A 57,671-nucleotide genomic window follows, 5' to 3' on the forward strand; every position below is an offset into this window, starting at 1 on the left:
TCCCAAAGTAATAGTTAAGTGGGAAACGATGTGAGAAGGCCCAGACAGCCAGGAGGTTGGCTTAGAAGCAGCCACCCTTTAAAGAAAGCGTAATAGCTCACTGGTCGAGTCGGCTCGCGCGGAAGATGTAACGGGGCTCAAACTATTCACCGAAGCTACGGGCACCTGCTTTGCAGGTGCGGTAGAGGAGCGTTCTGTAAGCCGTTGAAGGTCAATCGGGAGGTTGGCTGGAGGTATCAGAAGTGCGAATGCTGACATGAGTAACGATAAAGGGAGTGAGAGGCTCCCTCGCCGGAAGACCAAGGGTTCCTGCGCAACGCTAATCGGCGCAGGGTGAGTCGGCCCCTAAGGTGAGGTCGAAAGACGTAATCGATGGGAAACAGGTTAATATTCCTGTACCCCTTTTGACTGCGATGGAGTGACGGAGAAGGCTAGGCCGGCAGGGCGATGGTTGTCCCTGTTTAAGGTCGTAGGCTGTGGACTCAGGCAAATCCGGGTTCACCAAGCCGAGAACTGATGACGAACCCACCAAGGTGGGGAAGTGGTTGATGCCAGGCTTCCAGGAAAAACTTCTAAGCGTCAGGTCAAAAGGGACCGTACCCGAAACCGACACAGGTGGTCAGGTAGAGAATACCAAGGCGCTTGAGAGAACTTGGGTGAAGGAACTAGGCAAAATGGCACCGTAACTTCGGGAGAAGGTGCGCCGCTGCCGGTGACGGGACTTGCTCCCTGAGCTGGCGGCGGTCGAAGATACCAGGTGGCTGCGACTGTTTATTAAAAACACAGCACTGTGCTAACACGTAAGTGGACGTATACGGTGTGACGCCTGCCCGGTGCTCGAAGGTTAATTGATGGGGTTATCTTAGGAGAAGCTCTTGATCGAAGCCCGAGTAAACGGCGGCCGTAACTATAACGGTCCTAAGGTAGCGAAATTCCTTGTCGGGTAAGTTCCGACCTGCACGAATGGCGTAACGATGGCCACGCTGTCTCCACCCAAGACTCAGTGAAATTGAAATCGCTGTTAAGATGCAGTGTATCCGCGGCTAGACGGAAAGACCCCGTGAACCTTTACTACAGCTTCACAGTGGATCTTGATGTTGCTTGTGTAGGATAGGTGGGAGGCTTGGAAGTGTGAACGCCAGTTTGCATGGAGCCAACCTTGAAATACCACCCTGGCAATATTGAGGTTCTAACCCAGGTCCTTTATCAGGATCGGGGACATTGTGTGGTGGGTAGTTTGACTGGGGCGGTCTCCTCCCAAAGAGTAACGGAGGAGCACGAAGGTTGGCTAAGCACGGTCGGACATCGTGCGGTTAGTGTAATGGTACAAGCCAGCTTGACTGCGAGAGGTACATCTCGAGCAGGTACGAAAGTAGGTCATAGTGATCCGGTGGTTCTGAATGGAAGGGCCATCGCTCAACGGATAAAAGGTACTCCGGGGATAACAGGCTGATACCGCCCAAGAGTTCACATCGACGGCGGTGTTTGGCACCTCGATGTCGGCTCATCACATCCTGGGGCTGAAGCCGGTCCCAAGGGTATGGCTGTTCGCCATTTAAAGTGGTACGCGAGCTGGGTTTAGAACGTCGTGAGACAGTTCGGTCCCTATCTGCCGTGGACGTTGGAAGTTTGAGGAGAGCTGCTCCTAGTACGAGAGGACCGGAGTGGACGAACCACTGGTGTTCGGGTTGTGTCGCCAGACGCATTGCCCGGTAGCTAAGTTCGGACGGGATAACCGCTGAAAGCATCTAAGCGGGAAGCCCCCTTCAAGATGAGACTTCCCTGGCCGCAAGGCCCATAAGAGACGTTGAAGACGACGACGTTGATAGGCGGGGTGTGTAAGCGTTGTGAGGCGTTGAGCTAACCCGTACTAATGACTCGAGAGGCTTGATCATATAACGCCAAAGCGATTTGCGCAGCGCAGCTGCCAGCAAAAGCTGGAAGCCTGAAGCTGGAAGCTTGAAGCCGTACACAGTGAAACGAGAGTGTTGAGCAAGAAGAAACGACACAGCTTAAAAAGAGATTTGGATTCCAGAGCCTTCCGCTTGCGACGAACAGCTTCAAGCCTCCAGCTTCAAGCTTCCAGCTCAAAAGCAAGGTTCGACCAGTTTTGCCTGGTGACCATAGAGTGTTGGAACCACCCGATCCCATCCCGAACTCGGAAGTGAAACGACACATCGCCGATGGTAGTGTGGGGCTTCCCCATGTGAGAGTAGGTCATCGCCAGGCATTGAATAAAGCAAAACCCCAGTTGAGAGATCGACTGGGGTTTTTGTTTAATCGTATCCCATTACTATCAACAACTTTTTCCATCTTTGGTGCACGCTCACAAAAAAATGCACCGATTCACTTCTTTCCCATCAACTATTTTCTTCAGGTGTTTGCCATCCTGTAAATAGTTAATATATTAAAAATCAAAATGTTAAGTGATAAATCAAAAGACAGGCATCTTTTTTGCTGCGCAGGACTCGACGAATAATAAAAGTAGCGAGATGGAACTATATGGCTTATATCGAACCCGATCAGTTTGTCAAAAAAATGGTGGACTCCGGTGAGTCCAAGATCTTCATGTCAACCAAAGATACCTTTATTCGAGCCTTCATGGCAGGAGCTATTCTGGGACTGGCGGCTATCTTTGCCATTACAGTGACTATCAATACTGGCTCACCGCTGATCGGCGCTCTGCTGTTCCCGATTGGTTTTATCATGCTGTATCTCATGAAATTTGACTTGTTGACTGGCGTTTTCACCCTGGTTCCTCTGGCGTTAATTGATAAACGACCCGGTGTGGATATGCGTGGGCTTCTGAGGAATTGGGGACTGGTATTTCTGGGGAATTTTGCCGGAGCATTGACAACTGCTTTCTTTGTGTCGTTTATTTTGACCTATGGCTACAGCATTGATGGTGGAGCCATAGCTGCGAAAGTCTCCGCCATTGGTGAGTCGAGAACATTGGGCTATCAGGAGCATGGTCTTGCAGGCTGGTTAACGATTTTTGTTCGGGGAATGCTCTGTAACTGGATGGTATCCATGGGGGTTGTCGGCGCCATGATCTCAACGTCTGCAGGTGCAAAAATGGTGGCCATGTGGATGCCCATTATGCTGTTTTTCTTCATGGGCTTCGAGCACTCTATTGTCAATATGTTCCTTTTCCCCTTCTCAATGATCATGGGTGGTGAATTTACTGTGATGGATTACCTGATCTGGAATGAACTGCCTACCGCTCTGGGGAATCTGGTAGGAGGTTTCCTTCTGGTTGGCCTGCCACTTTATTTGACCCATGTAAGAACCAGCCCGGAGCGAGGACTGGCTTAAACGGAGTGACTACCTTTCTTACATAGAGAGGTAGTCACAAATGTTGTGTTGAGAAAAACGAAGAGAACGGAAGGCATTTTACTTTTCCTGTCAGATAGCGTTACGTGGCGGCTCAGGTTTATTGTTGGCTGCAGGGCTCTGTGACCGCAACGCTCTCAAGAAAATCCATGATAGTCTGAACATCCTCCAGTTCACCTTCTTCATTCCAGAGTACTGCGATGGAACCTGTCCGGAAGCTCACCCTGACAGCGGAAGCAGGTAATCTGGAGAGCTTTTCAGAGCCGACTCTAGTGTTTACAGGCCAGCGTCCATCGGCTTTTTCCAATACGATAACGGGATCATTATCTTCAGTTAAAGACACAGTGGAATACTCAAGCCATGGGCCCTGCTCGATATTGATAGATCCAGGTAAACTTTCTTTGTCGTTTATTTCCCGACAGGTAAAGCCAGACAGGATGGCTTTGTTTCTAAGCTTCATACGACGCCTGTCTGACTTGGAAGGCAGGAGCCACATGAAGTTACCAATAATAATCAGAGCAATGAGTGCGATGATCCAGATCATGTCATTATTCTACTGTAGCGTTTTTCTTCTACCTGCCATGAAAAGCATTTGGATTTTTCGGTTACAGGTTTGATAACCCAATACTAATGCCCGTAGCAAATGGCTATGGGCAAGGATAGTACCATAAGGAATTAAAAGAAGTTACTGACCAGCAGCAGGACTGATTTGTACCTATGATCAGTAAGTCTCACCTGTGTTCTGTACCACCGACAGAAGCGATTAAATCAGATTCATGAGCTTGATAATAGATTGATGTCTCTACAATTACTCCAGCTGTGAGCCCTATCAGCGGATCTGATTCATCAGCAATTCCCGCTCAGTTTAATTGCATATTTTTTAAGCTACTTTAAAAGTCTTCTACAGCCCATGAAAACCGGACGCCGTAGGGGGCTTCCTAAATCATGAACATATTTGAAGTAAAAAAGTCTGCAAGCACCAATTCTGAAATTCCTCTGTAGCCCTTTAAAATCAAGGGTTTTATGCTTGAGCGGGAATTGCTGAGAGTATGAGGTGGCGGGTTACTCGGCCTCATAAGCCTTTCGGTAATGACCCTCATAATCAAAGAGCTTATCAACGACCGACCAGTAGTGTTTCTCTTTTCTGGCAATCACGAAGTCTGGCTTGCGAAATTTCTTTTGTTGACTGATAACAGAGTCGACTGACTTTGCCCTGAAGGGCTCAGCACGATTAATCAGGGCATGTTTGCCAAAGTGATGATAAAAAGCACCTTGTTGAGCAGCAGTGTCCAGACGGAAATACTCACTGACTTCAGCACCATCTTCATCGTAGTAGGTGATTTTGATTCTGGGGTTATTTCTTGCGGAGTCAGATTCCATCGTCATACCTGAACAACGAAGCACCATACAGTCTTTCAGGTTAAGGGCATCTCGCAGTTTTTGATCCGGATCAACCAGTGTTTTTCGGCATTGATGACATTTTCTCGCGGCAATGTCGTTTTCTGCACCGCATTCTTGACACTCCTTGAAACGATAGCGGAAATCGCATTGAACGATTTGACCTTCAAACGTTTCAACGCCCTGACAACGGCGACCATAGTGCTCGATCAGATCACCGTCATCATCGACGATGCCCCAGAAGCTGTTCTCATGGCCACAGGCAGGGCAGGAAACTGTCACGGGGACGGATTGGGAGTCTGGCTTTGGACTGCCTACTTCAGGGCTGAACAGATCATAGCGATTACCGGCAAAATCTATAATCAGACAATCTTTCTTGCCTTCTGCCAGACGAAGCCCACGGCCCACAATCTGCTGATAAAGGCTGACAGATTCGGTGGGGCGAAGAATAGCGATCAGATCAACATGGGGGGCGTCGAAGCCAGTGGTTAAGACCGAAACGTTGACCAGATATTTGATCTTCTGAGCCTTGAAAGCCTGAATCAGGTTATCACGCTCCTGAGTAACCGTTTCACCAATGATCAAAGCAGATTCAGATTCTGGCAGATAGCCCATTATTTCCCGGGCATGATCCACGGTAGAAGCGAAGATCATGATACCTTTTCTGTTTTCCGACGCTTTCAGAACCTGATTGGTGATCTGTTGTGTTGCCCGCCCTTTGCCTTTCAGCAGCGTGTTCAGATCAGCTTCGCTGTAGCGACCAAAACGGTCCCTTGATAAAAGACTAAAGTCGTAAAAAACAACAGGGGCATCAATCAGGGTTGCCGGTGTCAGATAGTTGTTTTTGATCATGTACGACAAGGGAAGTTCATAAATACAGCTTTTGAAAAATCGCTTTTCTGCCGTTCTCAGGGTGCCTTTTTGGTTTCCGGGCAGGTAATGCTGATAAATCCAGCCCATGCCAAGCCGGTAGGGCGTTGCCGTTAATCCCAGTATTTTCAGCTTTGGATTGAGCTTTTGAAGGTACTCAATAATCTTGTGATAACTGGAGGTTTTTTCCATAGAAACCCGATGACATTCATCTATGACCAGCAGCGTGAAGTGCTCGTCATTAAACTGATCCAGATTTCTAACGACAGATTGGACACTGCCAAATACAACCTGCTCACTGGCCTCTCTCCTGCCTAGCCCGGCACTGAATATGGAAGCTTTCAGCTCATAGCTTTCATATTTGACATGATTCTGTTCAACCAGCTCTTTGACATGAGCCAGAACCAGGACCCGGCCACGGGCAATGCGCCCCAGCTCACTGATGACCAGACTCTTGCCAGCACCTGTGGGCAGTACCACAAGGACTGGGTCGTCACTGTTGCGAAAGTGCTGTATCACTCTGGAAACAGCGTCTTGTTGATAAGGGCGTAGCTGGAAAGTCATTGGCTGATTATATCGGTCCTTTGCTGAAGGCTGAACAGCAGGCCTCTTTTTTATCAGTGTACGTTTAATCAGATCTGCTGTTGTATAATTTTTCTTTTATTCTTATTTCAGGACAAAGCAGAGTATGGCAAACGCTTTCGCGCATCGATTCCAGTTGATAGTTGATCGTCTGGCAAAGGGAAACAAAAAGCAGTTTGCCGAAATGACAGGCAAATCTGCCTCTCACATCTATAAAATCTGTCGGGGTACAAGCCGCCCTTCCATGACCTATCTGGAAAGTCTCTATGATGAGTTTCGAGTTGACCTGAACTGGCTGCTAACAGGCGATCAAAACGACAGTGGACAAATCTCTGATACTACAGAAAGTAAAGAAATTGTCTTCGCTCCTATGTTTGATGTACAAGCTAGTGCCGGAATGGGCTCTGTTGTTCAGGGTGAAGAAGTCAGCGAATATTTTGCTTTTAATAAAACCTTTCTGAGCCGACAACTGGGCGTTTCCGGTGAAAGTCTGGCATTTGTCACCATCAGCGGTGACAGTATGCTGCCCACCTTTCAGGATGGCGATCAGGTATTGGTGGATCTGTCCCGGAGATCAGTCCAGTGTGAAGCTGTTTACCTTATTCAAACCGAAGATGGTTTGATGGCCAAACGGGTAAAACAGGTGCAGCATGAACTGAAAATAACCAGTGATAACCTTGAATATCCCTGTTGGAATATGGATCTGAAAAAGGTGGAAGAGAATCCAGTTGTAGGCAAGGTCATCTGGTGTGCCAGGGCGGTCTGAGTAACGTTCCAGAGGTACACATATTAATATGTAAATTTTTTTCGGCGCACAATAAAACTGCCCACTGGCAAATAAAAAAGGGTTACGATCTCTCGTAACCCTTTGATATATGGTGCCTAGGGGCGGAATCGAACCACCGACACGCGGATTTTCAATCCGCTGCTCTACCAACTGAGCTACCCAGGCCAGACTGCTTTTTCGACTTAATAGCACCATCGTGAAGATCGATGGTGCCTAGGGGCGGAATCGAACCACCGACACGCGGATTTTCAATCCGCTGCTCTACCAACTGAGCTACCCAGGCGTTTCATGCAATCATGTGCGAGGCGTATTAAACGGATTTCATCTCTCTGAGTCAAGTCGGGTACAACGATTTTCCACCTTTTGAACAAAAAAATTGGTGTGGATCAACAGATTAGAGACGTAACGCGGCAGACAGAGCTTGCTTTGTCATTGAAAAACGACATAGTCTGCCAATTCTTCCAGAGATTCCAGCTCAGCTATTTCCTCAATCGGTGCCTGCCCTTTTTCTTCCTTGTAAGTCTGATAGGCCCGGGTATCTACAACAATGTCGCCATTTTCTTCCTGAAAGAGGACGGAGTGGTCGCTGATAGCAGAGAGGATCTGCTTCTTTTTGTTGTTAGAGATGGAAATGTCTTTGATGTTCATGGTAGAGGCTCCCAATCAGTTTACTTCTGCTCAGGCACAAAACCATCGGCGGTATCATAATCTTCACCAGCGAAAAATTTTTCCATCTGTTCGGTCAGGTATTTGCGGGTTTCAGGGTCCAGCAAGTTGAGGTGTTTCTCGTTAATCAGGCGAGTCTGGTGGGCTTGCCATTCACTCCAGGCTGCCTGGGAAACGTTCTCATAAACCCACTGGCCTTTGGGTCCGGGCAGAGGTGGTACAGCGAGACCTTCGGCTTCTTTTTTGAGTTTTACACAATGTACGGTACGGGCCATGGGTATCCTCATTCTCTTAATCAGTAACAGGTTGGAATGGTATAGCAAACTATCCGTCAGGACGAGCAGCTGACTTCCAGCTTTTTACCCCACTCAGGGGGCTTTTGAGCATAATGTTCCAGATCAGGGTGCTCATCATAGGGTGACTGCAACACTGTCATCAGTTGTTCAATCTCGCTGTAATCCCCTTTTTCTGCTTTCTCGATAGCAGCCTGGGCGAGATAGTTTCGCAGAATGTATTTGGGGTTAATTTGCTTCATACGTTGATGGCGCAGCTGTTCTGACTCCGAGTTTTGACACACTCTTTCATCATAGTGTTGCAGCCATTGTGCGAGCGGCTCAGGTTCGCTGCATAAAGCAATGAATGCGGATACTCCCTGACCCACATGGTAATCAGACAAGGTTCGGAAAAACAGGGTGTAGTCCAGATGTTGTTCATGGAGCAACTGCAGAAGATCCTTGATCAGATCTGAGTCTTCAGGGTCTTCTTCCAGGAGTCCCAGCTTTTTACTCATCAATGACAGGTATCTGGCTGAGTAAAGTGCGGGATAGGTGTCCAGTATTTTTTGCAGAGCAGATACATCGTCGAGCAGAGGCACCAGAGTCTTTGCCAGTCGGCTGCAGTTCCAGTAACCGATATCAGGTTGCTGGCTGAAGGCATAGCGACCGGAGTGATCAGAGTGGTTACAGATATAGTGCCAGTTGAAATCATCCTGAAAGCCGAAGGGCCCGTAATCAAAAGTTTCGCCGAGGATACTCATGTTGTCAGTGTTCATCACCCCATGAGCAAAACCGTTAGCTTGCCAAAGGGCAATCATTTCAGTGGTTTTCTCTACCACTGTTTTGAAAAATAAACTGTATTTGTCGTTTTTATCGGAGCAGTCGGGAAAGTAGTTCTGAATGGTAAATTCGGCCAGAGTTTCAAGGGCATCGTATTGATTGCTGTAGTAGAAATACTCAAAGTGACCGAAACGAATATGAGTTTTTGCCAGTCGCAGCAGGGTAGATCCGCGTTCCTCAGTTTCACGGTAAACCGGAGTGTCGCTGGTCACCACGCAAAGGGCGCGGGTGGTTGGGATACCCAGGTGAAACAGAGCCTCAGAGGCCAGGTATTCTCGAATGCAGGAACGTAGAACGGCTCGACCATCTCCAAATCGGGAATAGGGCGTCATACCTGCCCCTTTCAAGTGGAGATCCCAGCTTTCACCCTGTTTATTGGTCACTTCCCCAAGAAGCAAGCCTCGTCCGTCACCCAGCTGTGGGTTATAGCTGCCAAACTGATGTCCGGAGTAGATCATTGCCAGGGGATCGGAATCTTCCAGAGTTTTTAAGCCTCCACCCACCTGGGTCAACTGTTCTTTGCAGGTGTCACTCAGCTCAAGATCTAACAGATCAGCGGCTTTCTGACTGACGGCTACCAGCTTTGGATTATCCAGAGGCGTGGCCTGAAGACGGGTGTAGAACACGTCTGGCAGCTGGCCAAAGCGGTTATTAAAGTTGAGCTGATCCAGGCTTGTTCTCATTCAGGTATTTTCCATACATCAGAGGGCGGAAATGCCACCACTCCCTACGACAGCATTGCTACGAATACCTTAGTATTTTACTAGGAAATCGCCTTGTAGGGGAGAGCTGTTCAGAAATGCTTAATATAAAAAACGTCGACTCCAGAGACGAGACTCCAGAAAGAGCAGGAAGCATTTGTCAGATGGCGGTTGGCACATAAAGTTTGAACTTTCTTCAAAAAATACAGTCCAAATACTATCAATCATATTTTTTGGATTAACATGAAAACCACAATAAAAATTTTAATGATCGGCTTGTTGCTCGAGCTTATGGCAATGTCTTCAACTATTCAGGCATTTGATCGGGTATCCTGTAACTCCAGAAGTATTCAGGATTGTGTATTTGATATTTCAAATTCTCTCGGTATTGAGAATTATGAAGCTTGTGAGTTGAAAAGCCTTAATTTTGAAAAAGGCTCTGTCACTAAAGATGGTTTCTATTCTTTAATATGCCCCTCTGACAGATTTTTTTTAAAAGAGTTACGAAATAGCAATTATCAAGAAAACACACTTGTTGATAACTACTTATCCACAAACTGCTTATCTGAATTTTGCTCAATGTTAGTAAAACCAGTGAGAGAGGTTTCCCTTTTAAGCGATTCAGTACCCCTTTATTACTCTGTCTTTCCTTATGTTGAAGGAAAAACATTAAGTACAATAAAAGAAAAAATGTATTCAAATGGTTTAGATCGAAAAAAATTAAACATATTGTATAGAAAAATTGGAATGACTCTCGGTACTTTGCATAGCTCAGGGATAATCAATAAATATGGTGAAAGCAATTTTATTTTATTGAAATCGCGCTTAGTTCATGGGGATTTGCATAGCTCAAATATAATCGTCAAATCTGATAGTTCTGTGCTCTTTGTAGATACAGATGGTTTATACAAATCAGTAAAATCACCACAGCAGATAGTTATTGATATTAACACAGTGATACTTCAAGTTTTACCGGGGTCGGTGTTATTACTTGATGACCCTGATTTATCTGATTGGATAAGTGCTTTTCCAGAGTTCATTACTAATTTTATAGATGGCTACTGTAGTTTATTTACTGAAACCCAATATAACGAATGTAATTCTAAAGTAAGAAAGCAAATGGTTTCGTTTTTGAGAACTGTATATCAGTCACTTTTGACAAAGGATGATTCTGAATCAGAGGATGAATCAGAGGCTGTTGCTTACATAAATGCATACGTTCTGGAAAGTAGACTTGGAAAGTTGCTTTCGTCACATATTGAAAGCAAGCGTAAACTCTAGGCCAAAAAGAATTTTTTGGCCTCGGAGTCAGAATGAAGGCTGGTTAGGTACTTATGTTTTATTTTTTACCCGTTTCAACGATTGTCATTTAACACCACCTTCCTGACGATGACTCATTTCCAGTATGAGCTGATCTTTCTCTACCCAGAGATGATTAACCCATGCCTGAAAGTCATTTCGAAATTCAGCATCCTGCTGGTAGCTTCGACCTATGAAGGATTCCGGGATGGTTTGTTGTTCAAAATGGATACTGACGCTTGTAATTCGACCACACAGGAAGTCCCAGAAGCCCAGCTGGTCTTTTTGATGATAAACAATGGTGATATTCAAAAGGGTTCTCACCTGCTCACCCAGTGCTCCGATGACGTAGCTGATACCGCCAGCACGAGGGTTCAGCAAATGTTTGAAGGGTGATGACTGCTTTTGGTGCTTTGCTTTGCTAAAACGGGTGCCTTCAAGGTAATTGACGATGGATACCGGCATGGTTTTGAATTTTTCGCAGGCTTTAAGGGTATTTTCCAGATCTTTGCCACGTTTTTCCGGGTGCTTTTCAAGATAGGCTTTGCTGTAACGCTTCATAAACGGGAAGTCGAGAGCCCACCAACAGAGACCTATGACCGGAACGAAGATCAGCTCCTGTTTGAGAAAAAACTTCATCAGGGGGATTTTTCTGTTGAGCAGATGTTGCATCAGCAAAATATCAGCCCAGCTTTGATGGTTGGCAGTGACCAGGTAATAGCCATTGGGGTTCAGATCTTTCAGGCCGCTTATATTCAGATGAGTTCCTGATAGTGCTCTGATCCAGAGAGAGTTGATGCTGATCCACAGCTCCGCCAAAGAGTGGGCTATACGTCCCATAAGGCGACGAAAGCTTTTTAGAGGGACGATGAGTTTTAAGAGAGAAAAACAGAGCAGCGGCAGGCTGAGCAAAAGGGTGTTGATGATCAAAAGGGAGACAGATAAACACCCTGTGACGTATTCTTTAAATCTACGGATCATGTCGGACTTGGCATTGTTTCATTGGGGGTGCGTAGTTTAACTCGAAACTTTTTTCAACTCTAACCCGGTAATTTCAGCCTCCTATAGGCTCCTCCTGATTTTACTTAACAGTTTGCTGACCGGAGCTGCCAGCCCCAGCTTGGACGGTTGATCAGGTTGAAACCAGTGCCATCGATCGCCATCCGCTACAGCAGAGGCTCTGGCAGTAAAGGATTTGATCGGGGTGATATCCAGGTGATAATGGCTGAATGTGTGTCGAAATGACGGCCACTCTTCAAAATCTTGCAGACTCAATCCGGTCATGTTTTGAGCAGCTTCAGGCAGCACCTCGTCGATCTGGATTTCCGGAAACCCCCAAAGTCCTCCCCAAATACCCGTAGGGGGTCTTTTTTCCAATAGAACCTCTCCAAACTCGTTGATGACCATTAACATTCTTACTGATCGTTCCGGCTTGTCTTTTTTAGGTTTGGGCTCTGGGTAGCGGGTTTCTTCCCCAGCTTTATGGGCCAGACAATTCTGCTCTAACGGGCAAATCAGACAGGAAGGTTTGGTTCGGGTACAAATCATAGCGCCCAGATCCATCATCGCCTGAGTGTAATCAGCATTGCGATGATGTGGGGTATACTCTTCAGCAATACGCCAGAGTTGTTTTGCGACAGCGGACTGTCCGGTCCAGCCAGTAGTGGCCTGATAACGGGCCAGAACCCTTTTGACATTGCCATCCAGGATTGGAGCACGAATACCCATACTGATAGACGCTATCGCTCCGGCAGTGGATAAACCGATCCCGGGTAACTGAGTTAATTCATCAACAGAACGGGGAAACTCACCGGCAAAAGTGTCCATGACCATTTTTGCTGCCTTGTGCAGGTTTCTGGCTCTGCTGTAATACCCCAGCCCACTCCATAAATGCAGCACATCATCGATTTCCGCTGAAGCCAGGTCTGAAACCTTGGGAAATCGCGCCATAAAGTTTTCAAAGTACGGAATAACGGTAGCGACCTGGGTCTGCTGTAGCATGACTTCGCTGATCCATACCCGGTAAGGATTGATGTTTTTCTGCCATGGCAGGTTCTTGCGTCCATGACCATCAAACCATTGGAGCACTTGCTGGCTGAAGGCTTCATTATTGCTATCTGGCGACATAAAGGGGAGTCTGGGGTTGAAAATTGAGTCGTGCATTCTACTATGAAAAGTGCAATGAAATGCCGCCGAATCTGATTTTAAAGAGTTTTTGTATCTGCTTGCACTGCGAAGAGGGAAACATGAACTTCTTTACTTTAACCCGATCATTTTTCTGTTGTGGGCTGTTTTTAGCTGAAGTGTATGGCCTCCTCAAGTATAAGATTTACTGATCATAATTATTTAAAAGTTTGAATTTTATTATTCTTTAAACAGGTTATTTTATTCATATACCTTTATAAAAGCTGCTCAAACAGCCATGTGCTTAAAAAGCCATGTGCGATGACAGACACTCTCGGTAATAAGCAAGATGAATAAGACTGCAAATCCAGGTCGCACAGCTGGCTTGGTAACAAGACTAAGCCGTGTTCCCACTCCCCTTGGAGGCTTGGCTTTAGGTATTGCCAGCCTTGGCGCTGCCTGGTCTCTCGTCATGCCAGATCAGTCCCAGGGGCTGAAGTTAACCGCTGCTGTTATCGCCGCTATCCTCGTCTTCAAGGTGATGCTGAAGTTTATTTTGCACCCGCATTTGATTCGTGAAGATCTTTCACACCCTGTCATCAGCAGTGTTATGCCAACCTGCGCCATGGCGACTATGGTGATCGCCTCGGCACTCATGCCCGTTTCCGAAGTTGCGGCACGGTTTCTTTGGCTCGTAGCTGTGCTGACTCATCTGATATTGCTGGCAGGCTTTGTGACTCACAGGATTCGGGACTTTGATATTGAGCATATGGTGCCCAGTTGGTTCGTACCTCCCGTTGGTATTATAGTGGCTGCGGTCACCAGTACGGGTATGGGCTTTGAGTCGCTGGTCAGGGTGTTGTTTATCTTTGGAATGTTCTGCTATTTCGTAAAGCTGCCTATCATGTTCTATCGACTGATCTTCAAGAACACTATTCCTGATGCAGCGCTGCCTACTTTTGCCATTATGGGGGCTCCGGCCAGTCTGTCTCTGGCGGGATACCTGACCATCACTGATAACCCCAGCCTGATTATGATCAGTATTCTGACGCCACTGGCTATTTTTATGACGGCAATGGTATACATGGCTTTCATTAAACTGCTCAGATTGCCATTTTCACCGGGCTATGCAGCCTTCACCTTTCCAATGGTGATTGGTGCCACAGCGCTGCTTAAGCTGGAGAGCAAGGTAAATGGTGTCTTTGCTGATCTCTTTTTTCAGCTGGGGCTCATTGAACTCTGGGTGGCTACCGCCATTGTGACTTATGTCGTTATTCGCTATACCCTCTTTTACCTGAAGCCCAGCCCACAAATGGCATAACCTGAACAGAAAATGACTGGCTTGATCCTTGTATTCTGCCAGTCTTTTTTCAGGAGTATACTTATGATCCTCTCTCAACGATCAACTTCTGGAGTGTATTCTGGTTTGGCTGTTAATCCCCGTAGACTGTTATCAAACACGAAAGCTGTCATTACTGGCATGGTTGTGGAATTTTTTTGGAATATAACAGTCTAAAACATAAGTAGCTGAGAAAATTAAATACGGTCAATGGAGTGACCTATGAATATAAACACTACCAGAACAAATACTCACGTGCTCTATGAAAGCAGTCTTGCTAAAGAAGATGTTGATGAGAGTTTTGATTCAGAGCAGAGAGAAGTCAAGAGCTTCTCAAAAAAACGATGGGCTCAAGATAAATCCTCTGCATTGATAAAGCGGATACGAGGGCTCGGTTGTATTCTGACAGATTGTTGTCATCGAAAGGCTAGTCAGAGTATTCCCGAGAGAAAAGTTTGCCATTGGGTTACCACTGATGGTTTTGAGGCCCTGGATGAAGCAAGAGACAGAGTGAGTGAGACGTTTACCGCAGAGGAAGTGGCTAAACGTTTTCGAAATACTATTGAAAACCTTATACATACGCTGCGATACGACGAAATCGCAATGGAATATCATGAAGATGATCAAAGAGAAAAAGTAACAGGAATTTTCATCGACTTTATTTTATGCCAGGAAGGTCTGGTTCATGATCGGTGTTTTACTGTTGAAAGCAGTGCCGATAAATATGTGGCGGGTAAAACCATGAGCCAGGAGCGGATTAAAGAGATAGAGTCTTGCCTGAATGTTATTTTTACCGAACAGGCAGCAGAGGCATCAAAATTTGATAAGTCCAGCTTACGTTATAGCCTGGGTGACATGCTGGTTGATTATCTAAACAAAAAAGAGAAGGTACCGGATGATGTTACCCCAAAGATTAAGGTTACACATGATTTTCATATTTATGAGATTACTTACAAGAAATTGCTGAAAGAGATATATCCATTTTTTCAAACCCTTCTTGCTGGAAAAGGCTTTTTTTCTGAGTTAGGTTTGGTGTTTAATTGTGCCGCAAAATACAGACAGGAATTGATTGATAGTGCTTGTGTACCGTGTAAAACCGGCAATTTGTTAACTATTGGTCTGCGCCTTAGCAAAAGTGATGTGAGAGAGTATTTTAATCGACATGTTATGGATGTTATTTTTTCCGGACGCTGTGATGGTATTGTCAGTGCTATGTTTGATAGCTGTTCTCTAACTGACAATGAAGCGGAACCAGCAAACAGACCAAACCTTAAATTGGGTGAAGAACTTGAATATGATGTAAAAAATAAATTTTCCCGTACACAAGGTCGGCTTTGTAATGGTTTTTCATCTCGACTCAAAGAAAAAGGGATGGTTTTGCAAGCTTCCAATGACAAACGTGGTCCACACTTTGGCTTTGATAATAGCTTTACCGTAGTCTCTTTTTATGACTCAGAGGATTGGTTTGAAATAAACTGCACGCCTTATCATACTGATGATCAACGCGCAAAACTATCATTTCAGAAGGTCATTGAAGCTACTGACTCAATGCGCAAGGAAGGATTGATTGATTATAGCTCCGGGCATAAACACGTTGATGCTATGAGTGCCACTGAGGGTGATACCAGCGTGCTTCTGGCGATGGAGTCTGAGATCCAGCGAAATCCTTTTTTGCTGAGAGCGTTTGGAAATAATGATCGTATCCTGGAGGACGATGAGGCTAGATGGTATAAAACATTTGCTGATTACAATCCAGACACAAAACCTTTTGCCGTAAAGCGGTTAAATAGAATCATTGACCGATATAATAAAAAAATAGAAGAAAATTATACTGAAAAGCCAAGCCATAAAGTGAGCACTGATTCGGAAAACAAAGACAGACTTGAAGAATTTGCGCATTTTTATAGCCAACTTGTTCATATGACGACTATACAAAAGGGAATTGGTTTCATTGGTGGCGATATAATGGGAAAGTTTATGGCTATGTCTTTGTTGCATATTACCGGAGCAAGTGGAGTCAACAAGTTATCTACGCTGGAGTTTCGTTTTTTCCGTTGCCCGAAATCAGTACAGGAAATTGAGTTGATTAATCAATTCTTACAAGCCTGGTTTCAATACATTCATCAGTGCAGGAAAGATAAAATTCCTTTGCAGCCTGTCCCTGAAGATATTCAATCCTCTAAAGACTACACGGCAGCTGAAGTTCAGCTAAAAACCATTGATTACCTCAGTAAACTAGGGCTGAATCCGGAGCATTATCGCTGTTTTTGGGGCGAAGTAAGAGATATTCCGTCAGCGACCGATTGAATGTAAAACTCAGGTTGAGTACTTATAGTGTCATTTTTAATGCTGGCACTATGGTAATTGGCCCACAACCCCTTGATTTACTTCACTTCTTCTGAATCATTCCATCCCGGTCATCAGCCTCATGCAGCAGGCCAGCACTGAGTAATATGAATCATCGTTCTGGAATTTTTTTACAAATTAATAGTCTAAAGCACTAGAGCATTAAAGAATTAAATCTGTTCAATAGAGGGATTTATGGATATAAATACAACAAAAACAGATAGTTACGAATTTCATAAAAGCGGCCTTGCTGAAAAGACTGATGAAAGTTTTGATTCAGAACAGATAGTTTTCAAAAGTTTTTCAATAAAGCTACAGGTTGAGGATACATCTTCCGCACCGGTAGAGAAGGTACGAGGGCTCGGCACTATTGCGCCGGGTTTCGGCCATCAGATTGCCAATCAAACTATTCCTGAGCGAAAAGTTTCCCATTGGGTTGCTTCTGATGATTGTGAGGCCATAAATGCAGCCGAAGTCAGCGAGACGTTTACCCCAGAGGAAGTGGCTGGGCATTTCCGAGCTACCATTGAAAACCTCAGGCATTCACCGATAAACGAAAAAATCACAAGGGAAAGCTATGAATATAATCAAACAAACGAATTAACAGAGATTTTTATCGATTTTATTTTATGTCGGGAAGGTCTGGTCCATGATCGGTGTTTTACTGTTGAATGCAGCCCTGATAAATACGTGGCGGGTAAAACCATGAGTCAGGGGCGGGTTGAAGAGATAAAGTCTTTCCTGAATGCTATTTTTAGCGAATGGGAAGCAGAGGGATCGAAAACTTATTGGCCAAGAGTACATTATGGTTTGGAGGACATGCTGGTTGATTATCTTAAAAAAAAGGAAAACGTACAGGATGATGTTGCGCCAAAGATTGTGTCCTCTGGTAACTTTTGGCATAAAATCAGGTTCGAGAAATTACTGAAGGAGATATATCCATTTTTTCAAATCCTTCTTGATGGCAGAGGCTTTTTTTCTGAGTTCGGTGTTGTCTTTAATTTTTTCGTAAAATTCAAGCAGGAACTGGTTGATAGTGCGCGTGAACCTTGTAGAACTAACAAGTTAATCATCGCTCTGCGCGAGAACAGAAGTCATATGAGAGAGTATTTTAATCGACATGTTCTGGATGTTATTTTTTCCGGGCACTGTGATGGCATTGTTAATGCCATGTTTAGTGACTCCTCTTTTGGGACTGACAATGAAGCGAAGCCGTCAAACAGATCAAAACTTAAATTGGGTGAAGAGCTTGAATATGATATTAAAAATGACCTTTCCCGTACACGGGGTCGGCTTTGTAATATTTTCTCATCTCTACTAAAAGAAAAAGGGATGAGTGATCAGGCTATCGCTGACCAACGTGGTGTGCACTATGGTTTTGATGATCGCTTTACCGTAGTCTCTTTTTATGACTCGTCGGCGTGGTTTGAAATAAATTGTACGCCTTACCATCCTGATGATGAACGCGCGAAATTATCTTTTGAGAAGGTGATTGAAGTGATTGATTCAATGCGTAACAAAGGATTGATTGATTATAGTTCCGGGCATAAACACGTCGATGCCTTGAGTGCTACTCAGGGTGATGCCGGTGTGCTTTTGGCGATGGAGTCTGAGATCCAGCGAAATCCTTTTTTGCTGAGGGCGTTTGGAAATAATGATCGTATCCTGCAAAAAAATGAAGCCAGATGGTACAAAACATTTGCTGATTACAATCCGGACACAAAACCATTTGCCGTAAAGCGGTTAAATAGAATCATTGACCTATACAATAAAAAAATAGAAGAAAATCATACTGGAAAGCCAGGCCATAAAGGGAGCACTGATTGGGAAAAAAAAGAGAGACTTGAGCAATTTGCCCATTTCTACAGCCAGCTTGTTCATATGACGACTATACAGAAGGGGCTTGGTTATATTGATGTTGATATTATGGAAAAGTATATGGCTATGTCTTTGTTGCATATCACCGGAGCAAACAGAGTCAACAAATTATCAACGCTGGAATTTCGTTTTTTCCGCTGCCCGAAAACAGTACAGGAAATTGACTTGATTAACCAATTTTTACAAGCCTGGTTTGGCTACATTCATCAGTGCAGAAAGGATAAAATTCCTTTGCAGCCTGTCCCGGAAGATATTAAATCCTGCAAAGACTATACGGCAGCTGAAGTTCAGCTGAAAACCATAGAATACCTCAGTAAATTAGGGCTGAATCCGGAAGAGTATCGCTGCTTTTGGGGTGAAGTAAGGGATAATCCTTCAGCGCCTGATTGAATGCAAAGCTCAGGTTATGAATTTTAAAGTCAGTTTTAATGCTGGCGTGAGGGTTCAACCCCTTCATTTATTTCACCTCTGCTGAATCATTCCATCTCGATCAACAGCCTCACGTAGCGGGTCAGCGAGTAATATTAATCATCGTTCCGGAATTTTTTCAGAAATTAATAGTCTAATGCACTCAAGCTTTAAAGAATTTAATGTGTTCAATAGAGGGATTTATGAATACAAACACCACCAAAACAGATACTTACGGATTTCATAAAAGCAGCCCCGTTGAAAAGACTGATGAAAGTTTTGATTCAGAACAGAAAGTATCCAAAAGTTTTTCAAGAAAGCTAAAGTTTGAGGATACATCCTCCGCACCGCTTGAGAAGATACGAGAGCTTGGCTCTATTGCGCCAGGCTGCAGCCATACGATTGCCAATCAGACTATTCTCGAGCGAAAAGTTTCCCACTGGGTTACTTCTGATGATTGTGAAGCCATAAATGTAGCCAGAGTCAACGGGACGTTTACCGCTGAGGAAGTGGCTGAGCGTTTCCGGACTAGCATTGAAAACCTTATACATTCAGTGATATACAAAAAAATCACAAGTGAAGGCTATGAATACGATCATGTAGACGTATTAACAGAGATTTTTATCGATTTTATATTATGTCAGGAAGGTCTGGTCCATGATCGGGCTTTTACTCTTGAAAGCAGCCCCGATAAATACGTGGCGGGTAAAACCATGAGCCAGGAGCGGGCTGCAGAGATAGAGTCTTTCCTGAATGCTATTTTTACCGATTGGGCAATAGAGGAATCAAAAGCTTATAAGCCCAGAATGCGTTATGGTCTGGAGGAAATGCTGGTTGATTATCTTAAAAAAAAGGAAAACGAACTGGATGATGTTACCCCAAAGATTGTGTCTTTTGATAACTCTTGGCATGAAATCAGGTTCGAGAGATTACTAAAGCAGACATATCCATTTTTCGTAATCCTTCTTAATGGAGAAGGCCTTTTTACTGAGTTCTGTATCATCTTTAAATTTGTCGTAAAATTCAGGCAGGAACTGGTTGATAGTGCACGTAAACCTTGTAGAGCCAATCAGTTAATCATTGGTCTGCGCGAGAACAGAAGTAATATGAGAGAGTATTTTAATCGACATGTTATGGATGTTATTTTTTCCCGGCGCTGTGATGGTATTGTCAATGCCATGTTTGATGACTCCTGTTTTGGGATTGACAATGAAGCGAAGCCGTCAAACAGATTAAACCTTAAATTGGGTGAAGAGCTTGAATATGATGTTAAAAATGAAGATTCGGATACAGAGGGTCGACTTTGTAATATTTTTTCATCTCTACTAAATGAAACAGGAATGAGTAGTCGCACTATTGACAGACGTGGTATACGCCATGGTTTTGATGATCGTTTTACCGTAGTCTCTTTTTATGACTCGTTGAAGTGGTTTGAAATAAATTGCACGCCTTACCATCCTGATGATGAACGCGCGAAATTATCTTTTGAGAAGGTGATTGAAGTGATTGATTCAATGCGTAACTTAGGATGGATTGACTATAGCTCCGGGCATAAACACGTCGATGCCTTGAGTGCTACCCAGGGTGATACTGGTGTACTTCTGGCGATGGAGTCTGAGGTCCAGCGAAATCCTTTTTTGTTGAGGGCGTTTGGAAATAATGATCGTATCCTGCAGAGAAATGAAGCTCAATGGTACAAAACATTTGCTGATTACAATCCAGACACAAAACCATTTGCCGTAGAGCGGTTAAACAGGATCATTGAACGATACAATAAAAAAATAGAAGAAAATCATACTGAAAAGCCAAACCATAAAGGGAGCACTCATTCAGAAAAAAAAGAGAGGCTAGAGCAATTTGCACATTTTTATAGCCAGCTTGTTCATATGACGACTATACAAAAGGGACTTGGTCCTATTGATTCCCATGTAATGCAAAAGTACATGGCTATGTCTTTGTTGCATATTACCGGAGCACACAGAGTCAACAGGTTATCAACGCTGGAATTTCGTTTTTTCCGTTGCCCGAAAACGGTACAGGAAATTGAATTGATTAATCAATTTTTACAAGCCTGGTTTGGCTACATTCATCAGTGCAGAAAGGATAAAATTCCTTTGCAGCCTGTCCCTGAAGATATTAAATCCTGCAAAGACTATACGGCAGCTGAAGTTCAGCTTAAAACCATTGAATACCTCAGTAAATTAGGGCTGAATCCGGAGGAGTATCGCTGCTTTTGGGGTGAAGTAAGGGATATTCCGTCAGCGACCGATTGAATGTAAAACTCAGGTTATGAGCTTTAAAGTCAGTTTTAATGCTGGTGTGGGGGTTGTTGGCCCCAAGCCCCTTCAGTTATTTCACCTTTGCCGAATCATTCTATCCGATTTATGCTTATACTTAAGGGCATTTTCAGAATCATATGAGAGAGTCATGAAGCTAATTGCCTGTTTTTTACCTCTCTATCTGGTTAGTACAGTATTGTATTCAGATGAACACTGTCTTATATGCAAAAAAAATCTGGCCAGCAATGATAAAAAAGTTTTACTTTGTCAGCATACTTTTCATGAAAGCTGTTACGATGTTTTAGCGGAACATGGTCACGTCGATTGCCCAAAATGCTCAGGCTTTATTGATGAACCATATAATGGTGCTCTTCATTTGATTCATTCCTGTTCTACTAATAGTCTGATACAGTCCTTAACTGCCAGTGTTCAGCAAACTAATTCTGAACTTGAACTCGTTAGAAATGAGTTACGACAGGAAAAAACTCAGCTTGATAACTTAACAATCGGTCTCTGTTCAATGTTTATTTTTGGGGTTGTTGTATTATATTGTGTTCGAAGATGAGGGGTAGCGCTTGCAATTATTGTTTGAATTTAGATAAGAACGCTCCCCGGTTGTTGGATGAAGTAAGGGATATTCCGTCAGCGACCGATTGAATGCAAAACTCAGGTTATGAACTTTAAAGTCTGTTTTAACGCTGGTGTGGGGGTTATTGGCCCCGAGCCCTTTCAGTTATTTCACCTTTGCTGAATCATTCCATCTCGGTCAACAGCCTCACGTAGTGGGTCAGCGAGTAATATGAATCGTCGTTGTGGAATTTTTTCAGAAATTAATAGTCTAATGAATATAGGCTTTAATGAATTAAATGTGTTTATTAGGGGGGGGTATGAATATAAATACAGCAAAAACAGATAGTTACGGATTTCATAAAAGCAGTCCTGCTGAAAAGAATGATGATGGTTTTGATTCAGAACAGAAAGTATTTAAAAGTTTTTCAAGAAATTTGCAGTTTGATGATGAATCCTTTGCACCGGTAAATAAGATAAGCAGACTTGGCTCTATTGCGCCAGGTTGCAGTCACCAGATCGTCAATCAGACTATTCCCGAGCGAAAAGTTTCCCATTGGGTTACTACGGATAGTGCTGAGGTAATGAATGTAGCCAGAGTCAGCGAGAAGTTTACAGCTGAGGAAGTGGCTCAGCATTTTAGAAATACTATTGAAAACCTCATACATACACTGAGATACAACGTAATCGAAAAAGAAAGGTGTAGAGGTGATCAAAGAGACGAATTAATAGGGATTTTTATCGATTTTATTTTATACCAGGAGGGGCTTGTCCATGATCGGTGTTTTACTGTTGAAAGCAGCCCCGATAAATACGTGGCGGGTAAAACCATTAGCCTGGGGCGGGTTGAGGAGATAGAGTCTTTCCTGACTACTATTTTTACCGAAGGGGCAGCAGCGGAATCAAAAAGAGATTTGCGTGGATTATGTTATAGTCTGGTGGACATGTTAGTTGATTATCTCAACAAAAAAAAGAATCTATCGGATGATGTGACTCCATATATTGGGTATTCGAATCATAAATTTACCTACCAGCAATTAATGAAGGATATATTTCCATTTTTCGAAACTCTTTTTGCTTCAAGAGGCCTTTTTTCTGAGCTGGGTATTATCTTTGATTTTGCTGTGAAATTCAGGCAGACAATTATTGATAGTGGTGATGATGATTATAGAGGCAGAAACTTGTTAACCATTGCTTTGCGAGAAAACAAAAGTGATTTGAGAGAGTTTTTTAATCGAGATGTTATGGATGTTATTTTTTTGCGGCGCTGTGATGGCATTGTCGATACCCTGTTTGATCACTGCTCTTTACCGAATGACAATGGAGTGGATTTGGCAAACAGACCAAACCTTAAATTTGGTGAAGAGCTTGAATATGATCTAAAAGATGATTGTTCTCTTCGTTATGGTGATCATCTTAATATTTTTTTATCTCGATTATCAGAAAAAAAGTTTACTGATCAACGTACCGACGGAGAACGTCGTGAACGCTATGGATTTAACAGTACATTTACAGTGATCCCTTTTTATGACTCACGTCGGTGGTTTGAAATAAACTGCACGCCTTATCATTCTGATGATCAACTCGCGGAGTTATCTTTTGAGAAGGTGATTGAAGTAACTGATTCAATGCGAAACGAAGGATTCATTGACTATAGCTCCGGACATAAACACGTCGATGCGATGAGTGCTACTCAGGGTGACACTGGTGTGCTTCTGGCGATGGAATCTGAGATCCAACGAAATCCTTTTCTGTTGAGGGCGTTTGGAAATAATGATCGAATCGTACAGCAGGATGAAGCTAAATGGTATAAAACATTTGCTGATTATAATCCAGACACAAAACCATTTGCCGTAAAGCGATTAAATAGAATTATTGACCGCTACAATAAAAGAATAGAAGAAAATCATACTGAAAAAACAAGCCATAAAGCGAGCACTGATTCGGAAAAAAAAGACAGGCTTGATCAATTTGCCCATTTTTATAGCCAACTTGTTCATATGACGACCATACAAATGGGGCTAGGTCCAATTGGTAATTATTGTATGGAAAAGTATATGGCTATGTCTTTATTGCATATTACCGGAGCAGAAAAAGTCAAGAAATTATCAACACTGGAATTTCGGTTTTTCCGTTGCCCGAAAACGGTACAGGAAATTAAGTTGATTAACCAATTTTTACAGGCCTGGTTTGGCTACCTTCATCAGTGCAGAAAGGATAAAATCCCCTTGCAGCCTGTCCCAGAAGATATTAAATCGTGCAAAGACTATACGGCAGTTGAAGTTCAGCTTAAAACCATAGATTACCTCAGGAAATTAGGGCTGAATCCGAAGGATTATCGCTGTTTTTGGGGCGAAGTACGGGATCTTCCGTAAGTGGCCTTATTTATGCCGACCTCAGGTTATGGGCTAAAAAGTCAGGCTACCAGAAGGTGAGTCCTTCTGGCGCTTTTTCATTGGCTATCAGCGCCTGCTCAATACTCTGAACAGAACACAGACAGCTGTTAAACTAACGACAACTGTCGCACCACCAGGAAAGTCATAAAGACTCGATAGCACCAGTCCCAGAATCATACCTGTTAATCCTGCCATATAGCCGAAAGTAAGAGCTTTCTTTCCAGACAGCTGATTGACAGCCAGAGCCGGCATAATCAAGGCGCTGAATACCAGATAGACACCTACCATTTTAACGCTCAGTGTGACCATCAGGGCAAAGAGGGGGTAAAAAAGGCTTCCATCAAGGATTTTTGGTCTCACGACTGTCAATGCAAGAAAAGCCAAGCTTGCCAATCCCGGAACCACCATGTCCTGCCAGCCAAGCCAGAGGATATGACCGTTCAGGGCTTTGGAAATATGCTCCGCGCCATGGGGATCACTGGACATAAGGAGAGTGATAGAAGCAGCAGAGACCACATAAATGCAGCCAATAATCGCTTCCAGCTCTTTCTCTGTATACTTGGCCAGCCACGCAATCAGGCCAGCACCACCAATTGAAAAGACAAAGGGCATTAAAGCTCCTAATCCTGAGGAGCTATCGTGGGGACCACCATGACTGTGAGCCGGTGTCATCGTCAGGATATGAGCGACGATGGCACCCATAGCCGCGATCTGGGCAATAGCCAGATCCATGAAGACAATGCCGCGCTTCAGAACCTGTCGCCCCAAGACCAGATGTGTACTGAAAACAATGATGCCTGCCACGAGGGCAGGCATCATGATTGAAAAAAGAGCCCATTCCATCATGAATTTTCCGGGCTGCCTGTCACTTTCAGCAGCTTTTGAATGAGATCGTCATACAAGCTGATCAGGTCTTTACTCTGTTCGCTGCCACCGACCGTCATCGGCAACTCTGTGGCGGGCAGACCGGCTTTCTGACTTAACCAGTCCGCACCTTTTTTGTCCTGATAGGAGGCGTACACGATGGCATCGATAGACGTCTTTTTAGAAAGCTTCAACAAGGATGCCAAGTGTCTGGTTGAAGGTGGCAGACCAGGTTTGGGTTCCAGGTCGCCAACAACATTCACGCCCAGCCACTCCAGCAGATAGTCAAAGTTGCTGTGATAGGTCACCAGATTTTTACCTTTCAGTGGAGCGGCTTCCTTTTCCCAGCGCTTGATGTTGGTCTCCCAGAGTTCTGAGAACTTTTTGGCGTTTGCCAGATATTCATCCCTGTTCCCCGGGTCAAGCTCTGCCATGCGTTCTGCCAGTGCCAGGGCGATTTTCTGCATTCGATAAGGGTCAAGATGCAGGTGAGGGTTTCCTTCCGGATGAACATCGCCCATCGTTGGATCTACCTTCTCAAGTTTGCCGATGGTTTCCACCTGATCAGCAGCGAAGAACAGTCCTTTGTCTCCAGTCTGGACTTTTGGATTGGCTGACTTCATCTGCAGAACCGGCAGCCAGCCGGTTTCCAGCTCAGCACCTGAGCAAACGACTATGTCTGCCTTTCTCATTTTCGAGATCAGTCCTGGACGAGCCTGAATATGGTGAGGGTCCTGTCGGGCCGTTGTTGCCGTGTAAACCTTTGCATCAGTAGCGAGCTCTTCAGACAATGCAGCCCACTCAGGCTCACAGGCAAATACGATCAATGCCCCATGGCTGGATACCGGAAAGGCCAGAGCGAATGCCAGCGACAGTTTAGAAAGTGTGCGCATCGTGAGCTCCAAGGGACACAACATATTGAAGGGTTACGATGTTGTTGTTGGTGTTTTCGAAACCGTTACCTGCCTGATGGGTGTACTGCAGTCTGACTGTGGAGAAGTGTGAGTGACTCCAGGACACCATAAGTTCAGTTTCTTGCAGCTTCTTCTCGTCGAAATGGTCCTCGTGGGCTTCGTAGCCCTTGAACTCCCCGTAACGAGCACCCACTGCCCACTGAGGCGTCATCTTATAAACGCTGCTCAGGTAGAAGCCTTTATTCTTTTCATTACCCTTGATGGTGTTGCTGAGATCCTGTGTTTGCAGATATTCCCCTGTCAGGGTCAGGCTGCGGTACTTGAAGTTACCATCAGGAGCCCACTTCCATACGGCATCGGCAATATAGGTGTTCTTGCCGGTAAATTTGGCGTTATGAGAGTGGTTATGGCCCTCATCTTCTTCATGTTCGTGATCTTCATCGTCTTCGTGCTCATGACTGCTGATGCTGGCACCGTTGTCATTTCTGAGATAGCTCAGACCCAGCTGCCAGCTGTGCTCTTCATTAAAATCACCGCCAATTTTGGTGAAGGCGGTGTAAACTCCCACTGACTTTGGATCGGTTAAATCTGCCGCCTGCATCTTTTCACCGCTGAAAGCTTCGGTACCGATCGTCCAGAACGTATCGGTAGGCATTACATAACTCAGGCGAACACCGTCGTCGTAGTAGTGTGACCCCAGCATTGCCCGGTAAGCAGCAGGTCTTTCAACAAATGAATCCGTGTGAGCGTGCTGACCATTCAGGTAGCCGATATCAGACAGGAAGCGACCTGCGCGAACACTAAAACCGCCAGGCAGAGCCAGAGTCTGGATAAATGCCTCTTCTGTTTCGAACTCGGTTTCGCCGTCGTGATCGTGCACAACACCGGTGAACTTGCCGTAGAAAAGATCATCAATAGCCGCACTGACACCCAATTCAATATGACCCAGACCAAAGCCCTTCTCGTATTCACTGAGAGCGCTGTCAGCTGACTTGTAATGGCCGTCCAGAATAAGGCTGAAATTTGGACTGAACCCTTCAGCATGGGCGGTGGCTGACGCTGCTACCAGAATCAGCGCTTTTGCCATTCGGCTGCAAGCCGATCTTTTGTGGATAGCTCTTTTAAAGGGGGTAACTTTGGTTGCTAGAGAGTGGAAGTCAGTTGAAATAACCGGCGGGTTTACTAAAGGCACAGAAGGCTCCTAATGTGAAAATGCTCAAAGTGAGGGGTGCTATAAAGCTAGTTGACGCTCGTTATATTGTAAACGTTATAACATAACAATATGCATTCTCAAGTTCTATCACACGGTCTTCTGATAAGTGATATCGATCGAATAAATAGGGTGAATAAAAAGAGCGATTAATGTTTAAAAAGGAATCTTGCGATTAACCTTTATGTTGCCCTGGCGTTTAATCGAGCTATTACTTCTGTGTATCCACCTTCGGCTGATAGCTCCTCGCATTCCCCCTCACTGATACCGACACGGATAAGTGGGGGGGGCAATAGAGCAGGAAGCATTGGAAAAACGGTTTTTTATTTGAAAAGACCTTTCAGGGCATCTTTCAGGTGCCCGGCTTTTTTCTCAATCTCTTTTTCCACACGCTTTTTCACTTCCTGCCTGGCCAGTGAAGCAATGGTGTCGGCCAGACGTTTGGTATCAATACCACATTCCTGCTGCCCCAGCTGGCCTTGACAACGAACCGGCCAGGTGACATTGACATAGTCTTCGTTAACCTCGCAGGCTGGATCACTGTCAGGAGCACGGTCGCCACTGATGTTCAGGCCCACATGATAATCCAGAGTCTGTTTGACCAGATTGATATCGCCGTCACCCTTGAGGTTCAGGTTGGTCAGAGCAGCGGTCAGATCCTTATTGCTGGCTACCCCGTTGCTAATGGTGAAAGTGCCTCCGAGCCGGGTGAACCGGGTGGTATGACCCCAGTCTTTTTTCTGCAGATCTTTCTTGCGAATTCTGGCAATTCCCTCACACACCATCTTGTCAAAGTTGGCCTCCGTGAAGGCTCCCTTATCGATATTGAAGTCAACCTTACCATTCAGGTTGCTGATCAGAACACTCTGTAGCTGGCCATGGGTTGTCAGGTTCATGTCTGCATTGACCTTACCTTCAATGGACTTCAGAGCCGGTATGGATTGAGCCAGAGCCTGCAGGTTTATGGCTTTCAGGTCTGCTGTTGTCTGAATTTCAGGATTCCCTTGGTTGCGAACATCCAGCTTGCCGTCCAGATCAATGGAGCCCTCATAGAAGCCGGAAGCCAGCTTGATATCCTGTCGTCCGTTCAGGGCTGTAAGCTGGACAGAAGGCTTGTTAAAAGTGAGCTTTGCAACAGTCAGGGAAGCCAGTTCCAGAGAGCCTTTGACGTTCAGAGGACGCAAGGCGTCTTCCGGAATCAGTGGCAGCTCCTGGTTTGGCTGAAGCTGTTTCACAGCGCCTGAAGCAACGGTCGGGGGCTCTGTGCTCTGGACACCTTCTGTCTTGCCTTTTGATTCTTCTTTGGTCTCTGTCTGTTCAGAGGCAGGTGGCAGGTAGCGATCCAGATTCAGGTCACCGCCCTTGAACTGAAAAGTCATGTCCTGTTGTTGCAGGTTTCCGATCTTGAAAAAACCATCCAGATTGAAACCATCAAGCGTCAGATCCAGTTTGTCCGCAGAGAAGCTTTTACCATCGGTGTTAAAGCTGCTCTTGAAAGCCAGCTGGGTCATTGCCGCCGGATCTGCCATGGGGGGAAGCAGGATCTTGATCTCTTTCAGAAACTTGCCTGGATTGAACTGAGTGACATCCAGATGACCTTTTACCATCAACGGTTGTTGCTGAACATTCAGGGCACCGACAATTTGCAGGGTTTCGGTGCTTGTCCCGACAAGATTATCTGCCGCCGGGTTGGCCGATATTTTGAGATCCTGCAGATCATAGGTGCCCTCTTTGAGGTTGAATTTCAGAACACCCGTGATGCCAGTCGTCAGTGTCAGATCGGGTTCACTACTCTTGATGCGGGCCTTCAGATTAAAGTCAAAAGGCTCCTTGTTGCGAATTGCCCCGGTTTCCAATCCGGCCTGATCAACCAGGTAGGTTTTACCTGTGCTCTCGTCGTTATAACGGATTACGAGTCCTTCAACACTGACATTGGCAATATCCAGTTCCAGAGGTGCAGATTCGGTGCTACCTTCGGGTGTTATAACTGTTGTGGTCTCTGTTGCAGTGGGCTCGCTACCTGCTTTTGTGGAAACTTCCCAGTTGCCCTGGCCGGACTTGTTCCTGACCAGATTGAGATCCAGCCCTATCAGTCTGGCTGTTTGCATTTCTACTTTTTTGCTTAACAAAGGCAGCAGCTTAACACTGACTTCCGCTGTACCCAGTCTGGCCAGCTCGGAGTTGTCTGCGCCTTTAACATTCACCTGTTCAAGGGAAAGTCCCAGCCAGGGAAAGACCGACCAGCCAATGGGGCCGTCAATCGAGAGCGTCAAGCCAGTGTTGTCATAAACCATTTTGGAAATGTCATCCCGGTAATGGTTGGGATCAATCATTTTTGGAAGAATCAGGGCCGCGGCAACAGCAAGAATAATGATGCCAGCCACTACAAAGGCGATGAGTTTAATTGCACGGTTCATGGGAGACCTCGGGATCTCAGGGTACAAAATATTGTTATTCCTTGGTCAGGATAGTGTATCGCAAGTGTTTGAGGAGTTGGTAAGGGGAGTGAAAATATTGTCCCCTAACTTTCCCAGGCCTGAAGTTTCTTGAGGGATTTTACCGAGCGGGTCCAGGGGTAGAGGACCTGGACAGCGTCTTTCAGTTGAGGTGAATTGAGAACAGCCAGAGCTTCTTTACTGCTGGTGAACTGACCTTGCAGAAGGACATACCAGTCTTTCTGGTTTTTTCGGTAACGGGCCGTAACTGCAGACTTCAATTCCGGGAATCGTTTTTTCAGCTTCTCAATGGCTTCTGGCTTGTTGGCTGCAAACCACTGAATGGTATAGCTGTTTCCCGGCCCGCTGAAGATGGCTCCTTGCGGCTGGGTAACCTTCCGGGAGGTTATCTGCTGAGTCTTTTCTGACTTCCCTGTAATGAGGCTTTGCAGTTCATTAACCGATCGGACTCTGGGGTAGAGGCGTGTAGAAATACGAGCCAGCTCCGGGCTGGAAAGCGCTCTGTTAGCCTGACCTTTGCTGGTATAGGGAGGACCTACGAGTAAAAACCAGTCCTGATATCCTTTCCGGTAGTGAATGATCTGGGTGTCACTCAACTGTGCATACCGTCTGCGGACTCTTTCCAGCGTATCTCTTCGGGTTCCAGCCAGCCACTGAATAGCGTAACTGTTCCGGGAAGCTTTGAGAATGTCATGTCTGGCCGGTTGCCGGTATTCTATGGCTTCTTTTGGACGACGATATTCGTTGGTCTCTTCCCGGGCTGAATACCTTGAAAAGCCGTCATCCAGATAGCTCTGCTGATGGTGCTGTTTTACCTGAAAGTCATTCCTTTCAGGAGTCGTCCGGGTATAACGCTGCGAACGCGGAGCACTGTAGTTCGAATCCATTGCTTCTTCATAAGGCTCGGTCTGATAGGAAGAGTGAAATGGTGCCTCAGGTGTCTGGTAAGGATCGACATTGTAGTCCCGATGGGTTTCTTGTTGCTGAACCTTTGGATAGGCGGGAGCGATACTGGCAAACAATCGATTATTGTCCGGCTTCGCAGGATCATTGTAGGCATAACGCTGATCATTCAGTGGCTGTGAGGGGTCACCGGGATCTCTGAGTTCTCCTGGCATAATCAGGTTGAGCTTCTGAATGCTGGCCAGAGAACGTGTCCAGGGATAGAGTTTGTCGGTCAGCAACAACCGGGGAGGACTGTTGAGGGCTGTCATTGCTGACTGGCTATCTTTGAATGGTCCGTCCAGTAATAAAAACCAATCTTTGTTTTTGCGCTGATAGCGAACAATTGTCGCCTGCTGCAGCACCGGGAAACGACGCTGTAAATCCTTTAATGGTTCTTCGGTGTGGGTTGCGAGCCACTGGATAACAAAACTCCCATGTTCCGAACCCAGAAGTTCGTCGACTCTTTGCCGGGGGTGCTGTTCCGGAGTCGTCTGTTGGTAGGAATTGGAGTAGTTACCCTGCCGATGATAGTCAGGCTGCACTGACTCCTGCTTGAAGTGATTATCGGGCTCGGCTTTGACAGGCTCATAGTGCTGCTGAGGAATAGTTTTCGGGTACCCGTTATTTCTATTTGAAGCAGAATAAGCGGCGGTTTCCAGAGATTGTTCGTAACGATCTGTCTGGCTGTTTCGGCATAGCCAGTCGCTGTTCTGACCGGAGCGACAATCCCATGATGAACTCATTGCCAGCGGTTTTGGAGGCAATAGAAGGGCATCCGCTGAAAAAGCGGTGAGTGTTGCCAGGGTAGCAAAAACTCCGAGCCTGAGTGTTTTGTCCATAAACAGCTCTCGAGCAGACATGAATCAGATCCTTCTGACCATTGCTTTTAACAAATCAGGTTTGAAAACTAATTGCAAGTCTTGTGTTGAATTAATTTTTCAGTCGCCAAGTGTTGTCTGGCTCATTGAACAGGAAGCAATGACCCCGGAAAATGTTCAACCACTCGCTATGGTGCGCTGTTCAGCGACTAATATGGTGGTGAGGTTGTTTGAGTGACTCTGCCTGGGGAGAATCGGCCTCTGCCGCTTGAATAGGTTGGGAACGGGTTATGGAGACAATGGGAGTTTTGGGGATAATGTCAGTCAAACGATGGCTGGCAGTAGTGTTTTGTCTGGCTTTGCCCGTCTCTTCATGGGCTTTGGACCTAGCGTGTTTCCCCAAGGTTGATACCCGTCAAAAGCAATACCTGGTAGCTTCAGGCATGCTGATGCTGGAAGCAGCCAGGGAGAGGAAGCTCAACAAAGACGAGGTTGAGTTCCCTGTCTGGGTCAGCGGTTATCAGCGGGGCTGGTTTGCCAGAGTCGTTGAAAAATCACCGACAAGAACCGTTCCGGGCGTTACTCCGAAAGAAGGGAAGTTATTCAATGGTTTGTTGCTGGCGTCATCCGAACATCAGATCAGTAGCCTGGATCGCAATGAAACCCTGAACTGCAGAACCCTCATTAGTTTCAGACAACTCAAGACAATGGCTGGTGGCCAGTTGCCCGGGAAAGGGCAAATCTGGATCTATGTCCTCAAGCCCGGAAGTATGAAGAGGGCGGCCGGCAAATACCCAATCCAGCAGTCGGATGTCGATAATTTCCTTACCGGGTGTCTGGAACAGTCCAGGGCATTTTCACTGCCTCAGTTTGCTGAACAATGTGTGGATTTTACGGTAGGCTGGTCGCAGAACTGGGCCAATGACCGTGAAAGGCCTTCCGGTGGCAGGCTGGTACAGAACAAACGAAAGCAGATTGACAGATTGCTTGAGAGGCTGGAAGCAGACCTTTTCGAAAAAGTACGAGATGAATAGCTCGCCTGCTTCAAAGCTGCTCCGTATAATGGTTGGGTTGAGGTCCGGGAGTCAGCAAGCATTCAGGTTTGAAGGGTCTTTATTTGAGTCTGGCAGTAATAACCGATCAGACTCCATGTGCAGAATAGATATAATTGGAGATTATCATGGCTGAGCGCAAGGCCAGTGTTGAAAGAAATACGCTGGAAACCCAGATCAGGGTTGATGTCAATCTGGATGGCGGTGGCAAAGGCCAGTTCGATACAGGTGTGCCATTTCTTGATCACATGATGGACCAGATTGCCCGTCATGGCATGATGGACCTGGATATCAAGGCTGTGGGCGACAACGAAATCGATGACCATCATACCGTAGAAGATATCGGTATTACCTTGGGGCAGGCGTTCACCAAAGCCATTGGTGACAAGAAAGGTCTGACCCGATACGGGCACTCCTATGTACCGCTGGACGAAGCGCTTTCCAGAGTTGTCATCGATTTTTCCGGACGTCCCGGCCTTGAGTTTAATATCGATTTTACCCGGGCCATGATTGGCAAGTTTGATGTCGACTTGTTTTACGAGTTCTTCCAGGGTTTTGTTAATCACGCCAATGTGACGCTGCATATTGATAACCTGCGTGGTCGCAATGCTCACCATCAGATAGAAACGGTCTTCAAGGCCTTCGGTCGGGCATTGAGAATGGCATTGGAACTGGATCCTCGTATGGCTGGCCAGATGCCATCCACCAAAGGATCGCTGTAATCAGCCATGAGCGGAAAAAAACTTTGAGTCCACTTCAAACAGACAGAGTGATGCAGTCAATATGTTTCTCATTAAGCTGTCAGGTGATTTAAAAAAATGAAGACAGTTGCAGTCATCGATTATGGGATGGGTAACCTTCACTCTGCCAGTAAGGCTCTGGAACACGTTGCCAGCAGCGATACCCGTATCAAGGTGACTTCTGACCCGAAGATTATTCGGCAGGCCGATCATGTGGTGCTTCCTGGTGTGGGGGCTATCCGCGATTGTATGGCAGAAATTCGTGCCAAAGGCGTAGATGATGTGGTGCGAGGAGTGGTCGAGAACCAGCGTCCGCTTCTGGGTATTTGTGTTGGCATGCAAGTCATGTTGAATCACAGCGAGGAGAATGGTGGCGTTGACTGTCTGGGTCTGATGCCCGGGCGGGTAAAATTCTTTGGCAAGGGGCTGGTGGATGAGACCGGTGAAAAACTGAAAGTTCCCCACATGGGCTGGAGCCCGGTTCAGCAACATCGTGACCACCCTCTGTGGAAAGGCATCGAAGATAATGCCCGCTTCTATTTTGTCCACAGCTATCATGCTCATGCTAATGATGATGCGATGGCCGTTGGCCGTTGTCACTACAGCGTCGATTTTGATGTGGCTTTAGCACGGGACAATATCTTTGCGGTGCAGTTTCACCCTGAGAAAAGCGCTGACAGCGGCTTGAAACTGCTTGAGAACTTTTTGAACTGGAATCCTTAGAGGGGGCTCGACACTTAAAATACGTTCGAGCTTAAAAAAATGGACATAGACGCTTTGCAACCATTTATGAAAAAGCCCGATTCCAATGAGAAGAATTGGGCTGTTTTCTCCCATATCCTGACCTTGTTTGGCTGTGTCCTGCCGGGCATGAACCTGTTGATCCCTTTTCTGATCTGGTATCAGAAAAAAGATCAGTCTGCGTTTATTGCCCATCATGCCAAAGAGTCTCTGAATTTCCAGATCACCGTGACTCTGTTGATTGCCGTCTGGGGATTACTGAATGCCGTTCTGATCGGACTGCTCTTTCTTCCCCTGGTTCCGTTTGCAGTGGTTTTTGCCCTGATTTTTGTGATCCGGGCCAGCATGAAAGCCAGTCGGGGAGATGACTACCGATATCCGGTATGCCTGCGTCTGGTCAACTGAGTCTTTAATCGGTTTATTGCAAAAAATAGAGAGGCCGTTCAATGGGCTTAGCGAAAAGAATTATTCCCTGTCTGGATGTTGATAATGGCAGAGTAGTGAAAGGCGTTCAGTTTCTTGATATCCGTGATGCCGGTGACCCCGTTGAAGTGGCTCGGCGGTATAACGAAGAGGGGGCCGATGAGATCACCTTTCTGGACATTACCGCCAGTCACGAAGACCGCGACACCATGGTTCATACCGTTGAGCGTATGGCCAGTGAAGTTTTTATTCCTCTGACGGTTGGAGGTGGCATTCGCAAGGTAGAAGATATTCGTGCCATGCTCAATGCCGGTGCCGACAAAGTCAGTATTAATACGGCGGCTGTCTTTAACCCTGAATTTGTTCAGGAAGCTGCCGATCGTTTTGGCTCCCAATGTATTGTTGTTGCCATCGATGCCAAGAAGGTCAGCCTGTCAGGTGAGCCTGAACGCTGGGAGATCTTTACCCATGGTGGCCGAAAGCCAACCGGACTGGATGCAATTGAGTGGGCCAGGAAAATGCAACAGCTTGGGGCTGGCGAAATTCTTCTGACCAGTATGGATCAGGATGGAGTAAAGAACGGTTACGACATTGGCGTAACCCGAGCCATATCCAATGCACTGGACATTCCTGTTATTGCCTCGGGAGGTGCCGGAAATCTGGATCATCTGGTTGAAGGTGTGAAGGAAGGTAAAGCCGATGCTGTTCTGGCTGCGAGTATTTTTCACTTTGCTGAATACTCTATCCCCCAGGCCAAAGCTTACATGGCCAAGCATGGCATTGAGATGAGAGTCTGAAATAGTAAGAAGAAAAGGAATTAAACTTTTTCCTTCCCGCATTTTTAGAGTCAGTACAGCATCACTTTTCCAAAAACAATCATTACAGCGACGAACAGCACGACTAACGTTTGTTCTGCTTTCGTCGCAGAATCATGAGCTTCTGTGCTGACTTCTGTTGACTCATCAGCACCGATTTTTATCTCGAAAGGGGTCGAGTTGTACTGACCATCTGGTAATACACTGGGCAGTAAATAGGCCGGATTAGTCAGGATATTGTAAACATCAGGGTCACCTGATCGTACTTTATCCCTGGTGTTTAATTTCCATTCATTTTGGATTTTTTCCAATCGACCCGGAAACTGTTGACCGCCGAGCATCGAAGTCAGTGCAAAATAAGTGTATTCAGTGATCATGCAACTGTAGTTACAGCTTTCATCTTCATAAGTGAACCAGGCGTTTTTAGGGTAACTGTCCGGGATTGTATCAAACCGACCACCACGAGCTTTGTCCATGGCATCGGCAATCAATGAACCATGTCGCTCGGCAAGCGCTTCAGGATAAACTTTGCTGTAGCCAAGATGGGTGATCAAATGCAGTACTTCTTCGAGGGCGCCATCAAATACACCTCTGGCCGCGCCATTTGGGTGAGTTTCGCTTGCTTTCAGGTCTTGCAGATTGGATAGCTTCTTCCTATTTCCGACTTTATCCCTCACAGGCTGTAGTTCGGAATCGTCAGCTATCATTGCCAAAGTGGCTTTGTGTTGAACTAACATATCAACCACTTGTTGATTGTCGATACGGCCATCATCATTGTTATCGAGATATTCAGCCATGATTTTCGCAGCATGAAGCAGCTTTTCATCGGGCACTTTTTCTGTGCCCCGAACTTTAATACCAAATACAGTGGTGTATTTTGGAAATACCGAAGCCAGAGTTTGTTGGCTTTCAGATACAGGAGTTGGAGCAAGCGTTGTCGTCTGCGTCGTGTTTTGTGAGTGATTACCGCTGCCGTAGGCGTATGAACTCAAACTAATAGCTATCGCTATCGCTGTTTTAACTATGGTTAGATTGGACTTCATAATCTCTCCGTAAGTATTCAGCACCCTTTACGAAAAATAATTACCTTGAAGATATTTGAGTCTCGATCATCAATAAAATCTATATCTGGATAAGCTTTGATTGCTCGCTTGATGCCACTACCAAGACCTCGGTATGGCAGTAATCTGGGGGCAAATGATGCAAGGACGGGGTTGCGAACATTAGAGTTGCCCATTTTTATGTTCTCTACCGTCAGATTATTCGGCAGATGTCCCGGGCTTATAATTTCAATGCGGTCAGTAAATACCAATAATTTTACAGATGCCGAGATAAAGTAGTCTCTGTGTATTAACGCATTGGCGATGAGCTCTTCAAGAACAATGCGTGGTATTTCAGGCTCACCAATGGAGTTAAACCCTTGATCTTTTTGAATGTGCTTGATGTTCGACAGCACAAACCCCAGAGACTGCTGAAAAATATCGGTTAGTTTGCCCTTAACATCCTGACTATCAATATATTGATTATCCTCAATATTTTTTCCAGGGAAGGCAACCGCTTTGACAATGAAAACAGGTAGTCGAACTTGTGGGCGAGCGGAAAACAGTAATGTACCTGCAATATTGAGCAAGTCATTTTTTGCCAGATTCATGTTTTCTAATAACTGTGAACGAGAAATGTGCTGTTTATCTGCAGACTCTCCGTATTCTCGTTCAAAGAAAGTGTCAAAAAATTCTTCATCAATCTCAGTTGTAAAAGAGTTTTGCACCGAAGATTCATCAGCATGTACCAACCCTGCTTCCTGAAACATCCGCTGAAGCTCCTCGCGGGCTGTGACTCTTCTCTTATCAGAACCGTTTTTTACCCAAATGTAACCATTTGAGTCCATGTAGGGTTTGACTAAACCGACCGCTACAGTTAATACCAGTACCCTTCCACCAGGAAGGGCAAAGTTTTGGGTAACTGGGTTGATTGCTGGCTTAACGTTGTTTGTTGCCGCATTAGCAATATCTTGATTTATTCTTCGTAACTGAGCATCAGAGAGTCCTGTTATTGTGCCATCATCATTGACGCCAATAATAATATGACCACCCTTTGAGTTGCTAAAAGCGGCCATTTCTGATGCTAACGAGTTAACGTTGTTTATAGTTGCTTTAAACTGGTGTCTGGAATCTTCACCATTGGCAATAATGCCTAAGAGTTCTTCGGTTTCCATGCTTCGTATACCTGTTTACGTTTCTCAAAGGCTTCTGTTCCGCCTTCCATGACGCTAACAATTCGTTGCTGTATGTTGCAGCAGTCAATACTTCCGCTATTAGACTGGACTTTATCATCGAGGTATTCGCAGGCAATGACCAGTTCGGCGTCCCCCAATACGGGTATGTTTGCGTTGTGAGTTGCAAAGACAAACTGAGTTTTTGGTTTCAATTCCTGTATTAACTTGATGACATCATCATAGATAGTTTGGTTGTCCAGATCGTCTTCTGGCTGATCTATGATAACAACATCGTTTTCTCGCTGACTTAGAACAAAGAGCATGAGCGCAGAAGCTCTCTGACCTAGAGAGTGATGAGCCAAAGGCTTGTTGTGATATTCAATGGTGTAAGTATTAGGCACCTGCCACGTAAGTAAGCTATCTGATTTATCTTCAAAGTACTGCCAGAAGGTATCAAACGAGTCACCCAGAATGGATTTCAGTTTATCTTTTTCGCGCCACATAGCGCCAAAATCCTTAAACTCATCAACAACGCTTTGCAGCGTTATCTCACGAATACGACTCCCACGGAACAAGCCCTGAATGTGCTCAAGCATAGTGGCTTTATTGGCTTTGAAATCGGATCGAATTTTCAAAGGAGAGTCAACAAGGTTGATCTTATCGAGGATCTGTTCGATGGCACGATATTCCTCTGACCATAATTTATCCAGGCCATCCAACTCCTTCCCAAGAGTTTCACCAAGATCGCTGTATTGTTGCTCACTCTTGGCTAACACCTGGAGCATTTGCTCTGCCTGATCCAGCAAGGATTTTAGTTTTTTAAACTCCTGTGGACTAATGGCCTGTGCACCGGCTTGCTTGAGTTCTCCCGCAAGCTTTCGTTCTATTTCTGCAAACGCTTCTTTCAGAGATAGTTTTTGCTGACTAAAGCCGGAAAGTTTTTCTCGTAATTGTTGCAATGTAGCCTGACTATCGGTAACTAGCTGCTTTATGCCATCAAAGCCAGTTAACAGGTTTTGATAGGTAGTAAAAAAGTCATCAAAAAACGGTTGGTTCTGTGGTGACTTATACAGAGTCTGATTTTTAAGCTCATCTTCAAAGTCGGCTATAAAACGGTTCAATTCAGATAAGTAATTATCAGCACCAAGAATAACTTGTTGTACTTTTCGTTCATCACGGTCAAAATCAATCTGTTTTTGTAGTTTGGTTTCCACACCGTGCTGCTGATAAAACTTCATTTGAAACTGAGCATCTTGCTGTTTTTGTGTCCACTCCTGTTTTTGAGATACCGCCCGGTCAAGCCTCTTGATCTGGTGAATCGCATCCAGCACATTGTGTTGGCCCTGTTTGATTTTTTCACGCAAGGGTACGAGAGCATCACCTACCAGTTTTTCTATTAGATCTTTTTCAAATCCTGCTCCAGTACTGGAAAGATCTTTTTGACCAAAATAGATAGGCTGATGGAGGACGGTTTCCCGGATAGAGACTCCCGGTTGTAATTGCCCGTTGACATAAACATCGGGTCTTTCGCCTAAAATTCTGCGAATTTGATAAGGCTGTCCGCGGCGGTCGATGGCATCAATGGTGATTTTTCCACCACTGTGTAACAGGTGCTTAACCAGTCCTTCCTTGTAATCAATATCGGATGCTTTTGCTCCAAAGGGAATGTTCAATGCGTAACGAATCCCTTCAAGAATGGATGACTTCCCACTACCCCGAATGCCTATCAAAGTATTCAGTTCAGGAGAAAGAAATATCTCTGTACCACCCAAGGTGCCAGCACCTTCAAAGCTGACTTTCCGGATATATGAGTGAGTGTATCCTGGTTGAACAGAGCGAACCCTGGCTTCTTTGTCCCAGAGGGCAAACTTGACTGCTTCAAAACTAAAAGCCCCCAGCTTTAAAAAACAGGACTCTTTTCTGGCGGACATATCCGCTAACTGCTTAGTATCACTTCCTTCGACTTCAGCTGGATAGAGCTTACCCAAAGCTTGCTTCATCTTATCTTGAGTATCGTGGGACCGAACCTTCTGGAAAGCCAGGGCTCTGTGCTGAACAGCAGTAGTGTCAAATAACTCTTTAACACGCCCGGGTGATAGTCCACCCCACAAACCATTGGGCGCTTCGACATGAGCAAAAATCAAAAAATAGTCTTTTTGGAATTTATCCAGTTCCCGAACAGTATCCACCAGATTATGGTTAGAGCGAGCATTTTCATCTTCAAAGTTGGCAATACCCGCAAACGTCAGGCTCAAGAAACTTTGTATGTGGTTAGTTTGCTCCTTGTTGTTAAACCACTCGTCAGAAAATACGACCAGAGTATGTACACCAGATTGCCCATCTTTGACTGACAGCTCAACACCCGGCAATAAGCCAATACCGGACTTTTTGGCTTTTTTGCGCAGAGCTTTGAACTCATTCAGATCGAATTTATTGTGGTTGGTAATGACTCCAAGACCAATGTCTGCAACCAGCAGGGCTTCTATATATTGATTAAGATAATCATTATCTTCACCCTTATAGCTGAATTCTTGATCTGCCCGTGTATGCAGATGAAAATCGGCCTTTAACCATTGGCTGCCATTTTGAAATCGGTTTAGATTCATTGACCACCCTCCTGAGTAGATTCTAAACAGCTATGAGCGAAGAAAACAGTAGGCGTTGACTATCGCTCCAGCTCCCGGCTGATGGAATAAGCCTCCTGCGCAATGGCTTGCTGCTGTTCTGCAGGTAAACCGGTGACCTCCACAATGTCTTCACCCTGTTCACTGAGTTTTATTTCGGGCTCTCCGGCAGGTAGCCAGTTGAGCTGATCACGAAACATGTGAATACCTTCCGAGTCAGGCAGGCTCGCCAGCATCAGTGCATTACTGGCTGCACTGTCGGATTGTGAGGGGTGTTCGGCACCAGGGAAATCACTGACGCCGTCACTGACACAGATACCCAGCCCCATCTCAAGCGTAGCAATGTTCTGCTCGCCAACTACCCTGTTAAGACTTTGTATTAATAGAGCACAACTCAGTGCGTCCATGGCAAAAGAAGTACTTTCCAAGCTGGAAAAGCGAATATACCCGGTGCCGTCTGGCGTATAACTTAAGTCACCCTGATAGTGCTGAGCTGCACACTTAAGAGCTTCGCTCTGAGTCTCAATAATGTTCATCAGATCGTGGGGGGCAAGCAGTTGCCGTAGCCGGGACAGGTTTTTATTGCGGACACTGATAATGGCCGAGATTTCCTCTTTTTCCTCTTCCTCGGGTTCCGGCTCAATGGAGTCCATCAGTTTTTCAGTCAGTTGTTTTTCCACAAAGCCAGAGAGTCGGAGTACTTCATTTCTAAAAGAAACCGGATTGGTGGGGGATTGCAGAATAGAATGCAACTGTCTTTCAATAAGGTTGAGTCGGGAAGTGATATTGGAGGCGAAAAAGGAGAGCAACAACAATCCACTGATCAGAAGGATGATGCTGATCGAAATGATCAGTGTCAACGCATCGCCGGAATTCCGGGTCAGTAACCCTTTGTCCAGTTGCAGGCGGACATAGCCTGCAATCACGTCCTGATAGTGTATCGGTGACGAATAAGTTTCACCCTTCTCACCGACCTCATCACTCTCTGAAGAGGCTATTTCACGATTATCAATGCTGTATATGGCGGCCTTGGCCACGTAGGGGTTTTGCACCAGCTGTCCCAGCAATACGTTGAGACTGAGTCTGTCTCCTGTTACCAGCATATCAGTCGCCGCACTGGCTGTCTGGGCACTCAGCAGACTTCCGATGGAGTCAGCCTGATGACGGCTGGCAGACTCCAGCTCGCTGCTGACCAGAAAACCGGTAGACAGAGTCAGTGCTGTGAAAAGCACACCAAACAGCAATAGTAGTTGCTGACGAAGAGACAGAGCTTCTGATTGTCTGGCAAACAGGGTGATGATTTTTTTCGGCAATGACAAGGCCGAACCTCCTAAGGTGTTATGTCAGGCGCTTCCATTGAACTGTTCTGCCAGAGTGCCGATCACGCGGAGCTTTGTGCATTGAAGAACGCATTGGGTACCAATAGGCACGATTCTAACAGAGAATGTGTTTAAAACCTGACTTTCAAACACGCTCGTCTGGTTAAATCCGGTCATTAATGCCTTTAAATTTTTCCACGAAATCAGCAATTTTCTGGAACACTGTTTGTTTCTTCGTCTTGTATTGAGGATTCAGCGGGCTCATTTTGGGAAGGGTTGCATTCAAGTCAGTACCGTTCTCGCTGGCGTACTTCCGCTTCAATGAAGTACTGATATAGCGTCTGGCCGCATCGTCATTTAAGCCTTCAGAGCGGATAAGTTCTTCGGCCTCACGCTTTTGTTCTGCCTGAGCGAACTTATAGAAAGCATCAATGATGCTGGCCTTGTCTCCGATGTTATCCAGGTCGGTCTGGTTGATAAAATCAACAATCAGGCTTTCCTTGGCACGGTTCCCGAGGCTGGCACGAATAAGACGACGGACTTCTTCAATCAAGTCCGCTTTATTTTTATTCTTCTTGTTGTGCTCAAAAATCAGCTCCAGTATGTAGTCAAGATTGATCTCCTGTGATTTCAGAAGGTCTACTTCAAAGATGACATCGTCCCAATCAATGCTGGACTCTTCCTTCTGGTTAGCGGCTTTTTCACGACGCAGCCAGTCACGGGTATCGTTATAAGTTGAGCGATAATCCTGAATTAACCGCTCTGAAGGTACTTCGATAGTATCCATGGCTGCCAGGTCATCGTCGTTCAGATAGTATTTGGCTTTAAACGCCTCGACGGCCTCAGGATTATCCCTATCAACCGTTTGCAGGGCTTTCAAACCAGCAAACTCATCGTAGTTTTGCAGTACATTCTCAACGCGCAGGTATTCACCAAAGAGTTTTGCGAAGTCTTTTTTATCCTGCTCTTTGACAATTTCGTCAGGCTTTGGAAAGCGTCTTTGCAGTTCTGCCACAACCTCCAGATAGCCACGACGAGCTTCGCCTGTGGTGATATCGGTAAATCCTTCCATGTACTCTTTGTAGCTCTTCTCCAACACGACATTTTTAGTGTTCTTATCACCAAATAGCGTGATAGCGTCGATCGTTGGCTGCTCAAGATCACGGAAGGTGACGATATTGCCAAAGGTCTTGGTGGCATCATAAATGCGGTTGGTACGAGAGTAGGCTTGCATCAAACCGTGATAACGCAGGTTTTTGTCAACAAACAAGGTGTTTAACGTGGGGGCATCAAAACCTGTCAGGAACATACCGACAACGATCAGCAGGTCGACTTCCTGTTTTTTTACCCGTTGGGCAAGGTCACGGTAGTAGTTTTGAAAGCCTCTGCTATCGACACCAAAATTGGTTTTAAAGTGGGCGTTATAGTCAGTAATAGCGGCGCTCAGAAACTCTTTGGCACTGCTATCCATGGCAGACACCTCAAAGCTCTCATCAACAATATCTCCGACGGCATCCTGTTCTTCATTGGCCGCAAAAGAGAAGATAGTGGCCACTTTAAGGAGCTTTTTGCCCGGTTGTTCTTGATGGTCTTTATTCTGTAGGGTTCTGAAGCTTTCGTAGTAAGCTTTGGCCGCATCCACGCTGCTGACGGCAAACATGGCATTGAAGCCCTTGCCACCGGCTTGCAGTCGGTGAGTCTTTTGCCTGAAGTTATTCAGAATGTACCGGGAGATTTCAGTAATACGTTCCGGATGCAAAAAAGCCTGCTTGTTTTCAGCGGCGGTCAGTTTTTTCTCATCCGTTTCTTTTTCAATATTTCTGAACCGTGGTCGTACATCGTTGTAGTCCACTTTAAACTTCAGCACCTTTTCATCGCGAATGGCGTCGGTGATGACATAAGAATGTAATTCCCGGCCAAACACACTGCCTGTCGTGTCTGCGCCCAAGGCATTCTGCGGGAAGATCGGCGTGCCGGTAAAACCAAACTGATAGTACTTTTTAAACTTTTTCTTCAAATTCCTTTGTGCTTCACCAAACTGGCTGCGATGGGCTTCGTCAAAAATAAACACGACCTGTTGTTGATAGACAGGCAGGTGGCTCTCGCTTTTGATCAGGTTGTTCAGCTTCTGAATGGTAGTAACAATAATTTTGTTGTCGTCTTTAGCGAGGTTGCGTTTTAAACCTGCTGTGCTGTCTGAGCCGTTTACGCTGTCGGGTGAAAAGCGCTGGTACTCTTTCATGGTCTGGTAATCAAGGTCTTTACGGTCCACCACAAAAAAGACCTTATCAATAAAATCCTGCTCAGTAGCCAGACGGGCGGCTTTAAAACTGGTTAAGGTTTTACCTGAACCGGTAGTGTGCCAGATAAAGCCACCACTCTCGGTGTTGCTCCAGTGTTTGCCCTGGTAGGAACTTCTGATTTTCCACAAAATGCGCTCGGTGGCGGCAATCTGGTAGGGACGCATTACCAATAAGGTATCGCTGACATCGAAAACACAATAGTGCAGCAGTACCCTGAGCAGGGTGTTTTTCTGAAAAAAAGTGGCGGTAAAATCCTTCAGGTCTTTAATCAGGGTGTTATCGGATTTCGCCCAGTTCATGGTGAAATCGAAGCTGTTTTTATCGCGCTGGGTGGTATTGGCGAAGTAACGGGTGTCGGTGCCGTTGGAAATCACAAATAGCTGCAAGTACTTATAGAGCGAGTTCTCGGCATTAAAGCTTTCTTTGCTGTAGCGATGCACCTGGTTAAAGGCTTCCCGTATGGCGATGCCGCGCTTTTTCAGCTCAATCTGCACCAGCGGTAAACCATTCACCAGAAGGGTGACATCATAGCGGTTGGCCTGGGTGCCGGTTTGTTGAAACTGTTTGATCACCTGCACTTTGTTGCGGGCGATATTCTGTTTATCCAGCAGGTAGATGTTTTCGATATGGCCATCGTCAAACACAAAATCAAAAATGTGGTTGTCATGAACCTTGCGGGTTTTATCAATGATGGTGTCGCTGGGCCTGTCCAGATACTGTTCGACAAACCGGAGCCACTCGCCATCCTGAAACCTGACGTTATTCAGTGCCTGTAATTGTTCACGGACATTGGCCAGCATTTTTTCGGGTGTGTTTAAGCCCGCTACATATTCGTAACCCTGGTTCTGCAAATCCTCGATCAGTTCATGCTCGAGATCGGTTTCGCTCTGGTAGCTGTCCTTGACCTGCCATTCCTGGGTGTATTGATCGAGTACGATGAAGTTTTTTGATTCGGCGATGGTTTTGTAGTCGGTCATTGATCACTACCTTTATTTGTCAGCAGTTTTTTAACTTGACGGTCAAAATCCGATTCTATCCGCTGTTTTTTATTGAATTTTTCGTACTCGGCAAAGGCTTTTTGCTCTGCCTGCTGGCGGCTGATGGTGCCATGGCCTTCGAGAACCTGGTACTCATTAAATTCCAGAAACTTATTCACACTCTCTGCAAACCCTGCCATGGTGAAGGTGTTGCGTCGTTCGATAATTCCTTCGATGTAATCAAAAAAAGCGGATACGGTTCGCTCCAGCTGTTTGATCTCATTTTCAGCTAAATAGTTTTTTGCCACCTTGGAATCTGATTTCAGTACACGGCCATCAGGGGCATTTTTATAGGTGTTCATGCCCATGAGAGGCTGCTCGGCATCGGCTTTTAAAGCGATGATTTCTGCTGCCGTGTGACCGGTAATAGCAAAATGAAATTTGTCTTGCACATGGGCATAAAACAAACGGGTGGTGTCTGATTTGGGATGGTAGTCGATACTGCACTCGGCAAAGATATCGGTAATCTGCTGATAAATACGCCGCTCGCTGGCACGGATGGAACGCACCCGCTCCAGTAGCTCTTTAAAGTAATCCTTACCAAAATACCGGCCATTTTTTAAACGTTCATCATCCATGGCAAAGCCCTTGATGATGTATTCCTTGATTAAGGCCGTTGCCCAAATGCGGAACTGTGTGGCTTGGGTTGAGTTGACCCGATAGCCGACGGAGATGACGGCATCCAGGTTGTAGTACTCGAGCTTGCGTTTTACTTCCCGCTTACCCTCCTGTTGAACTGTTTCCAAAATGGAAATAGTTGCTTTTTGATCGAGTTCGCCACTGGAGTAGATATTTTCCAGATGCTTGGAAATGGCCGGAACACCCACGCCAAACAGCTCAGCCATACGCTTCTGGGTCAGCCAGAGGGTTTCATTGTTCAGCAAGACCTCTACCTTTACATCACCACCGGGAGCGGTATAAAGCAGGAATTCGGTGGTCTGGTCTTGCAGGCTCAGGTTTTTATGGCTCATGTCAGGCTGCCCTCTCTTCTGGCTTTGGGAAGCTTAGCAGCAGGTCACGGTAGTACTCGTATTGCTTTTGGCGCAGCTCAATTTCTCGGGGTAAGCCTTCGGTGATGGAGTTTGTCAGGGCGTCGAATTTGTCCAGTATGGCAACGATTCGCTCCTGCTCTGCAAGGGATTTTTTCGGGTCGTTTGCGTACGGGATCGGTATTATGATTTTTTTGACTGTTGGAACCGTAAGTTGAGGTATTCCACCTTTATCACCACCAATTGGAGTCATATCTAATATGTAATTCAAATATTTGGTTAGAATGACGGCCTTGTCAGGTACCAAAACAATCAAACGGATGATAGGGGTGAATTTTGCTTTTCTAACTGTGTGATAACCAACCTTTGCGCCCCTTGCTGAAATCGTCACAGCATCGCTGTCAATTTTGTATCCTTCTGTGTAACCGTAGAGTGCCTTTTCTTCAGTCGCATTTGCAAAAACCGGATATGGGAATTCCGCAGTTGGCTGGGTTTGACCTTTTGCACAGTTTTTAGGTACATCACCACCAGCAGAAATTGAGGAACAGACATTATCCAGCGACTTCCACTCAACCTGCCCATCATCAAAACTCAACAACTGATCACGATAGTAGTTGTATTGTTTTTTTCGTGCGGTAAGCTCGGTGGTCAACTCGGTGGTCAACTCGGTGGTCAACTCGGTGAATTTGTCCAATATGGTGATAGTTTTAGCTTGTTGAGCAAGTGACAGGTCTGGATCGTTTGGATACGGAATCAGAATTGGTGTTTTTTTGATGTTATCGTTATAAAGTCGCTTGATCACACCGCCATCTGAAACATGCCAGTTTGCAATCTGATAGAAGTAGTAGAGATACTTATTTAGTACTTTGCTTTCATCATTCTCAATCCAAACAATATTGCTATCTTGGAAATAAGCATCGCTACCATCAAAGATAACAGCTCTCCCAATGGTTCCACTTGCAGAGATGAGAACCTCGCCAACTTTAGGGTAGTTGTACTTCGCCCTGTACTCTTCAAAGATTTTACGTGAGATATATGAGTTTGGTTTTTTTCCAAAAGTACCTATTTTAAAAAATGGAATGTCGCCTGAGTCTGAAGTTTGGTTTTTTAGAATACGTTTGCACATGCGAACATCACCAACCCACCCCAATGTCTTCCACTCAACCTCAACCCCATCCAACAACTTTTCTATAAAATCCATATCAATCACCACTACAGCTCCCCAGTCCAGAATTCACTATAACCTTCGTAAAAATAGCTGGCATCAATGCCTTTTAAATACAGGTCACGGTCGTCTATATGATCGGTTAAGGCCTGCCTAAGCAGGTGTTTGATCTCGATATCTTTGACGACACTGCGTTGCATGGCAGAGAAGTACTCTTCTTTGTCTACCCGGTTCCAGTCGATGACCTGCCGGATTTCGGCTTTGAGTATCAGATCCAGCCAGATGCGGGTGGCCCGGCCATTGCCCTCACGGAAGGGGTGGGCGATATTCATCTCCACGTATTTTTCGATGATCTCATCAAAGTTGTTTTGGGACATTTTGTCGATATTGTCTAACGAGGTTTGCAGGTACATCAGGGGCGCAAAACGAAAATTTCCTTTGGCAATATTCACTTCGCGGATAAGGTCGGCAAAATCATAAATATCACCAAAAAGGTAGGCATGGAGGTAGGCCAGACCAGAAAACGTACCAACCTCTGCTTTGTTGATATCACCGGAATCAAAGAGCTGTTTGGCTTTTTGCTTGCTGAGCTTTTCTTCTGCTTTGGCCAGTTCTATTTGGTCGGTGATGTTTAATTTATTGGCCAGAGTCATGGCTTGCCTCCATTTTTCTTTTGAGAGGCCTTTAGGGTGTAATGCCTGATTGTTTCATTTTTTCTGGCAGTGGTAGTTATTCGAAAATCTCGAATAACTGCATAAATCACTTCAATTCCAACCAGCAGTCTATCCAATAAGCTGCTATTTTCTATTGTCTTGTGCTTGCCAGAAATCATACTTGACTTGCTCGCTTCTTGTTCAACAAAGAAATAGAAAGGCTCACCAGTCCAACCGCCGATAAAGCGTCTGTTGTATTATCTTTCTGTGCATCGTGAACAAAATAGCGACTGTGGGTACGCTTTAAGTCAACAATGGTGTTGGCTTCAAAAATAACTACTTCTATTTCACTTTTATTGTTCAGAAAGTAATGCTGCTCTTTTTGCAGGCAGGCTTCCTGCGCCAGTGAGTAATCACTGTATTCATCGCATTGCGTAGCCTTGGTGGTGCGATTGTGTTCAACGAGATAATACATGGTGAATCGCAACCTCTCTTTGCAGTCTGTAGCAGTTATCCGGAATTTCCGGATAACTGCATTTCCTGTAATTCGCCATTTGAAAGATATTTTCAAATGTTCATGCCTCAACCTTCTATCTCAGCCACAATGGCATCAATCTCCGAGCGTAGCTGATCTATCCTGCCAACCGTGGTTTTCAACTCAGCATTCAGCTGAGTAATATCAACCTTCTCCCGGGTATCCCTGGCTTCCACATAACTGCTGACCGACAGGTTGTAGTCATTGTCAGCGATTGTCTCAAGGCTGACCGACTTTGCGACATGCTCGACATCGTCCTTGCTGTCGAAGATCGCCATAATCTGCTGGATATGCTGATCCGTCAGCACATTGTTATTGGTCTCTTTTTTAAAGAAGTCCTCACCGCTGGCATCAATAAACTGGGTGGTGGTTTCGGTTTTGTGCTTGGAGAGTATCAGGATATTGACGGCAATCGTCGTACCATAGAAGAGGTTGGAGGCTAACGAAATCACTGTTTCGACATAGTTGTTATCCACAAGATACTGGCGGATTTTCTTTTCCGCCCCACTGCGGTAAAAAATGCCGGGGAAGCAGACAATGGCTGCCCGGCCTCTGCCGGAAAGGTAGTTGAGTGCGTGCATGACAAAGGCAAAATCCGCTTTGGATTTGGGCGCCAGCACACCGGCGGGGGCAAAGCGGTCATCATTAATCAGGGTCGGATCACCGGAACCGATCCACTTCACGGAGTAAGGTGGGTTGGAGACGATGGCATCAAAAGGTTCGTCATCACCAAAGTGCGGATCCGTCAGGGTGTTGCCCAGCTCGATATTAAATTTGTCGTAGTTAATGTTATGCAAAAACATGTTCATACGAGCCAGGTTGAAGGTGGTGTGGTTGATCTCCTGACCAAAAAAACCTTCTTCAATAATATGGGCATCAAAGTGCTTTTTTGCCTGTAGCAACAATGAGCCAGAACCGGCTGCCGGGTCATAGATTTTATTGACACGGGTCTGTTTGTGCATGGCCAGCTGGGCGATCAGTTTGGACACACTTTGCGGAGTAAAAAACTCCCCACCAGACTTGCCGGCATTGGCGGCGTAGTTGGAGATCAGAAACTCGTAAGCATCGCCGAACAGGTCAATATGGTTGTCCTCAAAATCGCCGAAGTCCAGCTCTGCAACGCCTTTGAGCACAGCAGCCAGTCGGCTGTTTTTATCTTTTACCGTGTTGCCCAGACGGTTGCTGGTGGTGTCGAAGTCGGCAAACAGGCCTTTGATATCCGCTTCTGACGGGTAACCGTTGGCTGAACATTCAATCGACTTGAATATGTCAGCCAGCTCGGTATTAAGGTTATTGTTTTTACTGGCATTGGCCGCCACGTTCACAAACAGTTCACTGGGGTAGATAAAATACCCTTTGGTTTTGATGGCATCTTCTCTGGTTGCGGCAATGTTTTCATCGCCATCATCCATGGCCGCATAATTGACGCTGTCATCACCGCCCGTGATGTAGTTGGTGAAGTTCTCACTGATAAAGCGGTAGAAAAGAGTACCAAGGACGTACTGTTTAAAGTCCCAGCCGTCTACTGAGCCACGCACATCATTGGCAATCTGCCAGATCTGGCGCTGTAGCTCGGCGCGTTGTTGGGCACTGGTCATTGAGGCACTCCTGAAAATAAGGTTCTTCTGACAGCACGCTACCGCTCGGAGATTTGGCTACTGCAATCAACAATAGGCGGAGCATGGGTCTCGATAGCTCTGTCAGTAAAAAAGGGTTCAGTTTATCACTTTCGCTGAAAAGCCTCGCCCAGAAGAGGGTCGGGAGCGTCAAAATACTGCAAAATGACAAGTAACTGCCTGAAAGCGGCCTGACTTACCGTAAATATAAAATCATCGAATAGATCATGCCTTATTCGCAGGTTTGTTAATTGCACTGACTTCAATGTTATGAACTTTCGTTCAAAAACCAACTCTTAACTATTGAATCAATTTTTAAATGTTGTTGCTAAGTGAGAGCGAAGCTAACTAAAAAGGTAGTAAATATGAATAATGTTGATAACAATTCCGGCATTGTTGGTTTATTTTCGCTAAAGCCTAAGAAGGAAACACCAGAGGGTGTCAGTTTTGGCAGAACTACAACGGTAGCTGATAATGTTGATTCTTCATTGAGTCATACTGTAAAAAGGAGTGATCCCGATCACTCATGTCAGAGGTTGGGAGCTGTTGCCAGCACCAGCACGTCACTTGAACAGAGAGTAGTGTCTAACCAGACAAGCAGTGAAATAGACGCAGCAAATAAAAAAGCTCAGGAAACTGTGTCAAGAATCATAAAGCACTTGGATCTTTTGAAACAAAGTCTAATTGTCATTGATAAACTTTTTGAAAAGACAGATTCTAACCAGTATATTCAAGTATTTGAGAAGGTCATCCAATTACTCGGGTATCTTGAACCTTGCAATATTTCAGAAGTTATGGAGCGTAAATCCGGTGATGGTTTTAGTGCTATTTATGAGCACTTTTATTATGGGGATGAGGTGTTATTCTCTTTAATTCGTAATAGTGCTATCAAAAGTAAACTTGAATGTGGTCATATGGATGGGTTACCCGCTATTCAAACCAGCGCCAAATTTGAAGAACTCCTTTTTGCTCCTGGCGGCCCCGTCTATCAAGCTGCAAAATGTGAATTTGAGGTATTACAGATCAAATCGTTACTTGATGGTCTTAAAGGCTTGTCTGTTAGCTAATAACCTGACGAAAAATACAGTTTATAATGAGAAGGTTTACTTATAGAGACTTACCTGGCGGTATAGTTCGAGATCAGAAACTCATAGGTATCACCAAACAGGTCAATTGAGCTTGTCACCGTAACGTTTTTCGAACCATCTTTCAAAATCACTGTTCTCGCTTGAGCTTGAGCTAGAGGTTTCATCTTCATCTGACTCTTCTATAGCTGCTCTTTCTGCGGCGTGTCGCGCATGACGCATTGCAAGACATGATGCTGTTAGTATGCCTGCCATTAGCACTTCATCATCTTGATGAGGAAACCGTGAAAACATTTCTTCCCTTGTAACCGCCGGTCCAAGAGATTGTTCCAGAATAGAATTGATTCTTTCATCAGTATTTTCTGGGAACAGTATTCTAATCGATCTGGCAATCGCACAACCCAGTGCTGTCACTGCGTTTTGAGACTCCGGCAACGCCGCCGGAGCGCTCCCGGTCGCACCATCAATAGTTTGGGACGCATTGTCTATCTCACTTTGCTTGCTGGATACCAAAAAATGATAAAGACTTTCCAGCTTTAGTGATTGATGCGGGTCTTCCATCCTGAATCTTTCCTTAAATTCTTCTTCATCAAGAAAGTCTTCAGAAAAATTTGTCATTAGAAGAGAATAAAGCATTTCTACTGTTTTCAATTTCTCCACCAGGAACCTCAGCAGAATCATAGTGTCATTAACGTTTTCAGTATCTGAGTAGTTTTCATAATTCATAAAGGCCGTGACTTCTACAAAAGTTGGCGTTATCGGATAATCCAGAAAGGTAGAGAGTAGTGATTTGTCGTCGTTTACTCCCAGAAGTCCATGACTTGTTGGCAAGGGAGAGTTTCTCTTGCTGCCAAGACCTGCAAGAGAAAACATAGCCTGAGCTGGAGTCAGGCTGCCTGAATATTGCTCTCCTGAATATTGTTCTCGCCGACTGCCCTTTTGATAATCGCTGCTTTGTAAAAAGACACTCGTCGGCAGGCCGTTTAAACCAGCCGGTAATTCTTTTGCGGTTACAGTAATGCCCGAAAAAAACTGCCCTGTTTTTTCAGTACGAATTGAACCATTAACAGGCACAAAAACAGCCTTCTTCTTTTCTAACAGAGACTGCAAATCAATGTGCATCAGATGACCTGAACTATCAGTCACAACCAGAGACTGGCCAGCATCTGCCCGAAGTCTGATGATATTTTTTTCGTTAATGTCTGAAATCAGCAGTACTGAGCCTTTTTGGGAATCAAAAAACGGAGTAAAACCATGGATGGATAAAATTATATCCCCCTCCACAATAATGGAACCATCGCCCAGCACTATAGATAATGGCTCAGGCGAAGGGGTTGGGGGAGAATCTCCTTTAACTGTTCCTACTGCAATCAAAGTAAAAAATAACAATGTTTGCCGTAAGCCGTTTCGCATTGAAAAACCCCACTTAGCAGAAAATAAATTGGAAACATCTAATGCTTGAACGGTGCCAGCTTTTGATCACTCCGACCTGCAATAGTACACAAACCCTGATTGTCGTATGTTGAGTGGGGATATTGATGCAGAGCTGGTAAATACCCATTGCCTTTAATGGATTCCTCTAACAGATCGACAGTTTAGCTCGTTTTCCAATTTTCAGATTTTTCTGACCCATAAAGTGTTTTATTTGAGCTGTCCATGACGTGATTCCCCCTTTTAACCAGATCAGAATATAGGACAAAGAGCGTCAGGGTTCCTCACTGCCTGACGGCAACGAGCTCTATGAGTTACAATCCGCCATGAGCGATAGAAAAAGGCTGGTTACCGCCGTTTTTCATTCAAAACGATAAGAAGTCAGGTGAACTGTGAGAGAGATTCTGCTGATCAACGTGAAAGGGCAAGACAAACCCGGTCTGATGTCTACCATAACGACCATCATGGCCAGCTGTGCTCGTCTGAACAGGGGGCTGGAAATGCTTGATACTCGCCAGTCGATTATCCGTGACACCCTGACCGGGGGGACTCTTTCATGGCAGATCATCCTTCGATTGCCAGAAGGTTTGGAAGTCTCTCCCGTGGTGACGGATCTGCGTTTTCACTTTGATGAGCTTGAACTTCAGTTTAATCATCAGACCCTTTCTGATGGAGACTATGAACAGTGGGTATCCGGTCAGGGCAATAATCGTTACATCCTGACCCTGCTTTCCAGAAATATCACGGCAGAACAAATCGCCCGTGTTGCCAATATCACGACTGAACATGGTCTGAATATCGATCAGATTACCCGACTGTCTGGCCGTTGTCTGGAGTTCTCGGTCTGGGGCGCTTCTCCCGATCTGGATAAATTGAGGGCGGACTTTTTACACATCTCCACAGATATGGATATGGATGTGGCCCTTCAGGAAGACGACATCTATCGTCAAAATCGCAGACTGGCGGTGTTTGATATGGACTCTACCCTGATTGAAGCCGAGGTCATTGATCGGTTGGCTGAAGCGGCGGGTGTGGGTGACAGGGTGGCAGAAATCACTGAAAGGGCCATGCAGGGCGAACTGGATTTTAATGAGAGTTTCCGCGAGAGACTGGCCATGCTGAAAGGTCTGGATGAGTCGGTTCTGGCAGGTATAGCTGAAAAGCTTCCCATAACAGAAGGGGCTGAAAAGCTGTTTCAAAGCCTGAATGCCCTGAACTATAAAACAGCCATTCTGTCTGGTGGTTTTACTTACTTTGCCCGCTTCCTTCAGGAGCGATTAGGGGTCGACTATATCTTTGCCAATGAACTGGAAATCGTTGATGGCAAAGTGACCGGTGCAGTCAAAGGTGAAATCGTCAATGGCGAGCGCAAGGCAACCCTGCTCCAACAGATCGCCCGCAGAGAAGGGATTTCTCTGGAGCAAACCATTGCCGTAGGCGATGGAGCTAACGACCTGCCCATGCTGGGGGTGGCCGGACTGGGGGTTGCGTTTCGGGCCAAGCCTCTGGTCAGGCAAAGCGCCAGACAGTCTATCTCAGTATTGGGCCTGGATAGCATACTTTACCTGTTAGGCTTCGGTGACAAAGACCTGCAAATTTTGAGTCAGGATAACAGCTAAGTAAGGTTCTGGCGTTCAATGATTAGAAGACAGTTTTTATTCATTTAAGTAATGAACCCTGAACTGTCTCACTGCACTGGTCAGCCGTCTCACCGTCAATCAAAAGTTCCCCTTCCTGGTCACCTTGCCCATCCAGAACCCGGTAGAGTAGTGAATAAGCGACCCGCCACTGCCCTTCTGCCACCCTCAGGGTGACCGATTTAGTATTCAGACGGAGGACATGACCAAATTGTTCCTTTCCATGCTTATCTTTAAAACCCAGCAGATCTCCAACAGCAATGGCATGGCGACTCAGCCGCTGCCGGGTTTCATGATTGACACGGGCATCGGCTCCTTCAAGATTGAGCATGTAGTAGGGCACTGTCCAGCGTTTACCATCGGTAAAATCCAGTACCAGTGCCCGCTTTTGCCTAAGCTGCAAGACTTCACAGTCACGAAGCGAATTGCTATTACTCTCAAAATAGCTCAGCTTCTGTCCTATGATCAGCGCCGCCTTGATCCGCCCTATGCGCTCTGACGACTCCAGCTCCAGGTCAATCATGGCATTCAGCCGGAACAGATCGAAGTTGCTGGCTTGGTTCAGAGCCTCCAGCAATTGAGCATAATCCATAGAGGGCTTAACTGGTGGTTTACTGTTATTCATATGTCATCATTACTCCAGAAAAGAACATCCACCCTCATCACATTCTGAACTCAGGAGGCTCAACTTTACCATAAAGCTCTCCCTTCAATCCGCTAAACAGTTGGTTCAACGTCCCTGACAAATAGCTTGAAAATTTTTCCTTACCCAGTGTGCGTTCATAGACGTCAGAAGGTATAAATCGCCGCATTTCCGTTTTCAGACGACCATCGGATACCATTTCAGGGATATTTTTAATCAATTGATCCAGCCGTTGTTCAAAAGAACCAAAATCATCAAGCCGGTAATCGTCCACTTTCTTTTTCACCAGCTCAACATTCATTTCGGCGCCCTGTTGCAGAAGCCAGGGCAGATCCCATATATCACGGTAGCGAATGTATTTTTGTGTCGCAGGTAATGCAATCAGCTTGTCTGCAAGCACTTCGTCAAGGGTTTCAGTGAATACCAAAGTGTCGCCATAGCCATCCGGTAGAAACGGATAATTCACTCTCAGTGGCAATGCTTTTTTGGTGTATGCAGGCACGTTAGCGACTTCAATCTTGATTCTTTGTCGAGGAATATCTTTACGGCCTGGAGAAGTTATTATTGAGATTTGCCATTTGTCAATGTTCATTTGTGTATAACAAGGCTCTTTTCTGAGTGTCGCCGGTTCTTTAACCGATACCACCAAACCATATCTGGCACCAATATAGTCCTCAATACAGTTCTTTATATTGGCAAGAGACGCTGATGAAAAGTCCATTCCGCCGACAAAGTCCAGATCCTCACTGAACCGGTTACCACCATGACACAAACGAAGCGACGTACCGCCCTGAAACACCAGATGATCCAACAGGCCTTCCTGATCAAGACAGAACAGAATGTCGTAATGAAGTAGCTCTTTCTCAACGACTGGTCGCATCAGGGCAAGGTTATTATTTTGCATAATCCGTTCAACCAGCTGTGAGAAATCTTCAGTGGTCATTTTCATAACTCTGTACCGCCTTCACCAGATGAATATTCCTCCCTACACGTCTTAAATCTCGCATGGCCGCCTCAGGCGTGGCGATTTTTAACGGTCTGTCACGATCAACGGCGCTGTCCAGAATATCGGCGACTGAACGGCGGGTGTGGGTAAATTCAAGAACCCCAAAAGGGGTTTTATACTCTCCCTTCCGCCCCGTAGTCATGATGGTCAGCCGATCCACTGGAATCTGGGAAATAGCACCATATTCCGATAGCGCGGATTCCAGACTGATGTAGTTGTACTCCCCCCTTCGCAAGGCTATGGCGATGCGCTCCAGAACATCGCTGGCAGAGGTGCTTGACAGGGGGAACGTATAAATTCCTTTCATCATCCGACGGAGAATATCTTTCTTAACCAGTCGGACCAGTCCAGCCTGTAATGCCCGCGGGGAATCTTCAATAAAGATTTTGCCCAAATCCCGGGTTGTAAAAACTGAATGTCCCATCCGGTCAAAAGCCGATAGCCGACGGATTGCTGTGGCCTGATCCATGGTTCCTCACTCCATTATATAGACGGTTTAACCACTTAAATGGTGTATATCTGTCTATATAATAGAGGAATTCACAACATGCAAACACTAACAACATTAAAAAGTGGTGTTAGTGTCTACTTGTTGACTAGTGTTTTCTGTCGATTGTACATTTTTAAAGCAAACCGCACCTTTCAAAACCAACCAATGATTGCTGGGACTCAAGGCAGTCTGTGATAACTAATTGATTAATAAGCAGCGGTCGTTTACCGGCGCCTCAACCACTGCCAGTGGCTGGTTTTCTTGGCATAGCGTTGTTTTAGCTCTGCCAGCTTCTCATCGTAGGTTGTTTGCCTGTCGAGCATTTTGGCCATGAGTTGAAGATCACCAAGCTCTGCAGACAGTTCAGAGTACACCGTAGAAGAACCCCTTTTCTCAAACAACTCTTCCACGCGGTGCCAGCAGGCATTTTCGTTGGCGGTCACGGTTGCAGCCTTTTCCTATTGTTGCCGCAGCTTCTGCTCCATGGCCTTTATATGGGCCTTTTTCCTCGACGCCTCGGCGGAATCCAGAAGTTGGCCAACCGTGACCGAACTGCTGGAGGGCACTTCCTGAGCCTGATCAACCAGGGTGGCAAACTGTTCTCTGCGTACAGTACCGGTTTCGTCTAACAACAATGCCTTCAGCTGCGTTTTGGCCGTTGCTTCGGAAAGTAGCGCTACATATCGTTCAACCAGTGCTTCCGGCTGGACACTGATATAATCCGGTTTGACCCGGGCCGACGCCACAACTCGCTGAGCATCCAGTTTCAGGAAATCGCACAACGCATTCTGGCTGGCAGAAAGATCATCAATGCCGGGTGGGATGGCGGGAGATAGGGAATCTGGCTCCAGCCAGTCCAATTGAGATAACCAGGCCAGATACAGGGAACGGTAGTCACCGTGCATCAACTCACTGCGAATGTTCAACAGGCTACCCATCCAGCCATCACCTTCATCCCAATCGTCGTCGTAGCCGTCTTCATTTTCATAAGCAAACTCAATGATCCAGTGACCAGCCACGCCCGTGTGATTGCAGGTATCGTTCACCAGATACCGAAGCAGTAGCGATTCGTCCATAAGATTTTTAGGTATCTTGATGGCAAAAACTTTGCAGCCAAAATTGGAAACATAGACATAAGCATCAAAGAATCTGCTCAGCAACTGCCTCGGGTCGGCTTTTAAATCACCGTAGTTGTATGTGTTACAAAACCGGGTAGACGATATCTGTGCCCGGCTGGAAATCCCCCGGAGATACCCCATCTCCTCTTTGGACAACTGTCGGTCAACGGCCACCAACTCATAATACTGGTATTCACTCATGCTTTTTATGCCTTCTTGCGCTTACGTACCTCGTCAAGGCTGACCACATTATCGGGTAAGGCCAACGATGCCTCCTGCCCGATAAGAGTAGCTGCTCCAAAAAGAAAAGGGTTCGGAAAATCCCCGGCCGACGTTTCCGGATATATCCATTCAGACAGACCTCTGGCAAATCGGAACAGCCAGTCATCCACCATCCTCGACATGGGAATAAACGACTCCATATGTTTTGCTCCAGGAAATGCCCTGGCTTTTTTGCGGACGCAGTTGATGCGCTGCATTCCCAAGCCGATTTCTTCACTCTCCTTCAGCTGTTCCAACCCATAAAGTTCATAGGACTGGCTCAGCCACTGCTCAGCATCCGTAACATGTCCATTGACGCTGAGGTCGGTATTTCTGACAAACCGGATTACCTTCTCCCTATCCAGAAACTGGTCATACATAGTCTGAGCCTGGTCTTCTGTGGTAGCGCCACTCTCTATGGCCATGTGTATACACTCTCTTGCCCAGCGCTTGGTGAATCGCTCAGCAAATTCGTTTA

46 protein-coding genes, 2 tRNA genes and 2 rRNA genes (2 of these 50 cut by a window edge) are annotated in these 57,671 nt (G+C 45.6%); 18 read left to right on the forward strand and 32 right to left on the reverse strand.

Translation table 11 applies throughout. The features are described from left to right. The 3 genes from P6910_RS00235 to P6910_RS00245 form a co-directional block, all read left to right on the forward strand. Nucleotides 1–1,895: ribosomal RNA gene (locus tag P6910_RS00235) — 23S ribosomal RNA — on the forward strand; it begins 995 nt to the left of the window's first position. A 218-nt stretch (nt 1,896–2,113) separates the two neighbouring features. Then, nucleotides 2,114–2,229 (forward strand): 5S ribosomal RNA (rrf, locus tag P6910_RS00240). A gap of 273 nt (nt 2,230–2,502) precedes the next feature. Next, nucleotides 2,503–3,315, forward strand: a complete 813-nt coding sequence (locus P6910_RS00245; protein WP_317144287.1) for a formate/nitrite transporter family protein — start codon at nt 2,503–2,505, stop codon at nt 3,313–3,315. Between the two features lie 118 nt (nt 3,316–3,433). Here P6910_RS00245 and P6910_RS00250 read toward each other — a convergent pair whose 3' ends face one another. Continuing rightward, complete coding sequence (locus P6910_RS00250) at nt 3,434–3,877, reverse strand: hypothetical protein (RefSeq protein WP_317144288.1); 444 nt, start codon at nt 3,875–3,877, stop codon at nt 3,434–3,436. A 518-nt stretch (nt 3,878–4,395) separates the two neighbouring features. Next, a complete protein-coding gene (locus tag P6910_RS00255) occupies nt 4,396–6,165 on the reverse strand; it encodes a DEAD/DEAH box helicase (protein ID WP_317144289.1) in 1,770 nt (589 codons plus the stop codon). Nucleotides 6,166–6,289: 124 nt separating this feature from the next. Here P6910_RS00255 and P6910_RS00260 point away from each other — a divergent pair, with 124 nt between their 5' ends. After that, complete coding sequence (locus tag P6910_RS00260) at nt 6,290–6,949, forward strand: XRE family transcriptional regulator (RefSeq protein ID WP_317144290.1); 660 nt, start codon at nt 6,290–6,292, stop codon at nt 6,947–6,949. Between the two features lie 110 nt (nt 6,950–7,059). Here P6910_RS00260 and P6910_RS00265 read toward each other — a convergent pair. The 5 genes from P6910_RS00265 to P6910_RS00285 form a co-directional block, all read right to left on the reverse strand. Beyond that, nucleotides 7,060–7,135: transfer RNA gene (locus tag P6910_RS00265), tRNA-Phe, on the reverse strand. 42 nt (nt 7,136–7,177) lie between these two features. Then, nucleotides 7,178–7,253, reverse strand: a tRNA-Phe gene (locus tag P6910_RS00270). A gap of 146 nt (nt 7,254–7,399) precedes the next feature. Continuing rightward, complete coding sequence (locus P6910_RS00275) at nt 7,400–7,618, reverse strand: hypothetical protein (protein ID WP_317144291.1); 219 nt, start codon at nt 7,616–7,618, stop codon at nt 7,400–7,402. Nucleotides 7,619–7,638: 20 nt separating this feature from the next. Next, nucleotides 7,639–7,911: an oxidative damage protection protein gene (locus P6910_RS00280; RefSeq protein WP_317144292.1), complete on the reverse strand. Its 273-nt coding sequence runs from the start codon at nt 7,909–7,911 to the stop codon at nt 7,639–7,641. 56 nt (nt 7,912–7,967) lie between these two features. Then, nucleotides 7,968–9,434 carry a protein adenylyltransferase SelO gene (locus P6910_RS00285; protein WP_317144293.1) on the reverse strand — a complete coding sequence of 489 codons (1,467 nt, stop codon included), beginning with the start codon at nt 9,432–9,434 and terminating at the stop codon, nt 7,968–7,970. 261 nt (nt 9,435–9,695) lie between these two features. Here P6910_RS00285 and P6910_RS00290 point away from each other — a divergent pair, with 261 nt between their 5' ends. Beyond that, nucleotides 9,696–10,733, forward strand: coding sequence for a hypothetical protein (locus P6910_RS00290; protein WP_317144294.1), 1,038 nt, complete (start codon nt 9,696–9,698; stop codon nt 10,731–10,733). 84 nt (nt 10,734–10,817) lie between these two features. On the opposite strand, the gene P6910_RS00295 is transcribed toward P6910_RS00290, so the two are convergent. Together P6910_RS00295 and mutY are read right to left on the reverse strand one after the other, a co-directional pair. Further along, a complete protein-coding gene (locus P6910_RS00295; protein WP_317144295.1) occupies nt 10,818–11,732 on the reverse strand; it encodes an acyltransferase in 915 nt (304 codons plus the stop codon). 81 nt (nt 11,733–11,813) lie between these two features. Further along, nucleotides 11,814–12,914 (reverse strand): A/G-specific adenine glycosylase, encoded by a 1,101-nt coding sequence (mutY, locus tag P6910_RS00300; RefSeq protein WP_410493865.1) that lies wholly within the window; start codon nt 12,912–12,914, stop codon nt 11,814–11,816. A gap of 310 nt (nt 12,915–13,224) precedes the next feature. Between mutY and P6910_RS00305 the strand changes: the two genes are divergently transcribed. The 6 genes from P6910_RS00305 (at nt 13,225) to P6910_RS00330 (ending at nt 24,067) form a co-directional block, all read left to right on the forward strand. Then, a complete protein-coding gene (locus P6910_RS00305) occupies nt 13,225–14,196 on the forward strand; it encodes a TDT family transporter (protein ID WP_317144296.1) in 972 nt (323 codons plus the stop codon). Between the two features lie 240 nt (nt 14,197–14,436). Further along, the gene (locus tag P6910_RS00310; protein ID WP_317144297.1) at nt 14,437–16,521 is read left to right on the forward strand and encodes a hypothetical protein; all 2,085 of its coding nucleotides are present in this window, start codon (nt 14,437–14,439) and stop codon (nt 16,519–16,521) included. A gap of 234 nt (nt 16,522–16,755) precedes the next feature. Continuing rightward, entirely contained in the window at nt 16,756–18,828 is a 2,073-nt protein-coding gene (locus tag P6910_RS00315; RefSeq protein WP_317144298.1) for a hypothetical protein, read from the forward strand. Nucleotides 18,829–19,049: 221 nt separating this feature from the next. Beyond that, nucleotides 19,050–21,119 carry a hypothetical protein gene (locus tag P6910_RS00320; protein ID WP_317144299.1) on the forward strand — a complete coding sequence of 690 codons (2,070 nt, stop codon included), beginning with the start codon at nt 19,050–19,052 and terminating at the stop codon, nt 21,117–21,119. A 154-nt stretch (nt 21,120–21,273) separates the two neighbouring features. Next, the gene (locus tag P6910_RS00325) at nt 21,274–21,690 is read left to right on the forward strand and encodes an RING finger domain-containing protein (RefSeq protein WP_317144300.1); all 417 of its coding nucleotides are present in this window, start codon (nt 21,274–21,276) and stop codon (nt 21,688–21,690) included. A gap of 322 nt (nt 21,691–22,012) precedes the next feature. After that, nucleotides 22,013–24,067 (forward strand): hypothetical protein, encoded by a 2,055-nt coding sequence (locus P6910_RS00330; RefSeq protein WP_317144301.1) that lies wholly within the window; start codon nt 22,013–22,015, stop codon nt 24,065–24,067. An 87-nt stretch (nt 24,068–24,154) separates the two neighbouring features. Here the strand turns inward: P6910_RS00330 and P6910_RS00335 are convergent, their stop codons facing one another. The 5 genes from P6910_RS00335 to P6910_RS00355 all read right to left on the reverse strand — a co-directional run bounded on the left by P6910_RS00335 (nt 24,155) and on the right by P6910_RS00355 (nt 31,337). Then, nucleotides 24,155–24,934 (reverse strand): metal ABC transporter permease, encoded by a 780-nt coding sequence (locus tag P6910_RS00335; RefSeq protein ID WP_317144302.1) that lies wholly within the window; start codon nt 24,932–24,934, stop codon nt 24,155–24,157. After that, nucleotides 24,931–25,845, reverse strand: coding sequence for a metal ABC transporter substrate-binding protein (locus P6910_RS00340; protein WP_317144303.1), 915 nt, complete (start codon nt 25,843–25,845; stop codon nt 24,931–24,933). Before P6910_RS00340 ends, P6910_RS00335 begins: the two co-directional genes overlap by 4 nt. Beyond that, nucleotides 25,829–27,058, reverse strand: coding sequence for a hypothetical protein (locus tag P6910_RS00345; RefSeq protein ID WP_317144304.1), 1,230 nt, complete (start codon nt 27,056–27,058; stop codon nt 25,829–25,831). Before P6910_RS00345 ends, P6910_RS00340 begins: the two co-directional genes overlap by 17 nt. A gap of 341 nt (nt 27,059–27,399) precedes the next feature. After that, complete coding sequence (locus P6910_RS00350; protein ID WP_317144305.1) at nt 27,400–29,493, reverse strand: AsmA family protein; 2,094 nt, start codon at nt 29,491–29,493, stop codon at nt 27,400–27,402. A 104-nt stretch (nt 29,494–29,597) separates the two neighbouring features. Then, nucleotides 29,598–31,337, reverse strand: a complete 1,740-nt coding sequence (locus P6910_RS00355; protein ID WP_317144306.1) for an SPOR domain-containing protein — start codon at nt 31,335–31,337, stop codon at nt 29,598–29,600. Between the two features lie 275 nt (nt 31,338–31,612). Between P6910_RS00355 and P6910_RS00360 the strand changes: the two genes are divergently transcribed. The 5 genes from P6910_RS00360 (at nt 31,613) to hisF (ending at nt 35,048) form a co-directional block, all read left to right on the forward strand. Then, the gene (locus tag P6910_RS00360) at nt 31,613–32,329 is read left to right on the forward strand and encodes a hypothetical protein (RefSeq protein WP_317144307.1); all 717 of its coding nucleotides are present in this window, start codon (nt 31,613–31,615) and stop codon (nt 32,327–32,329) included. 146 nt (nt 32,330–32,475) lie between these two features. After that, a complete protein-coding gene (gene hisB / locus P6910_RS00365) occupies nt 32,476–33,069 on the forward strand; it encodes an imidazoleglycerol-phosphate dehydratase HisB (RefSeq protein ID WP_317144308.1) in 594 nt (197 codons plus the stop codon). A 96-nt stretch (nt 33,070–33,165) separates the two neighbouring features. Next, nucleotides 33,166–33,810, forward strand: a complete 645-nt coding sequence (gene hisH / locus P6910_RS00370) for an imidazole glycerol phosphate synthase subunit HisH (RefSeq protein WP_317144309.1) — start codon at nt 33,166–33,168, stop codon at nt 33,808–33,810. 66 nt (nt 33,811–33,876) lie between these two features. Next, the gene (locus tag P6910_RS00375) at nt 33,877–34,233 is read left to right on the forward strand and encodes a DUF4870 domain-containing protein (RefSeq protein ID WP_317144310.1); all 357 of its coding nucleotides are present in this window, start codon (nt 33,877–33,879) and stop codon (nt 34,231–34,233) included. A 41-nt stretch (nt 34,234–34,274) separates the two neighbouring features. Beyond that, nucleotides 34,275–35,048 carry an imidazole glycerol phosphate synthase subunit HisF gene (gene hisF / locus P6910_RS00380; RefSeq protein ID WP_317144311.1) on the forward strand — a complete coding sequence of 258 codons (774 nt, stop codon included), beginning with the start codon at nt 34,275–34,277 and terminating at the stop codon, nt 35,046–35,048. Nucleotides 35,049–35,098: 50 nt separating this feature from the next. Here hisF and P6910_RS00385 read toward each other — a convergent pair whose 3' ends face one another. From P6910_RS00385 to P6910_RS00435, 11 genes are all read right to left on the reverse strand, one after another. Continuing rightward, nucleotides 35,099–36,109, reverse strand: a complete 1,011-nt coding sequence (locus P6910_RS00385; protein WP_317144312.1) for a hypothetical protein — start codon at nt 36,107–36,109, stop codon at nt 35,099–35,101. A 17-nt stretch (nt 36,110–36,126) separates the two neighbouring features. After that, on the reverse strand, nt 36,127–37,281 hold the full coding sequence (locus P6910_RS00390) for an RNA-binding domain-containing protein (protein ID WP_317144313.1): 1,155 nt from the start codon (nt 37,279–37,281) through the stop codon (nt 36,127–36,129). Continuing rightward, nucleotides 37,260–39,887 carry a TrlF family AAA-like ATPase gene (locus P6910_RS00395; RefSeq protein WP_317144314.1) on the reverse strand — a complete coding sequence of 876 codons (2,628 nt, stop codon included), beginning with the start codon at nt 39,885–39,887 and terminating at the stop codon, nt 37,260–37,262. The genes P6910_RS00390 and P6910_RS00395 overlap by 22 nt, the downstream gene beginning before the upstream one ends. A gap of 59 nt (nt 39,888–39,946) precedes the next feature. Further along, nucleotides 39,947–41,224, reverse strand: a complete 1,278-nt coding sequence (locus tag P6910_RS00400; RefSeq protein ID WP_317144315.1) for an AhpA/YtjB family protein — start codon at nt 41,222–41,224, stop codon at nt 39,947–39,949. 163 nt (nt 41,225–41,387) lie between these two features. Beyond that, on the reverse strand, nt 41,388–44,504 hold the full coding sequence (locus P6910_RS00405; RefSeq protein WP_317144316.1) for a type I restriction endonuclease subunit R: 3,117 nt from the start codon (nt 44,502–44,504) through the stop codon (nt 41,388–41,390). Continuing rightward, nucleotides 44,501–45,409: a virulence RhuM family protein gene (locus P6910_RS00410; protein WP_317144317.1), complete on the reverse strand. Its 909-nt coding sequence runs from the start codon at nt 45,407–45,409 to the stop codon at nt 44,501–44,503. Before P6910_RS00410 ends, P6910_RS00405 begins: the two co-directional genes overlap by 4 nt. A 127-nt stretch (nt 45,410–45,536) precedes the next feature. Continuing rightward, on the reverse strand, nt 45,537–46,754 hold the full coding sequence (locus tag P6910_RS00415) for a restriction endonuclease subunit S (RefSeq protein ID WP_317144318.1): 1,218 nt from the start codon (nt 46,752–46,754) through the stop codon (nt 45,537–45,539). Nucleotides 46,755–46,765: 11 nt separating this feature from the next. Then, on the reverse strand, nt 46,766–47,371 hold the full coding sequence (gene fic, locus P6910_RS00420) for a protein adenylyltransferase Fic (RefSeq protein ID WP_317144319.1): 606 nt from the start codon (nt 47,369–47,371) through the stop codon (nt 46,766–46,768). Then, entirely contained in the window at nt 47,368–47,550 is a 183-nt protein-coding gene (locus P6910_RS00425) for a hypothetical protein (protein WP_317144320.1), read from the reverse strand. Before P6910_RS00425 ends, fic begins: the two co-directional genes overlap by 4 nt. Further along, entirely contained in the window at nt 47,547–47,846 is a 300-nt protein-coding gene (locus tag P6910_RS00430; protein ID WP_317144321.1) for a hypothetical protein, read from the reverse strand. The genes P6910_RS00425 and P6910_RS00430 overlap by 4 nt, the downstream gene beginning before the upstream one ends. Before the next feature lie 107 nt (nt 47,847–47,953). Beyond that, nucleotides 47,954–49,504, reverse strand: a complete 1,551-nt coding sequence (locus tag P6910_RS00435) for a type I restriction-modification system subunit M (RefSeq protein WP_317144322.1) — start codon at nt 49,502–49,504, stop codon at nt 47,954–47,956. A gap of 383 nt (nt 49,505–49,887) precedes the next feature. Here P6910_RS00435 and P6910_RS00440 point away from each other — a divergent pair, with 383 nt between their 5' ends. Continuing rightward, complete coding sequence (locus tag P6910_RS00440; protein WP_317144323.1) at nt 49,888–50,589, forward strand: hypothetical protein; 702 nt, start codon at nt 49,888–49,890, stop codon at nt 50,587–50,589. A 102-nt stretch (nt 50,590–50,691) separates the two neighbouring features. On the opposite strand, the gene P6910_RS00445 is transcribed toward P6910_RS00440, so the two are convergent. After that, the gene (locus tag P6910_RS00445) at nt 50,692–52,020 is read right to left on the reverse strand and encodes a hypothetical protein (RefSeq protein ID WP_317144324.1); all 1,329 of its coding nucleotides are present in this window, start codon (nt 52,018–52,020) and stop codon (nt 50,692–50,694) included. A 410-nt stretch (nt 52,021–52,430) separates the two neighbouring features. Between P6910_RS00445 and serB the strand changes: the two genes are divergently transcribed. Then, nucleotides 52,431–53,657, forward strand: coding sequence for a phosphoserine phosphatase SerB (serB, locus tag P6910_RS00450; RefSeq protein ID WP_317144325.1), 1,227 nt, complete (start codon nt 52,431–52,433; stop codon nt 53,655–53,657). Nucleotides 53,658–53,697: 40 nt separating this feature from the next. On the opposite strand, the gene P6910_RS00455 is transcribed toward serB, so the two are convergent. The 6 genes from P6910_RS00455 to P6910_RS00480 form a co-directional block, all read right to left on the reverse strand. Next, nucleotides 53,698–54,300, reverse strand: a complete 603-nt coding sequence (locus tag P6910_RS00455) for a hypothetical protein (RefSeq protein WP_317144326.1) — start codon at nt 54,298–54,300, stop codon at nt 53,698–53,700. A 37-nt stretch (nt 54,301–54,337) separates the two neighbouring features. After that, nucleotides 54,338–55,261: a nucleotidyl transferase AbiEii/AbiGii toxin family protein gene (locus P6910_RS00460; protein WP_317144327.1), complete on the reverse strand. Its 924-nt coding sequence runs from the start codon at nt 55,259–55,261 to the stop codon at nt 54,338–54,340. Beyond that, nucleotides 55,251–55,793, reverse strand: coding sequence for a type IV toxin-antitoxin system AbiEi family antitoxin (abiEi, locus tag P6910_RS00465; RefSeq protein WP_317144328.1), 543 nt, complete (start codon nt 55,791–55,793; stop codon nt 55,251–55,253). Before abiEi ends, P6910_RS00460 begins: the two co-directional genes overlap by 11 nt. A 245-nt stretch (nt 55,794–56,038) precedes the next feature. Further along, complete coding sequence (locus P6910_RS00470; protein ID WP_317144329.1) at nt 56,039–56,257, reverse strand: hypothetical protein; 219 nt, start codon at nt 56,255–56,257, stop codon at nt 56,039–56,041. Between the two features lie 15 nt (nt 56,258–56,272). Continuing rightward, the gene (locus tag P6910_RS00475; protein ID WP_317144330.1) at nt 56,273–57,133 is read right to left on the reverse strand and encodes a hypothetical protein; all 861 of its coding nucleotides are present in this window, start codon (nt 57,131–57,133) and stop codon (nt 56,273–56,275) included. Between the two features lie 5 nt (nt 57,134–57,138). Continuing rightward, a protein-coding gene (locus P6910_RS00480; protein WP_317144331.1) for a hypothetical protein crosses the window boundary here: on the reverse strand, nt 57,139–57,671 show its 3' portion. 247 nt of this gene lie beyond the right edge of the window; the window shows 533 of its 780 coding nt (coding positions 248–780); its start codon lies beyond the right edge, outside the window; the stop codon is at nt 57,139–57,141.

The sequence above is a fragment of the Endozoicomonas sp. 8E genome (assembly GCF_032883915.1).
Lineage (GTDB): Bacteria > Pseudomonadota > Gammaproteobacteria > Pseudomonadales > Endozoicomonadaceae > Endozoicomonas_A.

Coding starts and splice junctions, on each gene's coding strand:
- P6910_RS00245 (WP_317144287.1), top strand. CDS start 2,503: ATGGCTTATATCGAACCCGATCAGTTTGTCAAAAAAATGGTGGACTCC.
- P6910_RS00250 (WP_317144288.1), bottom strand. CDS start 3,877: ATGATCTGGATCATCGCACTCATTGCTCTGATTATTATTGGTAACTTC.
- P6910_RS00255 (WP_317144289.1), bottom strand. CDS start 6,165: ATGACTTTCCAGCTACGCCCTTATCAACAAGACGCTGTTTCCAGAGTG.
- P6910_RS00260 (WP_317144290.1), top strand. CDS start 6,290: ATGGCAAACGCTTTCGCGCATCGATTCCAGTTGATAGTTGATCGTCTG.
- P6910_RS00275 (WP_317144291.1), bottom strand. CDS start 7,618: ATGAACATCAAAGACATTTCCATCTCTAACAACAAAAAGAAGCAGATC.
- P6910_RS00280 (WP_317144292.1), bottom strand. CDS start 7,911: ATGGCCCGTACCGTACATTGTGTAAAACTCAAAAAAGAAGCCGAAGGT.
- P6910_RS00285 (WP_317144293.1), bottom strand. CDS start 9,434: ATGAGAACAAGCCTGGATCAGCTCAACTTTAATAACCGCTTTGGCCAG.
- P6910_RS00290 (WP_317144294.1), top strand. CDS start 9,696: ATGAAAACCACAATAAAAATTTTAATGATCGGCTTGTTGCTCGAGCTT.
- P6910_RS00295 (WP_317144295.1), bottom strand. CDS start 11,732: ATGATCCGTAGATTTAAAGAATACGTCACAGGGTGTTTATCTGTCTCC.
- mutY (WP_410493865.1), bottom strand. CDS start 12,914: ATGCACGACTCAATTTTCAACCCCAGACTCCCCTTTATGTCGCCAGAT.
- P6910_RS00305 (WP_317144296.1), top strand. CDS start 13,225: ATGAATAAGACTGCAAATCCAGGTCGCACAGCTGGCTTGGTAACAAGA.
- P6910_RS00310 (WP_317144297.1), top strand. CDS start 14,437: ATGAATATAAACACTACCAGAACAAATACTCACGTGCTCTATGAAAGC.
- P6910_RS00315 (WP_317144298.1), top strand. CDS start 16,756: ATGGATATAAATACAACAAAAACAGATAGTTACGAATTTCATAAAAGC.
- P6910_RS00320 (WP_317144299.1), top strand. CDS start 19,050: ATGAATACAAACACCACCAAAACAGATACTTACGGATTTCATAAAAGC.
- P6910_RS00325 (WP_317144300.1), top strand. CDS start 21,274: ATGAAGCTAATTGCCTGTTTTTTACCTCTCTATCTGGTTAGTACAGTA.
- P6910_RS00330 (WP_317144301.1), top strand. CDS start 22,013: ATGAATATAAATACAGCAAAAACAGATAGTTACGGATTTCATAAAAGC.
- P6910_RS00335 (WP_317144302.1), bottom strand. CDS start 24,934: ATGATGGAATGGGCTCTTTTTTCAATCATGATGCCTGCCCTCGTGGCA.
- P6910_RS00340 (WP_317144303.1), bottom strand. CDS start 25,845: ATGCGCACACTTTCTAAACTGTCGCTGGCATTCGCTCTGGCCTTTCCG.
- P6910_RS00350 (WP_317144305.1), bottom strand. CDS start 29,493: ATGAACCGTGCAATTAAACTCATCGCCTTTGTAGTGGCTGGCATCATT.
- P6910_RS00355 (WP_317144306.1), bottom strand. CDS start 31,337: ATGTCTGCTCGAGAGCTGTTTATGGACAAAACACTCAGGCTCGGAGTT.
- P6910_RS00360 (WP_317144307.1), top strand. CDS start 31,613: ATGTCAGTCAAACGATGGCTGGCAGTAGTGTTTTGTCTGGCTTTGCCC.
- hisB (WP_317144308.1), top strand. CDS start 32,476: ATGGCTGAGCGCAAGGCCAGTGTTGAAAGAAATACGCTGGAAACCCAG.
- hisH (WP_317144309.1), top strand. CDS start 33,166: ATGAAGACAGTTGCAGTCATCGATTATGGGATGGGTAACCTTCACTCT.
- P6910_RS00375 (WP_317144310.1), top strand. CDS start 33,877: ATGAAAAAGCCCGATTCCAATGAGAAGAATTGGGCTGTTTTCTCCCAT.
- hisF (WP_317144311.1), top strand. CDS start 34,275: ATGGGCTTAGCGAAAAGAATTATTCCCTGTCTGGATGTTGATAATGGC.
- P6910_RS00385 (WP_317144312.1), bottom strand. CDS start 36,109: ATGAAGTCCAATCTAACCATAGTTAAAACAGCGATAGCGATAGCTATT.
- P6910_RS00390 (WP_317144313.1), bottom strand. CDS start 37,281: ATGGAAACCGAAGAACTCTTAGGCATTATTGCCAATGGTGAAGATTCC.
- P6910_RS00395 (WP_317144314.1), bottom strand. CDS start 39,887: ATGAATCTAAACCGATTTCAAAATGGCAGCCAATGGTTAAAGGCCGAT.
- P6910_RS00405 (WP_317144316.1), bottom strand. CDS start 44,504: ATGACCGACTACAAAACCATCGCCGAATCAAAAAACTTCATCGTACTC.
- P6910_RS00410 (WP_317144317.1), bottom strand. CDS start 45,409: ATGGCTGAGCTGTTTGGCGTGGGTGTTCCGGCCATTTCCAAGCATCTG.
- P6910_RS00415 (WP_317144318.1), bottom strand. CDS start 46,754: ATGGATTTTATAGAAAAGTTGTTGGATGGGGTTGAGGTTGAGTGGAAG.
- fic (WP_317144319.1), bottom strand. CDS start 47,371: ATGACTCTGGCCAATAAATTAAACATCACCGACCAAATAGAACTGGCC.
- P6910_RS00425 (WP_317144320.1), bottom strand. CDS start 47,550: ATGATTTCTGGCAAGCACAAGACAATAGAAAATAGCAGCTTATTGGAT.
- P6910_RS00430 (WP_317144321.1), bottom strand. CDS start 47,846: ATGTATTATCTCGTTGAACACAATCGCACCACCAAGGCTACGCAATGC.
- P6910_RS00435 (WP_317144322.1), bottom strand. CDS start 49,504: ATGACCAGTGCCCAACAACGCGCCGAGCTACAGCGCCAGATCTGGCAG.
- P6910_RS00440 (WP_317144323.1), top strand. CDS start 49,888: ATGAATAATGTTGATAACAATTCCGGCATTGTTGGTTTATTTTCGCTA.
- P6910_RS00445 (WP_317144324.1), bottom strand. CDS start 52,020: ATGCGAAACGGCTTACGGCAAACATTGTTATTTTTTACTTTGATTGCA.
- P6910_RS00455 (WP_317144326.1), bottom strand. CDS start 54,300: ATGAATAACAGTAAACCACCAGTTAAGCCCTCTATGGATTATGCTCAA.
- P6910_RS00460 (WP_317144327.1), bottom strand. CDS start 55,261: ATGACCACTGAAGATTTCTCACAGCTGGTTGAACGGATTATGCAAAAT.
- abiEi (WP_317144328.1), bottom strand. CDS start 55,793: ATGGATCAGGCCACAGCAATCCGTCGGCTATCGGCTTTTGACCGGATG.
- P6910_RS00475 (WP_317144330.1), bottom strand. CDS start 57,133: ATGAGTGAATACCAGTATTATGAGTTGGTGGCCGTTGACCGACAGTTG.